This window comes from Streptomyces sp. NPDC048192, assembly GCF_043202415.1.
GTDB lineage: Bacteria > Actinomycetota > Actinomycetes > Streptomycetales > Streptomycetaceae > Streptomyces.
The window spans coordinates 382,054-438,208 of sequence record NZ_JBIDAL010000004.1 but is presented as its reverse complement, the minus strand read 5'-3'; the positions used below and the strand labels follow the sequence as shown (position 1 = coordinate 438,208).

The 56,155-nt window shown below is 71.0% G+C and carries 52 protein-coding genes, 1 tRNA gene and 1 riboswitch (2 of these 54 running past the window's edge); of the genes, 31 read left to right on the top strand and 22 right to left on the bottom strand.

All coding sequences use genetic code 11. The features are described 5' to 3' along the window. Together ACGFZN_RS10280 and ACGFZN_RS10275 are read right to left on the bottom strand one after the other, a co-directional pair. Positions 1–142, bottom strand: partial view of a hypothetical protein gene (locus ACGFZN_RS10280; protein WP_393858018.1) — the start only. It extends 545 nt beyond the left edge of the window; 142 of the gene's 687 nt are visible here — the first part of the coding sequence; it begins with the start codon at positions 140–142; the stop codon falls past the left edge of the window. Between the two features lie 349 nt (positions 143–491). Further along, on the bottom strand, positions 492–1,178 hold the full coding sequence (locus ACGFZN_RS10275) for a bifunctional DNA primase/polymerase (RefSeq protein WP_393858017.1): 687 nt from the start codon (positions 1,176–1,178) through the stop codon (positions 492–494). A 610-nt stretch (positions 1,179–1,788) separates the two neighbouring features. Between ACGFZN_RS10275 and ACGFZN_RS10270 the strand changes: the two genes are divergently transcribed. The 3 genes from ACGFZN_RS10270 (at position 1,789) to ACGFZN_RS10260 (ending at position 6,285) form a co-directional block, all read left to right on the top strand. After that, positions 1,789–3,189 (top strand): PP2C family protein-serine/threonine phosphatase, encoded by a 1,401-nt coding sequence (locus tag ACGFZN_RS10270; RefSeq protein ID WP_393858016.1) that lies wholly within the window; start codon positions 1,789–1,791, stop codon positions 3,187–3,189. 138 nt (positions 3,190–3,327) lie between these two features. Beyond that, positions 3,328–4,812 (top strand): aminopeptidase P family protein, encoded by a 1,485-nt coding sequence (locus tag ACGFZN_RS10265; protein ID WP_393858015.1) that lies wholly within the window; start codon positions 3,328–3,330, stop codon positions 4,810–4,812. A gap of 108 nt (positions 4,813–4,920) precedes the next feature. Next, a complete protein-coding gene (locus ACGFZN_RS10260) occupies positions 4,921–6,285 on the top strand; it encodes a PLP-dependent aminotransferase family protein (protein WP_393858014.1) in 1,365 nt (454 codons plus the stop codon). A 44-nt stretch (positions 6,286–6,329) separates the two neighbouring features. On the opposite strand, the gene ACGFZN_RS10255 is transcribed toward ACGFZN_RS10260, so the two are convergent. Further along, on the bottom strand, positions 6,330–6,779 hold the full coding sequence (locus ACGFZN_RS10255; protein WP_393858013.1) for an ATP-binding protein: 450 nt from the start codon (positions 6,777–6,779) through the stop codon (positions 6,330–6,332). 211 nt (positions 6,780–6,990) lie between these two features. Here ACGFZN_RS10255 and ACGFZN_RS10250 point away from each other — a divergent pair, with 211 nt between their 5' ends. From ACGFZN_RS10250 to ACGFZN_RS10210, 9 genes are all read left to right on the top strand, one after another. Then, positions 6,991–7,860 carry a hypothetical protein gene (locus ACGFZN_RS10250; RefSeq protein ID WP_393858012.1) on the top strand — a complete coding sequence of 290 codons (870 nt, stop codon included), beginning with the start codon at positions 6,991–6,993 and terminating at the stop codon, positions 7,858–7,860. 238 nt (positions 7,861–8,098) lie between these two features. After that, a complete protein-coding gene (locus ACGFZN_RS10245; protein WP_393858011.1) occupies positions 8,099–8,866 on the top strand; it encodes a YcnI family protein in 768 nt (255 codons plus the stop codon). 107 nt (positions 8,867–8,973) lie between these two features. Beyond that, positions 8,974–9,627, top strand: a complete 654-nt coding sequence (locus ACGFZN_RS10240; RefSeq protein ID WP_393858010.1) for an SCO family protein — start codon at positions 8,974–8,976, stop codon at positions 9,625–9,627. A 20-nt stretch (positions 9,628–9,647) separates the two neighbouring features. After that, the gene (locus ACGFZN_RS10235) at positions 9,648–10,118 is read left to right on the top strand and encodes a copper chaperone PCu(A)C (protein WP_393858119.1); all 471 of its coding nucleotides are present in this window, start codon (positions 9,648–9,650) and stop codon (positions 10,116–10,118) included. A gap of 13 nt (positions 10,119–10,131) precedes the next feature. Continuing rightward, on the top strand, positions 10,132–12,063 hold the full coding sequence (locus ACGFZN_RS10230; protein WP_393858009.1) for a copper resistance CopC/CopD family protein: 1,932 nt from the start codon (positions 10,132–10,134) through the stop codon (positions 12,061–12,063). A gap of 8 nt (positions 12,064–12,071) precedes the next feature. Beyond that, on the top strand, positions 12,072–13,346 hold the full coding sequence (gene efeB / locus ACGFZN_RS10225) for an iron uptake transporter deferrochelatase/peroxidase subunit (protein ID WP_393858008.1): 1,275 nt from the start codon (positions 12,072–12,074) through the stop codon (positions 13,344–13,346). Between the two features lie 115 nt (positions 13,347–13,461). Continuing rightward, positions 13,462–14,397, top strand: coding sequence for a prephenate dehydratase (pheA, locus tag ACGFZN_RS10220; RefSeq protein WP_393858007.1), 936 nt, complete (start codon positions 13,462–13,464; stop codon positions 14,395–14,397). Between the two features lie 582 nt (positions 14,398–14,979). Beyond that, complete coding sequence (gene serS / locus ACGFZN_RS10215) at positions 14,980–16,257, top strand: serine--tRNA ligase (protein ID WP_393858006.1); 1,278 nt, start codon at positions 14,980–14,982, stop codon at positions 16,255–16,257. Further along, positions 16,254–17,057 carry an HAD family hydrolase gene (locus ACGFZN_RS10210; RefSeq protein WP_393858005.1) on the top strand — a complete coding sequence of 268 codons (804 nt, stop codon included), beginning with the start codon at positions 16,254–16,256 and terminating at the stop codon, positions 17,055–17,057. Before serS ends, ACGFZN_RS10210 begins: the two co-directional genes overlap by 4 nt. Before the next feature lie 27 nt (positions 17,058–17,084). On the opposite strand, the gene ACGFZN_RS10205 is transcribed toward ACGFZN_RS10210, so the two are convergent. The 6 genes from ACGFZN_RS10205 to ACGFZN_RS10180 form a co-directional block, all read right to left on the bottom strand. Continuing rightward, a tRNA-OTHER gene (locus tag ACGFZN_RS10205) sits at positions 17,085–17,189 on the bottom strand. 257 nt (positions 17,190–17,446) lie between these two features. Further along, the gene (locus ACGFZN_RS10200) at positions 17,447–17,698 is read right to left on the bottom strand and encodes a hypothetical protein (protein WP_393858004.1); all 252 of its coding nucleotides are present in this window, start codon (positions 17,696–17,698) and stop codon (positions 17,447–17,449) included. A gap of 78 nt (positions 17,699–17,776) precedes the next feature. Then, a complete protein-coding gene (locus ACGFZN_RS10195) occupies positions 17,777–18,496 on the bottom strand; it encodes an ABC transporter permease (protein ID WP_393858003.1) in 720 nt (239 codons plus the stop codon). Positions 18,497–18,506: 10 nt separating this feature from the next. Further along, positions 18,507–19,418, bottom strand: a complete 912-nt coding sequence (locus ACGFZN_RS10190; RefSeq protein WP_393858002.1) for an ABC transporter ATP-binding protein — start codon at positions 19,416–19,418, stop codon at positions 18,507–18,509. Continuing rightward, complete coding sequence (locus ACGFZN_RS10185) at positions 19,415–20,332, bottom strand: ABC transporter permease (RefSeq protein ID WP_393858001.1); 918 nt, start codon at positions 20,330–20,332, stop codon at positions 19,415–19,417. The genes ACGFZN_RS10190 and ACGFZN_RS10185 overlap by 4 nt, the downstream gene beginning before the upstream one ends. Next, on the bottom strand, positions 20,322–21,287 hold the full coding sequence (locus ACGFZN_RS10180) for an ABC transporter ATP-binding protein (protein WP_393858118.1): 966 nt from the start codon (positions 21,285–21,287) through the stop codon (positions 20,322–20,324). The genes ACGFZN_RS10185 and ACGFZN_RS10180 overlap by 11 nt, the downstream gene beginning before the upstream one ends. A 269-nt stretch (positions 21,288–21,556) precedes the next feature. On the opposite strand from ACGFZN_RS10180, the gene ACGFZN_RS10175 reads away from it, so the two are divergent. The 6 genes from ACGFZN_RS10175 (at position 21,557) to ACGFZN_RS10150 (ending at position 27,444) form a co-directional block, all read left to right on the top strand. Beyond that, positions 21,557–22,399, top strand: coding sequence for a M24 family metallopeptidase (locus ACGFZN_RS10175; protein WP_393858000.1), 843 nt, complete (start codon positions 21,557–21,559; stop codon positions 22,397–22,399). 32 nt (positions 22,400–22,431) lie between these two features. Next, positions 22,432–24,186 (top strand): SDR family oxidoreductase, encoded by a 1,755-nt coding sequence (locus ACGFZN_RS10170; protein WP_393857999.1) that lies wholly within the window; start codon positions 22,432–22,434, stop codon positions 24,184–24,186. A gap of 233 nt (positions 24,187–24,419) precedes the next feature. Beyond that, positions 24,420–24,995 (top strand): RNA 2'-phosphotransferase, encoded by a 576-nt coding sequence (locus ACGFZN_RS10165; protein ID WP_393857998.1) that lies wholly within the window; start codon positions 24,420–24,422, stop codon positions 24,993–24,995. Between the two features lie 53 nt (positions 24,996–25,048). Continuing rightward, complete coding sequence (locus tag ACGFZN_RS10160) at positions 25,049–25,519, top strand: hypothetical protein (protein WP_393857997.1); 471 nt, start codon at positions 25,049–25,051, stop codon at positions 25,517–25,519. Positions 25,520–25,561: 42 nt separating this feature from the next. Then, a complete protein-coding gene (locus tag ACGFZN_RS10155) occupies positions 25,562–26,464 on the top strand; it encodes an LLM class flavin-dependent oxidoreductase (RefSeq protein ID WP_393857996.1) in 903 nt (300 codons plus the stop codon). A 92-nt stretch (positions 26,465–26,556) separates the two neighbouring features. After that, positions 26,557–27,444 carry an HAD hydrolase family protein gene (locus ACGFZN_RS10150; RefSeq protein ID WP_393857995.1) on the top strand — a complete coding sequence of 296 codons (888 nt, stop codon included), beginning with the start codon at positions 26,557–26,559 and terminating at the stop codon, positions 27,442–27,444. A 120-nt stretch (positions 27,445–27,564) separates the two neighbouring features. Here ACGFZN_RS10150 and cydD read toward each other — a convergent pair whose 3' ends face one another. The 3 genes from cydD to ACGFZN_RS10135 are packed head-to-tail and all read right to left on the bottom strand — an operon-like array spanning position 27,565 to position 33,722. Then, the gene (gene cydD, locus ACGFZN_RS10145; protein WP_393857994.1) at positions 27,565–31,119 is read right to left on the bottom strand and encodes a thiol reductant ABC exporter subunit CydD; all 3,555 of its coding nucleotides are present in this window, start codon (positions 31,117–31,119) and stop codon (positions 27,565–27,567) included. Between the two features lie 59 nt (positions 31,120–31,178). After that, positions 31,179–32,198 carry a cytochrome d ubiquinol oxidase subunit II gene (gene cydB, locus ACGFZN_RS10140; protein WP_393857993.1) on the bottom strand — a complete coding sequence of 340 codons (1,020 nt, stop codon included), beginning with the start codon at positions 32,196–32,198 and terminating at the stop codon, positions 31,179–31,181. 15 nt (positions 32,199–32,213) lie between these two features. Continuing rightward, positions 32,214–33,722 carry a cytochrome ubiquinol oxidase subunit I gene (locus ACGFZN_RS10135; protein WP_393857992.1) on the bottom strand — a complete coding sequence of 503 codons (1,509 nt, stop codon included), beginning with the start codon at positions 33,720–33,722 and terminating at the stop codon, positions 32,214–32,216. A 209-nt stretch (positions 33,723–33,931) separates the two neighbouring features. Here ACGFZN_RS10135 and ACGFZN_RS10130 point away from each other — a divergent pair, with 209 nt between their 5' ends. Next, positions 33,932–34,309: a cyclophilin-like fold protein gene (locus ACGFZN_RS10130; RefSeq protein WP_393857991.1), complete on the top strand. Its 378-nt coding sequence runs from the start codon at positions 33,932–33,934 to the stop codon at positions 34,307–34,309. 13 nt (positions 34,310–34,322) lie between these two features. Here ACGFZN_RS10130 and hisC read toward each other — a convergent pair whose 3' ends face one another. After that, positions 34,323–35,402 (bottom strand): histidinol-phosphate transaminase, encoded by a 1,080-nt coding sequence (hisC, locus tag ACGFZN_RS10125; protein ID WP_393857990.1) that lies wholly within the window; start codon positions 35,400–35,402, stop codon positions 34,323–34,325. Positions 35,403–35,833: 431 nt separating this feature from the next. On the opposite strand from hisC, the gene ACGFZN_RS10120 reads away from it, so the two are divergent. From ACGFZN_RS10120 to ACGFZN_RS10110, 3 genes are all read left to right on the top strand, one after another. Then, positions 35,834–36,946 (top strand): LacI family DNA-binding transcriptional regulator, encoded by a 1,113-nt coding sequence (locus tag ACGFZN_RS10120; RefSeq protein WP_330338950.1) that lies wholly within the window; start codon positions 35,834–35,836, stop codon positions 36,944–36,946. Between the two features lie 279 nt (positions 36,947–37,225). Further along, on the top strand, positions 37,226–38,305 hold the full coding sequence (locus ACGFZN_RS10115; protein ID WP_393857989.1) for a metallophosphoesterase: 1,080 nt from the start codon (positions 37,226–37,228) through the stop codon (positions 38,303–38,305). A gap of 181 nt (positions 38,306–38,486) precedes the next feature. Then, complete coding sequence (locus ACGFZN_RS10110) at positions 38,487–39,344, top strand: hypothetical protein (protein ID WP_393857988.1); 858 nt, start codon at positions 38,487–38,489, stop codon at positions 39,342–39,344. Between the two features lie 210 nt (positions 39,345–39,554). Here ACGFZN_RS10110 and thiC read toward each other — a convergent pair whose 3' ends face one another. Further along, complete coding sequence (thiC, locus tag ACGFZN_RS10105; protein ID WP_393857987.1) at positions 39,555–41,339, bottom strand: phosphomethylpyrimidine synthase ThiC; 1,785 nt, start codon at positions 41,337–41,339, stop codon at positions 39,555–39,557. Further along, positions 41,332–41,509: riboswitch (TPP riboswitch) on the bottom strand. It overlaps the preceding gene by 8 nt. An 81-nt stretch (positions 41,510–41,590) precedes the next feature. On the opposite strand from thiC, the gene ACGFZN_RS10100 reads away from it, so the two are divergent. Next, positions 41,591–43,156 carry a YibE/F family protein gene (locus ACGFZN_RS10100; RefSeq protein ID WP_393858117.1) on the top strand — a complete coding sequence of 522 codons (1,566 nt, stop codon included), beginning with the start codon at positions 41,591–41,593 and terminating at the stop codon, positions 43,154–43,156. A 121-nt stretch (positions 43,157–43,277) separates the two neighbouring features. Here ACGFZN_RS10100 and ACGFZN_RS10095 read toward each other — a convergent pair whose 3' ends face one another. The 4 genes from ACGFZN_RS10095 to ACGFZN_RS10080 all read right to left on the bottom strand — a co-directional run bounded on the left by ACGFZN_RS10095 (position 43,278) and on the right by ACGFZN_RS10080 (position 45,645). After that, on the bottom strand, positions 43,278–43,715 hold the full coding sequence (locus tag ACGFZN_RS10095; protein ID WP_360153351.1) for an SsgA family sporulation/cell division regulator: 438 nt from the start codon (positions 43,713–43,715) through the stop codon (positions 43,278–43,280). Between the two features lie 100 nt (positions 43,716–43,815). Next, positions 43,816–44,727 (bottom strand): IclR family transcriptional regulator, encoded by a 912-nt coding sequence (locus tag ACGFZN_RS10090; RefSeq protein WP_393857986.1) that lies wholly within the window; start codon positions 44,725–44,727, stop codon positions 43,816–43,818. 222 nt (positions 44,728–44,949) lie between these two features. Beyond that, positions 44,950–45,162 carry a DUF5326 family protein gene (locus ACGFZN_RS10085; protein ID WP_393857985.1) on the bottom strand — a complete coding sequence of 71 codons (213 nt, stop codon included), beginning with the start codon at positions 45,160–45,162 and terminating at the stop codon, positions 44,950–44,952. A 165-nt stretch (positions 45,163–45,327) separates the two neighbouring features. Beyond that, on the bottom strand, positions 45,328–45,645 hold the full coding sequence (locus ACGFZN_RS10080; protein ID WP_393857984.1) for a cupin domain-containing protein: 318 nt from the start codon (positions 45,643–45,645) through the stop codon (positions 45,328–45,330). Positions 45,646–45,704: 59 nt separating this feature from the next. On the opposite strand from ACGFZN_RS10080, the gene ACGFZN_RS10075 reads away from it, so the two are divergent. From ACGFZN_RS10075 to ACGFZN_RS10055, 5 genes are all read left to right on the top strand, one after another. Continuing rightward, positions 45,705–46,082, top strand: a complete 378-nt coding sequence (locus ACGFZN_RS10075; RefSeq protein ID WP_393857983.1) for a phage holin family protein — start codon at positions 45,705–45,707, stop codon at positions 46,080–46,082. A gap of 7 nt (positions 46,083–46,089) precedes the next feature. Continuing rightward, a complete protein-coding gene (locus ACGFZN_RS10070) occupies positions 46,090–46,581 on the top strand; it encodes a low molecular weight protein-tyrosine-phosphatase (protein ID WP_393857982.1) in 492 nt (163 codons plus the stop codon). Then, positions 46,578–47,726, top strand: a complete 1,149-nt coding sequence (locus ACGFZN_RS10065) for a cystathionine gamma-lyase (protein ID WP_393857981.1) — start codon at positions 46,578–46,580, stop codon at positions 47,724–47,726. The genes ACGFZN_RS10070 and ACGFZN_RS10065 overlap by 4 nt, the downstream gene beginning before the upstream one ends. A gap of 215 nt (positions 47,727–47,941) precedes the next feature. After that, complete coding sequence (locus ACGFZN_RS10060) at positions 47,942–48,847, top strand: LysR family transcriptional regulator (RefSeq protein WP_393857980.1); 906 nt, start codon at positions 47,942–47,944, stop codon at positions 48,845–48,847. An 87-nt stretch (positions 48,848–48,934) separates the two neighbouring features. Continuing rightward, the gene (locus ACGFZN_RS10055; protein WP_393857979.1) at positions 48,935–49,417 is read left to right on the top strand and encodes an NUDIX domain-containing protein; all 483 of its coding nucleotides are present in this window, start codon (positions 48,935–48,937) and stop codon (positions 49,415–49,417) included. A gap of 5 nt (positions 49,418–49,422) precedes the next feature. On the opposite strand, the gene ACGFZN_RS10050 is transcribed toward ACGFZN_RS10055, so the two are convergent. Then, complete coding sequence (locus ACGFZN_RS10050) at positions 49,423–50,694, bottom strand: globin domain-containing protein (protein WP_393857978.1); 1,272 nt, start codon at positions 50,692–50,694, stop codon at positions 49,423–49,425. A 415-nt stretch (positions 50,695–51,109) separates the two neighbouring features. Here ACGFZN_RS10050 and ACGFZN_RS10045 point away from each other — a divergent pair, with 415 nt between their 5' ends. After that, positions 51,110–51,976, top strand: a complete 867-nt coding sequence (locus ACGFZN_RS10045; protein WP_393857977.1) for a GNAT family N-acetyltransferase — start codon at positions 51,110–51,112, stop codon at positions 51,974–51,976. 69 nt (positions 51,977–52,045) lie between these two features. Here the strand turns inward: ACGFZN_RS10045 and ACGFZN_RS10040 are convergent, their stop codons facing one another. Both ACGFZN_RS10040 and ACGFZN_RS10035 read right to left on the bottom strand, forming a co-directional pair. Then, positions 52,046–52,465 (bottom strand): heme-binding protein, encoded by a 420-nt coding sequence (locus ACGFZN_RS10040; RefSeq protein WP_393857976.1) that lies wholly within the window; start codon positions 52,463–52,465, stop codon positions 52,046–52,048. Between the two features lie 113 nt (positions 52,466–52,578). Beyond that, positions 52,579–53,787: an MFS transporter gene (locus ACGFZN_RS10035; protein WP_393857975.1), complete on the bottom strand. Its 1,209-nt coding sequence runs from the start codon at positions 53,785–53,787 to the stop codon at positions 52,579–52,581. A gap of 143 nt (positions 53,788–53,930) precedes the next feature. Between ACGFZN_RS10035 and ACGFZN_RS10030 the strand changes: the two genes are divergently transcribed. Further along, positions 53,931–54,389: a MarR family winged helix-turn-helix transcriptional regulator gene (locus tag ACGFZN_RS10030; RefSeq protein WP_153540248.1), complete on the top strand. Its 459-nt coding sequence runs from the start codon at positions 53,931–53,933 to the stop codon at positions 54,387–54,389. Between the two features lie 9 nt (positions 54,390–54,398). After that, a complete protein-coding gene (locus ACGFZN_RS10025; protein WP_393857974.1) occupies positions 54,399–54,851 on the top strand; it encodes a GNAT family N-acetyltransferase in 453 nt (150 codons plus the stop codon). Between the two features lie 70 nt (positions 54,852–54,921). On the opposite strand, the gene ACGFZN_RS10020 is transcribed toward ACGFZN_RS10025, so the two are convergent. Continuing rightward, positions 54,922–56,155 carry the 3' portion of a serine hydrolase domain-containing protein gene (locus ACGFZN_RS10020; RefSeq protein ID WP_393857973.1) on the bottom strand. Its footprint extends 152 nt past the window's final position, so the window shows 1,234 of its 1,386 coding nt (coding positions 153–1,386); its start codon lies off the right edge, out of view; its stop codon occupies positions 54,922–54,924.

The window sequence follows — 56,155 nt, the reverse complement described above, 5'->3', positions numbered from 1 at the left end:
CCGGCCTGCCGTCCATCGCCTGCCGGGCGGCCTTGCCCACCGGGCCCGCGGAGGCCACGGCCAGCGGCAGCACGACCGCGGCCGTCACGGCGGCCGCGAGCGCGATCAGACGCAGTTTCCGGGGATCCCGCCCGCTCGACAACGCCGGCCAGCACACCGACGGCCATACCGTCGACGACCGCCTCCCTGCCGCCCGCCTCCCTGTCGCCCGTGTCCCTGTCGCCCGCATCCTCATGGCGCGCGCCGCGTGCCGCGGCGACCGGCGACCATGCCGGCCGGAGGCCCGACGGCCGCGGTGGCGGAGCGGCGGCTCCTCGGATCCGGCGCACCCGTCTGCCGGGAAGACCCACCAGGGGAACCCGCGGCCGTACCTCCCAGGAGGGCTCCCGGACTTCCGACGGCCGTGTCCCCCGCGTCCCCCAGACATTCGCAGCATGTGCGGAAGATAACGAGCGAGCGGGGCCCGCCCGCCCCGCCCGCGCCGACACCCCCTACAACTCGGGCGCGCTCACACCCGTACGAGTGAGGGCGTCGACCACGGCGTCCACCACGGCCTCCACGTCGGGCACCCAGGGCGCGGCCGAGCCGGGCAGCGGGGCCCGCTCCCAGCGGACGGCGCCCTGTCCGGTCTCGGAGGGGGGCAGGGCGAGATAGCCGCCCTCGCCGTGGAAGCGCAGGGAGCCGGGGACGAAGTCCTTGGCGTAGAGCAGTTCGCCCAACTGCTCCATGGAGTACGGCCTGACGAGCAGGGCCCAGCGGGCCGGGGAGGCGATCACCGGGCCGAGGCGCATGCCGCGCCGGTCGAGCAGGGCGAGCGCCCGGGATGCGGCCAGCGCCGGCAGGCTGACCGCGCAGGGCGCCCTGCCCCCGGTGGCCAGGATGATCGGCGCGCTCGGCCGGTTGGTCCACCACCAGCGCACCATGCGGGCGTCCGTCGTGGCCGCGAGCAGGCCGGGATCGAAGGGGTGCGCACCGGGCACCGTGCACTCGGGGTCGGGGCAGCCGCACCGGTCCCGGCCCTGCGGGTCCGGGGCCACGCCCGGGAGCACGGGCCACTGCCACTCGGTCGCGAAGGTGAGGGCTGCGCCGATCAGCTCGGCCTTCCCGTCGTTCCGTCCGGGCTTCCCGTCGTTCCGCCTGGACAGGAGCCTGCGTCGCCTTCCGAGGATCTCGCGCATGAGCGCTCGTTCCTTTCCGTTGCACCGCTGGCAACACCGTGGTCCACATCACACCATGTGTCGATCACTTCACTGTGCGTACCTGTTGGCGCATCACACCCCTGCGCACGACAGGGGGAACCCCAAAGGGTCGAGCATGGGCCGCGTCCGCCTCCGTGGGCGTCTCTTGCAAGCACGGTTGCGGCGCGGGGGTGGCGAAGTATGGCGTTTTGCCGTCGCGCGTGGTTCTCTCCGCCTCCGCCAGGGAGGATGGGGCTCGGCCGTCGGTGGCTATGACGCCCGGGTCCGTCGCCAGGTTCCGGGTGGCCCCCAACCACCCCTGGCCTTCTCCGAGTACGTACCCATCACGACCGCTGTGACGCTCCGTGGAGCAAGGCCAGTCGACCGCAATGGACCGATACCTGGTGCAGTTTTCAGCCAACTTGGCAGTAAGGCAAGGGGTTCGGGGAGAAACCTCGTCCGGCACACGGACACCAGGAATCCCCGCAGGACAATGCTGGACATCCCCTCACGAGTGCGTGTACATGTGGAGACACTGCTAGCGGCGCAGAATGACATGGGGGTTTGCGATGCTTTTCAGCAATACGCACCGGTCTGAGGGCCGGACGCCATGAGCGCCCCACACCCTCCGAAAGTGGCTGGAATCGATCCAGCGGTTCCCACGCCCGCACACACTGTCGCGCCGACTCCCCCCGCCGCCGGCCCCGGTCCCTCCCCCGACCCCGCGCTCGTCCCGGCCCCGAACACCCCCGCCCCCGGCGCCCTCCTCCAGGACCGGCTGGCCGGCTGGGTCTCGGACCTCACCACCCTCCACGAACTCACCGAGCGCCTGTCACGCACGAACGCCCTGGAGCCCGCCCTCCACGAACTGCTGCGCGCCGGAGCCGCCCTGGTCGGCGCCCGCCGCGGTCTCGTCGTCCTGGAGCCCGGCGACGGACTCGGCCCCCGCACCACCCTCGGCCTCGGACTCGGCCGCGCCGACCTCGGCCACATCGAGACCGTCCCGCGCCGCGCGCTGCCCTACGACACCGGCGCGGCCCGCGAGGTCGTCCACCCCGATCTGCGCGCCGAGGACGGCCTCGACCCCCGGCACCGGGAGGTGGCCGCCCGCCTCGGCTACGCCGCCAGCTACGCCCTCCCCCTCGCCGGCGACTTCGCCGGCCGCCTGGGCTCCGCCGTCTGGCTGTACGACGAGCCTGCCGAGCCGGACGAACGGCAGCGCCATCTCGCCGGCCTCTACGTCCGGCACGCCACCGAGCACCTCGCCCGGCTGGTGGAGCTGGAGCGCACGCGTGCGTGCATGGCGACCCTCACCGAGGAGCTGCTGCCCACCCGGCTGCCCCGCGTGCCCGGCGTCCAGCTCGCCGCCCGGCACCGCACCGGGCCGCGCGGCGGCGGCGACTGGTACGACGCGCTGCCGCTGCCGGACGCCGCACTCGGCCTCTCCGTGGGCTCCGTCACCGGCTCGGGCCCGAGCGCCGTGGCCGCCATGGGCCGGCTGCGCGCCTCCCTGCGGGCGTACGCGGTGATGGAGGGCGAGGACCCGGTCGCCGTCCTGTCCGACCTGGAGCTGCTGCTGCGGCTGACCGAGCCCGCCCGCTCGGCCACCGCGCTGTTCGCCTACTGCGAGCCGGCCCTGCGCAAGGTCACGCTGGCCGGCGCCGGGCACAGCCCGCCGCTGCTGATCGGCGAGCGGCGCACCGAGTTCGCCGAGACCTCCGTCTCCGCGCCGCTCGGCATGCTCGCCTGCTGGGAGGCGCCCAGCGTGGAGGTCCAGGCGGAGGCGGGGGAAACGGTGCTGCTCTACACCGACGGGCTGCTGCACCGTACCGGCGAGGCCATGGACCGCGCCTTCGCCCGGCTGCACACGGCCGCCGCGAGCGTCCCGCGCCCGCTGCGCCGGGATCCCGGCGCCGTCGCCGACCACGTCCTGCGCACGGTCCTGCCGGACGGGCTGGACGCGGCCGACAGCGAGGAGGACGTGGTGCTGCTGGCGGCCCGCTTCGACTGAGCGCGCGGGGCCGCAGCGGGGCGTCCGGCTCCGGCCCCCGCCCCGGTACGACCGTACGATGATGGAGGTCCCCGCTCGGCCACAAGCAGGAGCGTCGCGGGCCCGGGGGAGATCAGATGGCGTATCGAGGAGGATCACGTGTCCGACGAGCTCAACCCGGCTGTGCCCGACTCCGCTACCGCGGAGGGCCCGGAGTCCGAGGCCGAGGAGCCGATCAAGCAGCGGAAGAACGGCCTGTACCCGGGCGTCTCCGACGAGCTGGCCGAGAACATGAAGTCGGGCTGGGCCGACACGGAGCTGCGTGACCTGGAGCCGGTTCCGCAGGCCGCCGAGACCGCCCGCCGCCGCGCCGCCCTGTCCGCCCGCTTCCCCGGCGAGCGCCTGGTCATCCCCGCGGGCAACCTGAAGACCCGCTCGAACGACACCGAGTACCCCTTCCGCTCCTCCGTGGAGTACGCGTACCTCACCGGCAACCAGACCGAGGACGGCGTCCTGGTCCTGGAGCCCAGAAACGGCGGCCACGAGGAGACGATCTACCTCCTGCCCCGCTCCGACCGCGAGAACGGCGAGTTCTGGCTCTCCGGCCAGGGCGAGCTGTGGGTCGGCCGCCGCCACTCCCTCGCCGAGTCCGAGGCGCTCTACGGCATCCCGGCCGCCGACGTGCGCGAGCTGGCCGACAAGCTGCGCGAGGCCACCGGCCCGGTCCGGGTGGTGCGCGGCTACGACGCCGGCATCGAGGCGGCGCTGACCGACAAGGTCACCGCCGAGCGCGACGAGGAGCTGCGCGTCTTCCTCTCGGAGATGCGGCTGGTCAAGGACGAGTTCGAGATCGGCGAGCTGCAGAAGGCCGTCGACTCCACGGTCCGCGGCTTCGAGGACGTCGTGAAGGTCCTCGACAAGGCCGAGGCGACGAGTGAGCGCTACATCGAGGGCACGTTCTTCCTCCGCGCGCGCGTGGAGGGCAACGACGTCGGCTACGGCTCCATCTGCGCGTCCGGCCCGCACGCCTGCACCCTGCACTGGGTCCGCAACGACGGTCCGGTCCGCTCCGGCGACCTGCTCCTGCTGGACGCGGGTGTGGAGACCCACACGCTCTACACCGCCGACGTCACGCGCACGCTGCCCGTGAGCGGCACGTACAGCGAGATCCAGAGGAAGATCTACGACGCCGTGTACGAGGCCCAGGAGGCCGGGATCGCGGCCGTGAAGCCGGGCGCCAAGTACCGCGACTTCCACGACGCCGCCCAGCGCGTCCTGGCGGAGAAGCTCGTCGAGTGGGGCCTGGTCGAGGGCCCGGTGGAGCGGGTCCTGGAGCTGGGCCTGCAGCGCCGCTGGACCCTGCACGGCACCGGCCACATGCTCGGCATGGACGTCCACGACTGCGCCGCCGCGCGCACCGAGACGTACGTGGACGGCACGCTGGAGCCCGGCATGGTGCTCACCGTCGAGCCGGGCCTGTACTTCCAGGCCGACGACCTGACCGTGCCGGAGGAGTACCGCGGCATCGGCGTCCGGATCGAGGACGACATCCTCGTCACCGAGGACGGCAACCGAAACCTTTCGGCCGGTCTGCCGCGCCGCTCCGACGAGGTCGAGGCCTGGATGGCGTCGCTGAAGGGCTGAGTCGGACACTGATGGCCGGGCACCCGGGAGCGTGCCCGGCCATCGGCGTGTGCGAGGGCGTGAGCAACGCACGCCCGAGGGATTCACGTACCTAGGGGGAGGGTGTCCGTGGACGACTTCTGGACCGGTGTGGGCGTGGACCTGCACCTCGAACCCGACGCGGCGGACGGCCGCCGCAGCGGGCTGGAGCGGGCCCTCAGGGACGCCATCCGGGAGGGGCGGCTCGCGCCCGGCACCCGGCTGCCCGCCACCCGGCGGCTCGCCGCCGACCTCGGCGTCTCCCGGGGCACGACGAAGGCGGCGTACGACCAGCTGGTGGCCGAAGGCTATCTGACGGCCCGTCAGGGGTCCGGCACCCGGGTCGCCCCGCTGCCGCCCTCCCCGGACGCCGGCGCCCCGCAGGTCCACGCACGCGCGCGTGCCCCGCGTCTCGATCTGCGCCCGGGCAGCCCGGACGTCGGCGCGTTCCCGGCGGCCGCCTGGCTGCGCGCGCTGCGCCGGGCCATCGCGACGGCGCCCTCACTGGCGTACGACTACGGCGACCCGCGCGGCCGCATCGAGCTGCGCACGGCCCTGTCGGGCTACCTGGGCCGGGCCCGCGGCGTCCTGGCGCCCCCGGAGCGGATCGTCATCACCTCCGGGTACGTCCAGGGCCTCGCGCTGCTCACGCGCGTGCTGGAGGGCGCCGCCGTCGCCATGGAGGACCCCGGACTGCCGTTCCACCGGGAGGTCGTGCGGCGCAACGGCGGAACGGTCCTGCCGGTGCCGGTGGACGCGCGCGGGGTGCGCCCCGAGGAGCTGGGCGACGCCGCGGCCGTGGTGGTCACCCCGGCGCACCAGTACCCGACCGGGGTGACCCTGCACCCGGAGCGGCGGCGGGCGCTCGGCGACTGGGCACGCGCGCGTGGCGGGCTGATCGTCGAGGACGACTACGACGGGGAGTTCCGCTACGACCGCCAGCCGGTCGGCGCGCTCCAGGGCATGGCGCCGGGCCAGGTGGTCTATCTGGGCACCGCCTCCAAGACCCTCGGCCCCGCCCTCCGCCTCGGCTGGATGGTGCTGCCGGCGCACCTGGTCGACGCGGTCGCCGACGCGAAGCTGCACAGCGACCACCACACCGAGACCATCGGCCAGCTGGCGCTCGCCGAACTCATCGGCAGCCACGCCTACGACCGGCATGTGCGCGCGTGCCGGCTGCGTTACCGGCGGCGCCGGGACCAGTTGCTGGACCGGCTCGGCGCGGGCCGGAGCGTGCACGGGATCGCGGCCGGGCTGCACGCGCTGATCGACGTGCCGGACGAGGCGGAGGTGCTGGCGCGGGCGGAGGCGGAGGGACTCGCGGTCGGCGCCCTGGGCGCCCACTGGCACGGCCCCGCCGAGGGCCGCCCGCAGGGACTGGTGGTCGGCTACGGCACTCCGCGGGAGCGGGTGTATCCGGAGGCGCTGGAGGTGCTGGCGAAGGTGCTGGGGTGACGGCGCCACCTCAGGAGGCCGTCAGCCTCAGCAGGCCGTCAGCCTCAGGAGGCGGTCAGCAGCGAGGGGTCCTTGGTCCACTTGAGGATCTTGTCGAAGCTGACCACGGTGCCGTCCCGGCCGGGCTTGGCGCCGATGTGGACGTGATCGGCGAGTTCCCTGATGAGACAGAGCCCGCGGCCGTGCTCGGCGTCGGGGCGGGCCTGCCGGATCTCCTGGGTGCGCGGGAACCCCGGCCCGGAGTCGGTCACTTCGATCCGGCACTTCTCTCCGTCGAGGTACGCCGTCACCCGGTACGCCTCGGAGGAGCCGCCGGGTGCCGTGCCCCCGCCGTGCTCGACGGCGTTCGCGCAGGCCTCGGTGAGGGCGACGGAAAGGTCGTAGGAGATCTCGGGATCGACCCCGGCCGTCTCCATGGTGCCGATCAGCAGCCGCCGGGCGAGCGGCACGCTCGCGGCCTCGCGGCGCAGATGGAGTGACCACCAGATGCTCATGCTCCAGCCTCCTGGCCGCGGCTCGACATACCGATACGTATTGCCGCCCGTAGGCGGACGTAAGCACACCGTCGGCGTGACTCCGCCCATACGGCCGATGCGCGGAGGGAGGAATGGGTGTATGAGGGGACGTTCCCCCGCCCCGCCGTGCGCCGCGCAACCACGCCCTGCCGTAGGACGCCGGTCGGCGCAGTGCGATGATGAGGCCGCCATGACTGCCCCCCACCCGCGCACGGCGCCTCCCGGCACCGGGCTGAGGATCCTGCGGGCCGCGGTGTTCGCCGCGGTCTGCGTCGTGCTGGCCGCCTGCGGCCACACCCTCGCCTCCTGCGCGAGCGTGCCGCTGTGGACGCTGGGCGCCGGCTTCCTCGGCTGTCTGCTGCTCGTGGTGCCGCTCGCCGGGCGGACCCGCTCGCTGCCGGGCACCGCCGCGCTGCTCGCGGTCGGCCAGACCACGCTGCACACGCTGTTCGGGCTGGGCCAGCACGGCACGGCCATGGCATCCGGCGGCACGGCGGGCGTCCTGACCAGCGGCACGGCGACGGGGGCGGCGGGCACCCGCGGCTCCGCGCTCAGCGACGCCGCGCTGGTCGAGCAGGCCGGGCGGCTCCTGTGCGGGGCACACCCTTCGGCCCTCACCCCGGGGCGTGCCTTCCACCTGCTGCTCGCCGCCCGCCTCATCGACCGCTCGGGCCGGCCCGCGGCCGCCATGGGCGGCATGCACCACGCCTCCGACGTCACCGGCTCCTCCACCGCGCTGCTGCCCTCGCTGCCGATGCTCCTCGGCCACGTGCTCGCGGCCGTCGCCGCGGGCTGGCTGCTGCGCCGTGGCGATCTGGCGCTGCTGCGGCTGATCGAGCTGTCGGCGCACGGAGTCGCGGAGGGGGCGCTCGTACGGTCCCTGCGCGCGGCGCTCGCGCTGGCGTGCGCCCTGTGTGCCGGTCTGTTGCCCGCCTCCACGCCCCTCCCGCGCGGCCGTCGCACCGCCCCGGACGCGGCGCCCGGCCTGCACACCACCGCACTCCAGCACACGGTGATCCGGCGCGGGCCGCCCGCCGGCCGCTTCCGTCTCGCCGCCTGACGCGACGCGCGCCACCACTCCACCGAGCCGGCACACCGAGCCGGCAGAGAGAGCTGCCGCCGTCGCGCGGCACGCGCGCGTGCCTGCGCCCGCCGAACGGCTCGGCCACGCACGCGCACCTCTCGTCACCGGAACCCGCGAACGCGCAGATCGCGCAGATCACGGAGATCAAGCCGATCACGGAGATCACGCAGATTTCGCAGATTTCGCGTACCTCTCAGAGTGGAGTGCTCCTGCCATGCAGGTTTCCCGTATCGCCCCTCGCCGCGCCGTCTCCCGGCGCGCCCTCGCCCGGGTCGCCGCCGGCGGCGCCGTCGCGGGCACGGCCGTACTGGCGCTGTCCGTCCCCGCCTTCGCGCACGTCACCGTGCAGCCGGAGGGCGCCGCGGCCAAGGGCGGCTACACCGTCGTCGACTTCAAGGTCCCCAACGAGCGCGACACCGCCTCGACCACCAAGGTCGAGGTCGACTTCCCGGCCGACCACCCGCTCGCCTCGGTCATGCCCGAGCCCGTCGCCGGCTGGGACGTGCAGGTCACCAAGGCCAAGCCGGCCAAGCCGCTGACCCTGCACGGCGAGAAGATCGACCAGGTCGTCACCAAGGTCACCTGGACCGCCTCCGACGGCAAGGGCATCCGGCCCGGCTACTTCCAGAAGTTCCCGCTCTCCCTCGGCGCGCTGCCCGAGAACACCGACCAGCTCGTCTTCAAGGCGCTCCAGACGTACTCGAACAAGGAGGTCGTGCGCTGGATCGAGGTGCCGCAGGCCGGTCAGGACGAGCCGGAGAACCCGGCGCCGGTGCTGCAGCTGTCCGCCGCGGCCGACGACCACCACGGCGCGGCGGCCGCCCAGGACACCTCCGACCAGACCGGGAGCGAGAACGCGTCCGCCGCCACCGGCACCAACGGCACCGACACCACCGCGCGCGTGCTGGCCGTGGTGGGCATCGTCGTCGGGGCCGCGGGCGTCGCCTACGGCGTCCTCGCCGGCCGCCGCCGGACCGTCTGAGCCGTTTCCCGACCGCGCCCGGGGGCCGTACGGCGCGTGCGACGCTGTCCTGGCCGTCGTACGACCCCCGGTGCGCGCCGGAGTACTCACATCTGGGACATTTTTCTATGCGCAAGAAGACGTTCGCCGCGGCCGCGCTGCTCGCCGCCGCCACCCTGACCCTCTCCGCCTGCGGCAGCGGGAACAACAACAAGTCACCGGTCTCCGCGGTCTCCGTGGAGTCCGGCTCGGGCAAGGCCGCCACCGTCCTCGACCAGCCCTTCACCAAGCCGGACCTCGTCCTCACCGACACGCACGGCAAGAAGTACGACCTCCGCAAGGAGACCCAGGGCCACCCGACCCTGCTGTACTTCGGCTACACCCACTGCCCCGACATCTGCCCGACGACGATGAGCAACATCGCCGTGGCGAAGAAGTCGCTGCCCAAGGCCGAGCAGAACGACCTCAGGGTCGTGTTCGTGACCACCGACCCCGGCCGCGACACCCCCGCCGAGCTGGGCAAGTGGCTCAAGGGCATCGACCCGCAGTTCATCGGCCTGACCGGCGACTTCGCCACCATCCAGGCCGGCGCCCGGTCCGTCGGCATCTCCGTGGAACCGACCACCAAGGACAAGAACGGCAAGCTCGTCTCCGTCCACGGCACCCAGGTCATCGCCTTCTCCCCGAAGACGAACGGCGGCTACGTCCTCTACGGCGAGGACGCCACGGTCGACGACTACACCAAGGACCTGCCCAAGCTGGTCGAGGGGGCGAAGCCGTGAGGCGATCCGACCGGCGGCCCGTGCGGCACCGCCCCGCCACGCTGACCGCGGCCGCCGCACTCGCCGGCGCGCTGGCCCTCGCGGGCTGCTCCGGCTCGGGGTCCGGCTCCGGCGCGCGGGCCGACCTGTCGGTGAGCGGGCCGTACATGCCGCAGCCCGTCGCCGCCGACATGGCCGCCGGCTTTCTGACGATCACCAACAAGGGCGGCGCCGCGGACGAGCTGACCGGGGTGACCAGCACCGACGCCGACCAGGTCACCATGCACAGCACGACGGGCGGCGCCATGCGGGAGCAGAGCTCCTTCGCCATACCCGCGCACGGTCAACTCGTGTTCAAAAGCGGCGGCAACCACCTGATGTTCGAGAAGCTGAAGCGCCGGCCGAGGCAGGGCCAGACGGTCACCGTGAAGCTCACCTTCGCCAAATCCGGGCCCCTCACCGTCGAGATGCCGGTGAAATCCGCCACGTACAACCCGTCGACCGGCCACTGAGGGAGGGACCACTGTGACGCGGACCGCCACCCCACGCCTGCGGACCTGGGTGCTGCTGCTTCTCGCCGTCACCGGCGCGCTGCTCGCCGGCGCCGGACCGGCCTCCGCACACGCGGCGCTGACCGGCAGCGACCCGGCGCAGGGGGTGGTGGTCAAACAGGCGCCCAGCCAGGTGTCGCTCACCTTCTCCGAGAAGGTGGCGATGAACGACGACTCCCTGCGCGTCCTCGACCCTAGGGGCAAGCCGGTCCAGACCGGAGGCCCGGCCAACCTCAGCGGCACGACGTACGCCGTGAAGCTCAAGGGCGGCCTGGGCAAGGGCACCTACACGGTCACCTACCAGGTCGTCTCCGCCGACAGCCACCCCGTCTCCGGCGCCTACACCTTCTCCATCGGGGCGCCCTCCCAGACCGTGGTCTCCGCCACCGGACCGGTCGCGGGCGGCGGAGCCGTCGGCGTGCTCTACGCCTTCGGGCGGTACGCGTCGTACGCGGGCTTCATCGTGCTCGTCGGCGGCGCCGCCTTCGTGCTCGCCTGCTGGCAGCGCGGCGCGGGCGTACGGCCGTTGCAGCGGCTGGTCGTCGGCGGCTGGCTCACGCTCACCGCGGCCACCCTGTGGCTGCTGCTCCTGCGCGGCTCGTACACCACTTCCGGGAAGATCGCCGACGTCTTCGACCTCGGCCTGCTCGGCCAGGTGCTGCAGACCAAGACCGGCGCGGCCCTGGTCTCCCGGCTGCTGCTGCTCGCCGCCGCCGCGCTGTTCATCGCCGTCCTGTTCGGTGCCTTCACCAAGCGGGAGGAGGGCCAGGAGAAGCGCGACCTGACCTTCGGGCTCGCCATCGGCGGTGTGGTCGTCGCGGCCGGGCTCGCCACCAGCTGGGCCATGGCCGAGCACGCCTCGGTCGGGCTCCAGCCGGGCATCGCCATGCCCGTCGACGTCGTCCATCTGCTGGCCGTCGCCGCCTGGCTGGGCGGGCTCACCGCCCTGCTGGTCGCCCTGTACCGGGCGCCCGCCGAGACACCGGTGGAGGCCGGCGCGGTGCGCCGCTTCTCGCGGATCGCCTTCGGCTCCGTCGTCGCGCTCGTCGCGACCGGCACCTACCAGTCCTGGCGCCAGCTGGGCTCCTGGTCGGCGTTCACCGACACCCGGTACGGGCAGCTGCTGCTGGTGAAGATCGGGCTCGTGGCGCTGCTGGTCGGCATCGCCTCCGTCTCGCGCCGCTGGACGGCCCGGCTCACCGACGGCACCGGCACGGCCGCGGCAGAGCCCGAGAAGGAGCGCGTCAGCGCCGCCAAAGCCGGCGCGGCGAAGGCGGGTACGGCCAAGGGGGACACGGCCGAGGACGCCGGTTCCGGTGACTCCCGGCGTGCCGCGCAGCTGGCCCGGCAGCGGGCCGCGATGGCCGCCGCCCGGCAGAAGCGGCTGCGCGACGGCGACGGGAACCGCTTCGGGCTGCGCCGCTCGGTGCTCGCCGAGGCGGGCGTCGCGGTCGTGCTGCTCGCCGTCACCACCTGGCTCACCCAGACCGAGCCCGGCCGCACCGAACTGGACGCCAAGGCCGCCTCCTCGTCCTCCGCCGGCTCGGCCACGGCGCCCTCGAACGGCGCGCTGACCCTCGACATGCCCTTCGACACCGGCGGCGCCAACGGCAAGGGGGTCGTCAGCGTCGACCTCGACCCGGCGCGCGTGGGCGGCAACGAGATGCACGTGTACGTCCAGCGACCGGGCGGCCAGGCCTTCGACATCCCCGAGGTGAAGATCGCCTTCACCCTGGAGACGAAGAAGATCGGCCCGCTTCCCGTGACCCCCGAGCACATCACGACCGGCCACTGGTCGGCGAGCGGGGTGCAGATCCCCATGGCCGGCGACTGGAAGATCGCCGTGACCGTGCGCACCTCCGACATCGACCAGGTGACCGTCTCCAAGAACGCGCAGATCGGCTGAACGACACCATGCCCGACCAGTCCATCCCCGAGGCCCGTACGTCCGCCGAGGTGTCTGGGGCCTCCCCGTCCAGCGGCCTGTCCCGCCGCGCGCTGCTGGGCACGGCCGGTGCCACCGGGCTCGTGCTCGGCGCCGCCGGCGGGGCCGTGGGCTACGCCGCCGCCCCTGCGCCGGCCACCCCGCTGACGTCCGTGGGGGCCGGCCGGGCGATGTTTCACGGGAAACATCAGCCCGGCATCACCGAGGGTCTGCAGGCGTGCGGTCATCTGATCGCCTTCGACCTGGCGGCGGGCGTCGGCCGCAAGGAGGCCGCGGCCCTGCTGCGCCGCTGGTCGACGACGGCCGAGCGCCTCATGGCGGGCGAGCCGGCGCCGCACGACGACACCGATGTGGCCCGCGACGCCGGGCCGTCCTCGCTGACGATCACCTTCGGCTTCGGTCACTCCTTCTTCGGCAGGACCGGACTGGAGAAGCAGCGGCCGGCCGCGCTGGACCCGCTGCCGGACTTCTCCTCCGACCACCTCGACAAGGCACGCAGCGACGGCGACCTGTGGGTGCAGATCGGCGCCGACGACGCCCTGGTCGCCTTCCACGCCCTGCGCGCGATCCAGAAGGACGCCGGCTCCGCGGCCCGCGTCCGCTGGCAGATGAACGGCTTCAACCGCACCCCCGGCGCCACCGCGCATCCCATGACCGCCCGCAACCTCATGGGCCAGCTCGACGGCACCCGCAATCCGAAGCCGACCGACGCCGACTTCGACCAGCGGATCTTCGTCCCCGTATCCGGCGAGCCCGCCTGGATGGCGAACGGCTCCTACGCCGTCGTCCGCCGTATCCGCATGCTCCTGGACGACTGGGAGAAGCTGTCGGTGCCGGCGCAGGAGGCGGTCATCGGGCGCCGGAAGTCCAACGGGGCGCCGCTGTCGGGCGGTGACGAGACGACCCCGATGGACCTCGAGAAGACCGACGCCAAGGGCGACTACGTCGTCCCCCTCAACGCCCATGCCCGCATCACCCGACCCGACAAGAACGGCGGCGCGGCCATGCTGCGGCGCCCCTTCTCCTACCACGACGGCTTCGACGCCGACGGCGCCCCCGACGCCGGTCTGCTCTTCATCTGCTGGCAGGCGGACCCGCTGCGCGGCTTCGTGCCGGTGCAGCGCAAGCTCGACCGGGGCGACGCCCTGTCCGCGTTCATCCGGCACGAGGCGAGCGGGCTGTTCGCCGTGCCGGGCGGGGCGGCGAAGGGCGAGTACGTGGGGCAGCGACTGCTGGAGGGCTGATCCGGAACGCGACCGGGTGACGCGCTTTGCCGATTTCCCGGGTTCAAACCACCCGGTCGAGTGGCTTTCGTGAGACGCGGACGACGGGTCCGGTCACGGCCATTAGGGTGAGGACATGCCAGCGAGCTATGCGTATCTCGGCCCCGAGGGCACCTTCACCGAGGTGGCCCTGCGGACGCTCCCCGAGGCGGCCACCCGGGAGCTCGTCCCCTATGTGTCGGTGCAGTCCGCACTGGACGCGGTCCGGGCCGGCGAGGCCGAGGCGGCGTTCGTGCCGATCGAGAACTCCGTCGAGGGCGGCATCACCACCACCCTGGACGAGCTGGTCGCGGGCGAACCGCTGATGATCTACCGCGAGGTGCTGCTGTCGATCACCTTCGCGCTGCTGGTGCGGCCCGGCACGAAGCTGTCGGACATCAAGACCGTCTCCGCCCACCCGGCGGCCCAGTCCCAGGTGCGGAACTGGCTGCGCGCCCACCTGCCCGACGCCGACTGGGAGTCCGCCGCCTCGAACGCGGACGCCGCCCGCCTGGTGCAGGAGGGCCGCTACGACGCCGCGTTCGCCGGCGAGTTCGCCGCCGCCCGCTATGGCCTCGAGGCCCTGGAAACCGGGATCCACGACTTCCCGGAGACCGCGCAGACGCGGTTCGTGCTGGTCGGCCGCCCGGCCCGGCCCGCCGCGCCGACCGGCGCCGACAAGACCTCGGTGGTGCTGTGGCAGCGCGACGACCACCCCGGCGGACTGCGCGACCTGCTCGGCGAGTTCGCCTCGCGCGGGATCAACCTCATGCTGCTCCAGTCCCGGCCGACCGGTGCGGGCATCGGCAACTACTGCTTCTGCATCGACGCCGAGGGCCACATCTCCGACCGGCGGATGGCGGAGGCGCTGATGGGGCTGAAGCGGATCTGCCTCCAGGTGCGTTATCTCGGTTCCTATCCGCGCGCGGACATCACTCCGGCCGAGGCCCCGACGACCCGGCAGGGCACGTCGGACGAGGAGTTCATGGCGGCCGCGGACTGGGTGGCGCGCTGCCAGGACGGCCGGTTCTGACGCGGTCGTAGACTGCTTCCCGCCAGTACGACCTGCATATCTTCGTTATCCACAGGAGTTATCCACAGGTCCGCTTCTCGACCTGGGGACAAGTCGACAACGACGCGTGACCCAGTCGACAAATCGCCCTGGAAGTCCCTGTTGCGGCCACCGCCCGGCAGATCACCCTTCGTCCACCCGTTTCCTTTGGTTCATCTTTTGGAGCGACCCTTTTCCACCCGAAGGTGGGTGTCGCCCCTGTTCGAACGGGGAATTCCATGGTTCTGCGACAACTTCCGGAGTGATCAATTCCGTAATCCACAGATCTTCCACACAGCCTGTGGATAACTTCCCGAAGAGTGTGGATTCCTGTGGACAGCCGACCAGTGAAGTCTCGTTCTCCACAAGGGAATCCGGTCAAGGCGGCGGCCGGATCGTGCCCCGTCCCAGGGAGTGAGACACTTTTCCTTGACGCCCTGCGACACGTTCGGCAATTCGCACATAACGGAACGTAAGCGACAAACACCGGCGAATCCGAACTTCACGGAACTCCATGGAATAGGGATTCGTGAGCGGCGAGCATGCACCGGTAGCCTTGGCCTCGTGATTGACCTTCGTCTGCTCCGTGAGGACCCCGACCGTGTGCGCGCGTCCCAGCGCGCCCGTGGAGAGGACGTCGCGCTCGTCGACGCTCTCCTGTCTGCCGACGAGCGGCGCAGGTCCTCCGGCGTCCGCTTCGACGAGCTGCGCGCCGAGCAGAAGCAGCTCGGCAAGCTCATCCCCAAGGCCACCGGCGACGAGAAGGCCGAGCTGCTGAAGCGGGCGAGCCAGCTCGCCGCCGACGTCAAGGCCGCCGACGCCGAGCGCGACGCGGCCGACGCCGAGACCCAGGAGCTGCTGCTCCAGCTCGGCAACCTCGTCCACCCCGACGTGCCCGTCGGCGGCGAGGAGGACTTCGTCACGCTGGAGACGCACGGCACGATCCGCGACTTCGGCGCCGAGGGCTTCGAGCCCAAGGACCACCTGGAGCTCGGCCAGCTGCTCGGCGCGATCGACGTCGAGCGCGGCGCCAAGGTCTCCGGCTCCCGCTTCTACTTCCTCACCGGCGTCGGCGCCCTGCTGGAGCTGGCCCTGGTGAACGCGGCGATGGCCCAGGCGACGGCCGCGGGCTTCACCCCGATGCTCACCCCGGCGCTGGTCCGCCCCCAGTCGATGGCGGGCACCGGCTTCCTCGGCCAGGCGGCCCAGGACGTCTACCACCTCGACAAGGACGACCTGTACCTGGTCGGCACGTCCGAGGTCCCGCTCGCCGCCTACCACATGGACGAGATCCTCGACGCCGACAAGCTGCCGCTGCGGTACGCGGGCTTCTCGCCCTGCTTCCGCCGCGAGGCCGGCTCGCACGGCAAGGACACCCGCGGCATCTTCCGGGTGCACCAGTTCGACAAGGTCGAGATGTTCTCGTACGTCGCCCCCGAGGACTCCCAGGCCGAGCACCAGCGGCTGCTGGAGTGGGAGAAGCAGTGGCTGACCTCGCTGGAGCTGCCGTTCCGCGTCATCGACGTCGCCTCCGGTGACCTCGGCGCCTCGGCCGCCCGCAAGTTCGACTGCGAGGCATGGATCCCGACCCAGGGCAAGTACCGCGAGCTGACCTCGACCTCGGACTGCACCGAGTTCCAGTCCCGCCGGCTGTCGATCCGTGTCCGTGACGGCAAGCAGGTCAAGCCGCTCGCCACCCTCAACGGCACGCTGTGCGCCGTACCGCGCACGATCGTGGCGATCCTGGAGAACCACCAGCAGGCCGACGGCTCCGTCCGGGTCCCCGAGGTGCTGCGCCCGTACCTGGGCGGCCGCGAGGTCCTGGAACCGGTCGCCAGGTGAGCGCCGGATTCCCGTACCGGCTCGTCGCCACCGACCTCGACGGCACGCTCCTGCGCTGCGACGGGTCCGTCTCGCAGCGCACCCGTGACGCGCTCGCCGCGGCCACCGCGGCGGGCGCGGCCCACATCGTCGTCACCGGGCGCGCGGCCCCCTGGACCCGGCCCATCCTGGACGACCTGGGCTACGAGGGCCTCGCCGTCTGCGCCCAGGGCGCGCAGGTCTACGACGCCGGGGCGCACCGCCTGCTGACGTCCGTCACCCTGGACCGGCAGCTGGCGGGCGTGGCGCTGGCCAAGATCGAGGCGGAGGTGGGCCCGCTGTATCTCGCGGCCAGCCGGGACGGCCTCGACGGCGAGGTGCTGGTCGGCCCCGGGTACGCGGTGACCGGCCACCTCCCGGCGACGCCGTTCACGGACGCGTCCGACCTCTGGGCCGCTCCGCTGAACAAGCTCTACATACAGCATCCGACGCTGGGCGACGACGAACTGGCGGAGGCCGCACGGCAGGCGGCCGGCGGTTTCGTCACGGTCGCCATGGCCGGCGAGGGCATCGTGGAACTCCTCCCGCTGGGCCTGTCCAAGGCCACGGGGCTCTCTCTCGCCGCCCGCCGTCTCGGCGTGAAGGCCGCGGACACGATCGCCTTCGGCGACATGCCGAACGACATCCCGATGTTCGCGTGGGCGGCTTACGGCGTGGCCATGGCGGACGCCCACGAGGAGCTGAAGGCGGTGGCCGACGAGGTGACCGCCGCCAACGACGAAGACGGCATCGCGGTGGTGCTGGAGCGGTTGCTGGGCTGAGCTTTCCGACTTCTTCTGCTTCTTCTGCGGAGGATGCACGGATCGAACGTGCGCGGGCTTTTCAGGCCCGACCACGGTTGCTTTTGATCAAACACAGTGCAAACCGGTGCCTTACCACTCGGCCAATCCTCCGGGTGGGCGGCCCACGCGAGCGCAGCGCTCACGTGCTCGAAGCGGCCGCCCCGGGCTGCCCCTGAGGGCTCGACGGTGGGGTAACTACACCGGAGCCGGCCTCGGGCCGCCCTGTCGGGAGCTGGGCGTACTGCCGTGCATGGACATCGCCCTGCTCCTCTCCCGGATCGTGACACCGGGAGACGTTCCCGGCGGAATGGGGCACAACCAGGGTGCCTCGCCGCCGACTTGGACGCCACCGAATAAAAGGGGCGCTGCTACCGGCGGCGCCACCTGCGGCGCCGCGCCTTGCTGAAGAACCAGCCCGCCGGCGGCTCGTCGGAGCGCCACGGCTGCGGCTCGGGCGCCTCGGCCCGCCAGCGGGCGGCGAGCATCCGGGCCCGCGCGGACGGCTCGGAGGCGTCGGCGCCCCGTATGAAGTCCTCGTCCAGGACCAGCCCGTCCCAGACGTCGGTCTCGGACTCCCCGGTGCGTCCACGCCCGTCGCTTCGCGGCATCTCCTCTGCCATGACCGGCCTCCTAGCCGTACATCCGCTGTGCCCAGTGTGCCGGGACCGGGGTGAGGCCCCGGTCAAGGCGCCGCCGGCCTACTCCTCGCCCGCCAGCTTCAGCGTCCGCAGCTTCTGCCCGGCGTACCAGGTCGCCAGCACGGTCACCACCACCAGCAGCACGGTGGCCGTCGGCAGGCCCACGTCCGAGGTCACCAGATCGCCGCCGGCGACCTTGTGGGCGACGGCCAGCGACCACTGCTGGACGCTGAGCGTGCGCGCGCCGGGCACCAGGGAGCCGAACAGCGCCTCCCAGACCAGCGCGTACACCAGGCCGAAGACCACCGCGTGCCGGGAAACCGTGCCGAGCAGCAGGAAGAGGGCCGAGTAGGCGATGGAGGAGACCAGCGCGGCGACCGTGTAGGCCACGGCGACCTGCTGGCCGTTGCCGTTGAGGATCAGGCCGGCGATCAGGGTGGGCACCGCCGAGAAGACCATGGTCACGGCGATGGCGACGATCAGCTTGGTGAAGATGATCGCGGGCCGCTTCAGCGGCTTGGACAGCAGGTAGACGACGGAGCCGTCGTCGATCTCCGGGCCGATCGCGCCGGTGCCCGCGATGACGCCGATGATCGGCACCATGGTGGCGATTGCGAAGCCGCCGAGGACGTCGGAGGCGGTCTGGTCGTCGGCTCCGGTCAGGCCGCGCACGGCCACGGAGATCACGATCAGCAGCAGCGGCAGCGCGCCGAGGATGAGGGCCCGGCGCCGGCCGAGCAGGGCCCGGTAGGTGAGCCGGGCGACGGTGGGGTCGTACATCTTCGGCCTCCTACGCCGCGACCAGATACGAGAAGACGGACTCCAGGGACTCGTCCGAAGGCGAGACCGTGAGCAGCCGGATGCCGTGGTCCCGGGCGACCTTGGGCAGCAGGGCGGTGAAGCGGCCGAAGTCGACGGCCTGGACGCGCAGCGCGCCCTCGGTCGTGTCGACCTCGATGCCGGCCGTGGAGGGGTCGGCGATCAGCGCGGCCGCGAGGGCCCGGTCGTCGCTGGAGCGGACCAGATAGCGGTGCGGCCGGTCGGTCATCAGCCGGCGGATCCTCCGGAAGTCGCCGCTGGCGGCGTGCCTGCCCGCGACGACGACCTCGATGTGCCGGGCGAGCTGCTCGACCTCTTCGAGGATGTGCGAGGAGAACAGCACGGTGCGGCCCTCGTCGCCCATCTTCCGCAGCAGGTCCATCAGTTGCATGCGCTGGCGTGGGTCCATGCCGTTGAACGGCTCGTCCAGCAGGAGCAGCGAGGGGTCGTGGACCAGCGCGCTCGCCATCTTCACGCGCTGCCGCATGCCCTTGGAGTACGTGGAGATCTTCCGGTCCTGGGCGTATTCCATCTCGACGGTGGCGAGGGCCTTCTGGGCCGCCTTGGCGCCGAGGCCGTGCATCTCGGCGTTGGCGACGACGAACTCGCGGCCGGTGAGGAAGTCGTACATCGCCTCGCGTTCGGGGACGATGCCGATGTGCCGGTAGATCTGCTCGTTGCGCCACACCGGCTGCCCGTCGAGGGTGACCGTGCCGGTGGAGGGGGCGAGGAAGCCGCCCATCATGTTGATCAGGGTGGACTTTCCGGCGCCGTTGGGTCCGAGCAGGCCGGTGACGCCGGGGCCGATGGTCATGGTGATGTCGTTGACGGCGACCACGTTGCCGAACCAGCGGGAGACGTGGTCGATGCTGAGCGTGGTCACAGTCCCACCTTCTTGTAGCGGCGCATCAGCAGGCCGTAGCTGCCGGCGATCAGGGCGAGCACGACGAGGACGTAGACCACGCCCTGTCCGGTCGACGGGTTCACCGCGCCGGGATTGCGGGCGGTCGCGCCGAGGAACGCCGACTGGACGCCGTCGATGAGCGTGATGGGCGAGAACAGGCCGATCCACGGGATCGCGGAGGAGTGGTCCTGCACATGGGCGATGGCCTGGAGCGTGCTGACCGCGCCGTAGGAGATGATCATCACGGCGATCACGGCGGCGATGCCGAAGCCGCGGCGCGGGGTGACGGCCGCGATGACCAGGCCGATGCCCGCGAAGAGCAGGGAGAGCAGGGCCACGGAGAGAAGCCCCTCGGCGAATTCCTTCGTCTGGTGGGCGAAGCCCAGCTTGGACAGCAGCGCGCCCAGGTACATCACGAGCAGCGGGGCCGCGGTCAGGATGAAGACCGCCGAGGCGAGCGCGGCGAACTTGGCGCGGACGTAGTCGGCGGTCTCGATGGGCCGCGAGAAGTACAGCGGTACGGTCTTGAAGCGCAGGTCGCGGGAGACGGCCTGGGGCGCCTGGGAGGCGACGTAGAGACTGATCACGGCCTGCAGCATGATGGCGTACCGGGTGTAGGCCACCGGCAGTTCGTGCGCCTTGGTGAAGACGGCCACGGCCACCATGATGGCCGCGGGCACGCACATCACCGCGAACAGCAGCATGGGCAGCACCTTGGACTTGGCGGAGCGGCCGAGGCCGTAGGCGCCGCGCAGCGACTGCGCGTACAGGGAGCGGCGGGCGTAGGCGCGGCCGAGGCGGGGGCCGTCGTAGCCGCGGTAGCCGATGTCGTGGATGCGGGTCTGGTCGCCGGCCGGCGTGGCCGGCGTGGGCAGGGGCTGCTCAACCGCCATGTCCGACGGCCTCCTTCCGCTCCTCGTCGCTGGTCGTGAACACCTCGGAGATGTGGTGCCGGCGCTGTTCCATGCGCACCAGGCCGAGGCCGAGGTCGGCGACGACGTCCCGGACCAGGTCGTACGTCTCCTCGCCCCGGGCGCTCAGCAGCAGGATGTGTCCGGCGCCGGGCAGGCCGTGGCCCTCTGCCTCGGTGTCCACCCCGCGCGCGTGGAGCGCGTCGCGGACCGCGCGGGTGCCGTCGGGGTGGGCGTCGCTGTCGGTGACCTCGATCGCCAGGGTGGTCGTGGTCTGGGTGAAGTCGGTGGTGGAGCTGGAGCGCAGCAACTTGCCGCCGTCGATGACGACGACGTGGTCGCAGGTCCGCTCCAGCTCGCCGAGCAGGTGGGAGGTGACCAGGACGGAGATGCCGAACTCGGTGTGGATGCGACGGATCAGGCCGAGCATCTCGTCCCGGCCCACCGGGTCGAGGCCGTTGGTCGGCTCGTCCAGGAACACCAGCTGCGGGTCGTGCACCAGCGCCTGCGCGAGCTTGACCCGCTGCTTCATGCCGGTCGAGTAGCCGCCGATGGAGCGGTAGCGCTCCTCGTACAGGCCGACGTGGCGCAGGGTGTCCGCGGTCCGCTCGCGGGCGGCGGTGGGCGGCAGGCCGGACATGCGCGCCATGTGGACGACGAACTCGGTGGCCGAGACGTCCGGCGGCAGGCAGTCGTGCTCCGGCATGTACCCCACGCGCTCGCGGATGGCGCCGCCCTTGGTGGCGACGTCGAGGCCGAGCACCTCGGCGCGGCCCTCCGTGGCGGGGGACAGACCCAGCAGGATCTTGATCAGGGTGGACTTGCCGGCGCCGTTGGCTCCGACGAGTCCGGTCACACCGGGCCCGATGTCCACGGACAGCCGGTCGAGCGCGGTCACCCGGGGGAACCGCTTGCTCAGGCTTTCGGTCGCGATCACAGTCACGCCCATGACAGTAGTGATCCGGGCCACGCCGGTCGTCAGACCTCAGAGCCGTCTTCGCGTCAGACCCAGGTATTACGGGGCCCTAGGGGGACGCCCTCACCCAGGGGTCATCCCCGGTTTTCCACAGCCGGCCACCCCCACTATTGACGCCGCCTCTAACAACTGCCACATTCACGAGGGTCAAGTTACGGACGAGTACGGCGGTCCACAGACGAGTCGGCGGGCCGGCGGGACGAGTCGGCGCCACGACGGGACGGGGCGGCATGACGACGGCAGTGAGCAGCGGACTCCCCGTGGAGTTGCGGGGGTTCAGGCGGGTGCAGCGCCTCGCCTACGAATGCGCGGAGGCGGTCGCGGCGCGACTCGAGCCGGGCGTGACCGAGCGCGAGGCGGCGCGGATGCAGCGGGAGTGGCTGCGCGAGCGCGGCGTGCGGGACTGGTTCCACCTGCCCTTCGCCTGGTTCGGCGACCGCACGGCGTTCGTGAACTTCCGCATCCCGCTGCAGTTCTTCCCCACCGACCGCGCCCTGGAGCCCGGGATGCCGTTCATCCTGGACATGGCGCCGGTGTACGAGGGATACACGGCCGACATCGGCTACTCGGGCTCCCTCGGCGTCAACCCGGTGCAGGACCGGCTGCTGGCCGACCTGGAGGCCCACCGCGAGCTGATCCTGCGCGAGGTGCGCGAGCGGCGCCCGCTGCGCGAGATCTACGAGGACGTGGACCGGCTCATGGTCCGCCAGGGCTACGCCAACCGGCATCGCGCGTACCCCTTCGGGGTGATCGCCCACAAGGTGGACAGAGTGAAGCAGCGCCGCTGGTCACCCCATCTCTTCGGGTTCGGCACGCAGTCCCTGAAGGGGCTGGCCGCCGACGCGCTGCACGGCCACCGCGAGGGATGGTCGCCGCTGTGGTCGCCGTACCGCTTCTCCGACCATCCGCCGCAGCCGGGCCTGTGGGCGGTCGAACCACACCTCGGATTCCGGGGTACGGGCGCGAAGTTCGAGGAGATCCTGGTGGTCACCGACTCCAAGGACCCCGAGCAGAGCGCTTTCTGGCTGGACGACGATCTGCCGCACGTGCGGCGCTGGGCGGAGGAGAAGTGACGGCGGGCGTTTCGCGAGGAGTGACGGCTGACATGGCGCTGAGGGGTGCGCGGGAGCTCCGGGTGGCGACCGGGGGGGTCGAGCTGTGCGTGGCCGAGCTGGGCGATCCGGACCGGCCCACGGTGCTGCTGGTGCACGGCTACCCGGACAGCAAGGAGGTCTGGTCCGAGGTCGCCGTCCGCCTCGCCGACCGCTTCCACGTGGTCCTGTACGACGTCCGGGGCCACGGCCGCTCGACGGCGCCCAAGCCGCTGCGCGGCGGGTTCACCCTGCCCAAGCTCACGGACGACTTCCTGGCCGTGGCCGACGCGGTCAGCCCGGACCGCCCGGTCCACCTGGTCGGCCATGACTGGGGCTCGGTGCAGTCCTGGGAGTTCGTCACCGTGGAGCGCACCAAGGGCCGCATCGCCTCCTTCACCTCGATCTCCGGGCCGTCCCTCGACCACTTCGGGCACTGGATCAACGCGCGCGTGAAGCGTCCGACGCCCCGCCGGGTGGGCCAGCTCCTCGGCCAGGGCGCCAAGTCCTGGTACGTGTACCTGCTGCACACCCCGGCCCTGCCGGAACTGGCCTGGCGCGGCCCGCTCGGCCGGATCTGGCCGAAGATCCTGCAGCACATGGAGAAGGTCCCCGGCGGCGCCTATCCGACCGCCTCCCTCCCCTCCGACGCGGCGCACGGCGCCTGGCTGTACCGGGACAACGTCCGCGCCCGGCTGCGCCGTCCGCGCTCCGACGCGTACGCGCACGCGCCCGTGCAGCTCATCACGCCCCAGGGGGACGCGTTCCTCTCGGAGCGGCTGTACGACGACCTGGAGCAGTGGGTGCCGCGGCTGACCCGCCGCACGCTCCCGGCCAAGCACTGGGTCCCGCGCAGCCGTCCCGACCAACTCGTCTCCTGGATCGGGGACTTCGTCACCTCGGTGGACGCAGGACGTGCCGAGCCGCAGGCCGCCGGGCGCCATGCCGATCGGTTCGGCGGCCAGTTGGTCCTGGTCACCGGGGCCGGCAGCGGCATCGGCCGGGCCACGGCCTTCGCGTTCGCGGAGGCCGGCGCGCGCGTGGTGGCCGTCGACCGCGACACCGAATCCGCCGCCCGGACCGCAGAGTTGTGCCGGCTGATCGGCGCACCCGAGGCCTGGGCCGAGACGGCCGACGTCTCCGACGAGCAGGCGATGGAGAAGCTCGCGGAGAAGGTGCACCGCGAACACGGCGTGCTGGACGTGCTGGTGAACAACGCGGGCATCGGACTGTCCGGCTCCTTCTTCGCCACGTCGACCGACGACTGGCGCAGGGTCCTGGACGTCAATCTCTGGGGCGTGATCCACGGCTGCCGGCTCTTCGGCGCGCGGATGGCCGAGCGCGGCCAGGGCGGCCACATCGTCAACACCGCGTCCGCGGCGGCCTATCAGCCCTCACGCGTCCTGCCCGCCTACAGCACCTCCAAGGCCGCTGTACTGATGCTCTCCGAGTGCCTGCGCGCCGAACTCGCCGACCAGGGCATCGGGGTGAGCGCCATCTGCCCCGGCATCGTCAACACCAACATCACATCCACGGCCCGCTTCGCAGGAGTTGACGAGGCCGAGGAACGCCGCCGCCAGAAGAACTCGGCCCGCCTGTACGGTCTGCGCAACTACCCGCCGGAGAAGGTGGCCGAGGCGATCCTGGACGCCGTGGCCCACAACAGGGCGGTGGTACCGGTGACTCCGGAGGCGAAGGGCGCACACCTGCTGTCACGGCTGCTGCCGGGAGCACTGCGGCGACTGGCACGTGTGGAACCGAAAGTGTGAGCGCTGCCAGGGGGTTGGTGGGAGGCTGGTGTGCGTGCGGCTGAACACGTGCTAAGAGCCCTCAAGTTGCACATAGCCTGTGATGCACACAGTAGTTCACCAACGAGCGTGTGTTTCAGTCTAGTTGTCCACAGCATGGCCAACACGCCTGTGGATAACCGCAGTTGGCTGTGGATCAAACCTCCGGGCGAAAAAAACCTGCGTGATCCGCGTCTCTCGCGCACGCTGAGCACATGAACGAAAGGCAAGACGAACGACACATCGACGACAGACGCATGGTGAAGGTGTCGAAGTACCTGTCCAAACACCTGCGCCACCAGCCGGAACGCATCGGGCTCACCCTCGATCCGGGCGGCTGGGTGGAGATCGACACGCTGATCGCCGCGGCCGCCGCGCACGGCTTCCCCTTCACGCGCGAAGAACTCGACGACGTGGTGGCCGGCAACGACAAGCAGCGCTTCGCGATCGAGGGGAGCCGCATCCGCGCCAGCCAGGGCCACAGCATCGAGGTCGACCTCGGCCTGCCCGCGGCGACCCCGCCGCCGTATCTGTACCACGGGACCGTCGCCCGCAACCTCGACGCGATCCGGGCGGAAGGGCTGCGGCCCATGAACCGGCACGCCGTCCACCTCTCCGCCGACCGGGAGACCGCCACCCGGGTCGGCGCGCGCCGCGGGCGGCCCGTGGTGCTCACCGTCGACGCCGGCGCCATGCACCGCGACGGCCACGTGTTCCACGTCAGCGCCAACGGCGTCTGGCTGACCAAGGCCGTACCACCGCGCTACCTGCGCTTTCCCGGCCCACGCTGACCAGCGACCCACTGCCCAGCCCCCCGGCCGACACGGGACACCGGCCTCCCGTCATGATCGGCGGTATGGAGCATGCACCCGAGCATCTGCCGACCACCGAGGCCGCGGTCGCCGCGCTGCGGGCCCTCGCAGCCCACTACGCGCGCGAGACAGAGGTCACCCACGACATCGGCGCCGACCAGACCTCTCGTCGCAGCGCCGCGGGCATCGGCGTGACCACGGACCCCGACGGCTCCCTGCCGCACGAGGCGTACGTCGAATTCGGCGGCGTACCCCGGGTCAGCGTGCGGCTCTACCCGGAGGACGACGCGCTGATCACCGTCGAGGGCGTCGAGTTCCCCGACATCCCTCGCGACGACGTGCCCGCCTTCGTCCGCTCCGTCTTCGACGGTCTCGCCCACGTCAGGGCGCGCCGCTTCCCGCCCGGCTACCGCCTCGTCGTGCCACTGCCCGGCGACCGCACTCACGAGGAACGCGTCCCGATGGCCCTGCTCACTCCGTGGCTGAGCCGCAGCGTACGGTGACCGTGGGGCCGGTTGTCCGTGGGGCCGCTTACTCTCGGACGCATGAGTCTGCGTCTGAGCACCGTGATCCTGCCGTACCGCCGCTGGAGCGAAGGCGGCCGTTCGGCCTGGGTGCGGGCCGAACAGCTCGGCTTCCACACCGCGTACACCTACGACCACCTGTCCTGGCGCAGCTTCCGCGACGGCCCGTGGTTCGGCGCGATACCGACGCTGACCGCCGCGGCTGCCGCCACCGAGCGGCTGCGCCTCGGCACGCTGGTGACCTCGCCGAACTTCCGGCACCCGGTGACCCTAGCCAAGGAGCTGATCTCCCTCGACGACATCTCCGGCGGCCGGATCACCCTCGGCATCGGCGCCGGCGGCACCGGCTTCGACGCGACGGCGCTGGGCCAGGAGCCGTGGAGCCCGCGCGAGCGCGCCGACCGGTTCGCCCAGTTCGTGCCCCTGCTGGACCGCCTGCTCACCGAGGACGCGGTGACGCAGGAAGGCCGGTTCTACTCGGCGCACGAGGCGCGGAACATCCCGGGCTGCGTGCAGCGCCCCCGCCTGCCGTTCGCGGTGGCGGCCACCGGCCCGCGCGGTCTGAGGCTCGTCGCGCGGCACGGCCAGGCGTGGGTGACCACGGGCGACCCGAAGCTGTACGAGAACGGCACCCCGGAGCAGTCCGTGGAGGCCCTGCGCGGGCAGATCGCCAAGCTGTCCGAGACCTGCGCGGACGCCGGGCGGGACGTGGCGGACCTGGAGAAGATCCTGCTCACGGGCTTCACCCCGGACCGCTCCCGGCCGCTTCAGTCGCTGGACGCCTTCGTGGACTTCGCCGGCCGTCACCGTGAGCTCGGCTTCACCGAGATCGTGATCCACTGGCCCATCCCGGACTCCGACTTCGCCGCCGACGAGAAGGTGTTCGAGCAGATCGCCCTGGAGGCCGCCGCCCAGCTGGACTGACCGTCCGCGCCGAGTCCGGGCCGCCGCCGTTGGGCGAGCCGGGCGTCATCTGTGTCTCATCTGTGCGGAGTTCCGCACGTGCGTGCTGGCATATGCGTGAGAATGGCCGGGTGACCTCAGCGACCAGACAGCCCGGGACCCCGTCCGCCGCCGTACGGCCGCGGCTGATCGCCACCGACCTCGACGGCACGCTGCTGCGCGACGACAAGTCGGTCTCCCCGCGCACGGTCGCCGCGCTGGCCGCCGCCGAGGAGGCGGGCATCGAGGTCTTCTTCGTCACCGGCCGCCCGGCCCGCTGGATGGGAGTCGTCAGCGACCACGTCCACGGCCACGGCCTGGCGATCTGCGGCAACGGCGCCGCCGTGGTCGACCTGCACGGCGGCCCCGGCGCCCACCGCTTCGTCAAGGTGCGCGAACTGGCCCGCGGCAACGCCCTGGACGCCGTACGGCGGCTGCGCGAGGCGGCGCCCGGCACGGTGTTCGCGGTCGAGCAGACGTACGGCTTCCACCAGGAACCGGACTATCCCAAGCTGCACATGGAGATACCGGACAACCTCCTGCCCGCCGAGCGGCTGCTCGCCCCCGACGGTCCGGACGCCGACCAGCCCGTCCTCAAGATCCTCGCCTACCATCCCGACCTCGACCCGGACGCCTTCCTCACCCTGGCCCGGACCGCGATCGGCGACCGGGCCAACGTCACCCGCTCCAGCCCCAGCGCCCTGCTGGAACTGAGCGGGCCCGACGTCTCCAAGGCCAGCACCCTCGCCCTGTGCTGTGCCGAGCGCGGCATCTCGCACGAGGAGGTCGTGGCCTTCGGCGACATGCCCAACGACCTCGAGATGCTGACGTGGGCCGGCCAGTCGTACGCGATGGGCAACGCCCACCCGGACGTCCTCGCCGCCGCGTCGGGCCGTACGGTCGCCAACAACGAGGACGGCGTCGCGGTCGTGATCGAACAACTCCTCACGGACCGGTTCTGAGCCACCGCCCAGTACGGCATCCCGTACGGCCGCTTCCATCGACGACTGCGCTGAGCGGCGGGAGCCGGTGGCCGCGTGGCACGACACCTGGCACCCGACCAGGCACCCGCCGGTTGCCTGTCAGCGTGCGGCCACCAGCGACTCCGCCTCCGCTTCCCGCCGGGCCAGCGCCCGCAGCGGCCCGTCCACCGCGAGCAGCTCCGCGTACGTGCCCCGCTGCACGACCCGGCCCGCGTCGAGCACGATCACCTCGTCCACCGCCTCCAGTCCCGCCAGCCGGTGGGTGATCAGCAGCGTCGTACGGCCCTGCGTGGCGGCCAGCAGATCGGCGGCCAGCGCGTCGGCCGTCGGCAGGTCCAGATGCTCGGCGGGCTCGTCCAGGACCAGGACGGGGAAGTCGGCCAGCAGGGCGCGGGCCAGCGCCAGCCGCTGCCGCTGACCGCCCGACAGCCGTGCACCATGCTCGCCGACCAGCGTGTCCAGACCCCCGGGCAGCCCGTCCACCCAGTCCAGCAGCCGGGCCCGGCCCAGCGCCCGGCGCAGCTCGGCCTCCGTGGCGTCCTTCCTGGCGAGCAGCAGGTTCTCCCGCACCGAGCTGTCGAAGAGGTGCGCGTCCTGCGCGCACAGTCCGACGAGCCGCCGTACGTCGTCCCCGTCCAGCGCGTACGCGTCCACACCGGCGAGCGTGTACGACCCCTGCTGCGGGTCGAGGAAGCGCAGCAGCACATGGGCAAGAGTCGTCTTGCCGGAGCCGGACGCCCCCACGACCGCGATCCGCTGCCCTTCCCGCAGCGTGAGGTCGAACCCGGCCAGCGCTTCCCGCCGCCCGCCTTCGTACCGCGCGGCCAGCCCCTTGACCACCACGGGGAACGGCGAGGCGGGCGCCTGCCGGGGCCGCTCGGGCTCACGCACGGGCTCGGGGGCGTCGAGCACCTCGTAGACGCGCTCGGCGCTGCGCCGGGCCCGCTGCCGGTGCCGTACGGCGAGCGGCAGCCCCAGGACGGCTTCGAAGGCGGCCAGGGGGGTGAGGACGACGACGGCCATCGCCACGCCGCCCAGCCGGCCCGACGCCACCGCCTGGGCGCCGAACAGCGCGGTGGCCGTGACGGTCAGGCCGGTGATCAGTGCGGTGAGTCCGTCGCCGAGCGCGGTCACCGCGGCGGCGCGCGAGGCGATCCGGGTGAGGGTGCCGTCGGCGCGCCGGGCCGCCTCCGTGCGGGCGGGGAGCGCCCCGGCGACGGTCAGCTCGGCGGTGCCGGTGAGCAGGTCGGTGACCCGGGTGGCGAGGGTGCCGCGGGCCGGGGCCAGCCGTCGCTCGGTCCGCCGGGCCGCGGTCGCGGTGACGAGCGGGACACCGACGCCGGCCGCCAGCAGGCCTGCCGCCAGGGCGGCGCCGGCCTCGGGCAGCAGCCAGGCCGTGAAGCCGACGGAGGCGGCGGAGACGGTGACGGCGACCGACGCGGGCAGCAGCCAGCGCAGCCAGTAGTCCTGGAGATCGTCGACGTCCGCGACCAGCCGGGTGAGCAGATCACCGCGCCGGGCGGTCCGCAGTCCGGCGGGCGCGAGCCGCTCCAGCCGCCGGTAGACGGCGACCCGGGTGTCGGCCAGCATCCGCAGCACGGCGTCGTGGGACACCAGTCGCTCGGCGTACCGGAACACGGCCCGCCCGATGCCGAAAGCCCGCGTCGCGGTGACCGCCACCATCAGATACAGCACCGGCGGTTGCTGCGAGGCCCGCGAGATGAGCCACCCCGAGGTCGCCATCAGCCCGACCGCACTCCCCAACGCCAGACTGCCGAGCAGCAAGGCCAGCAGCACCCGCCCCCGCCGCGGCCTGGAAATCCGCCGAACCCGCGCGAGCACACCCCGTCGAGGCGCCGGCGCCCCACCGGGCTCCAGGCCCGAAGGACCACCCTCCACCCGACCGATCTCCGCGGCCGGCGGGCTGCTGTGCGGCCCAGCGAGCGGGGTGGCGGATGGACGAGGGCGGGATTCCAGGGGAAGTCCCCCGGCAGGCCGATCAGGGCCCGGGGCGCTTGACGACTCCGCGCCGTCCAGCCGCACCACGCGGTCCGCAATCTTCAGCAGCGCCGGCCGGTGCACCACCAGCAGCACCGTTCGCCCCACCGCGAGCCGCCGGACCGCCGCCACGACCTCCGCCTCGGTCTCGCCGTCCAGGCCCGCCGTCGGCTCGTCCAGCAGCAGCACGGGCCGGTCGGCGAGAAAGGCCCGGGCAAGAGCCAGCCGCTGCCGCTGCCCCGCCGACAATCCGGTCCCGTCCTCCCCGAGCACCGTCTCGGCGCCGTCGGGCAACGCGTCCACGAACTCCAGCGCCCCCGCGTCGCGCAGCGCCTGCCGCACGGCGCTGTCGTCCGCGTCGGGCCGGGCCAGCCGTACGTTCTCCGTGACGGTCCCGGCGTACAGATGCGGCCGCTGCGGCACCCAGGCGATCCGCGACCGCCACTGCGTCACATCGAGGTCCGCGAGATCGGCTCCCCCGATCCGCACCCGGCCCTGAGTCGGCGGGACGAAGCCCAGCAGCACGTTCAGCAGCGTCGACTTGCCCGCCCCGCTCGGCCCCACCAGAGCCACCGTCTCACCGGGCTCCACGGTGAACGACACCTGTGTCACGGCGTCCGTGGAGCGACCGGGGTAGCGCACGGTGACCTCGTCGAAGGTCACCGCACCGGAAGGCACCGCACCGGTACCCGACTCCAGGGCCGGTGTCTGCAGCACCGTGAAGATCTCCTCCGCCGCGGCAAGCCCCTCGGCCGCCGCGTGGTACTGGGCGCCGACCTGACGCAGCGGAAGGTACGCCTCGGGTGCCAGGACCAGGATCACCAGACCGATGGACAGATCCATGTCGCCGTGCACCAGCCGCATACCGATGGCCACGGCGACCAGCGCGACCGACAAGGTGGCGAGCAGCTCCAGCGCGAAGGAGGAGAGAAACGCTATCCGCAGGGTGCGCATCGTGGCCTGGCGGTACTCACCGGTGATCCGGCGAATGTTCTCGGCCTGCGCCTTGGCCCGGCCGAACGCCTTCAGCGTGGGCAGTCCCGCTACGACGTCCAGGAAGTGCCCGGACAGCCGGGAGAGCAGCCGCCACTGACGATCCATCCGGGACTGGGTGGCCCAGCCGATCAGCATCATGAACAGCGGAATGAGAGGCAGGGTGCCGACGATGATCGCCGCCGACACCCAGTCCTCGGTGACGATCCGCGCCAGCACCGCCACCGGCACGACCACCGCGAGCCCCAACTGGGGCAGGTAACGCGAGAAGTAGTCGTCGAGGGCGTCGACTCCGCGCGTCGCGAGCGTGACCAGCGAACCGGTGCGCTGCCCGGCCAACCACTCGGGACCGAGAGCTGCCGCACGCTCCAGGAGCCGCCCGCGCAGTTCGGACTTCACCGCCGCGCTCGCCCGGTGGGCGGCGAGTTCGGTGAGCCACGCGACCACCGACCGTCCCACCGCCACGGCCGCCAACAGCACCAGCGGCGTGCGCAGTTCAGCAACGGACTGCCCGTGCTGGAAGGCTCCGACGACAACCTCGGCGATGAGCATCGCCTGGGCGATCACCAGCCCCGCGCCGACGGCTCCCAGGCCGACGACCGCCACCAGGAAGAGCCGAGTGGCGCGGGCGTACTTCAGCAGACGTGGATCGATCGGTTTCACGTGAAACGTGCCCTTCGGTCCAGAGGGTGTGTTTCACGTGAAACACACCCTCGTCGGACTCAGTGCGTGGCGCCGGCCGCAGCATCGGGAGCGATGTGCTGCGTACCGATCCGCTTGCGGAAGACCCAGTAGGTCCAGCCTTGATAGAGCAGCACGAGAGGCGTGGCGATGGCCGCCAGCCACGTCATGATCTTCAGGGTGTAGGGGCTAGACGATGCGTTGGTGACCGTCAGGCTCCAGTCACCGTTGAGCGTGGACGGCATGACGTTCGGGAAGAGCGACAGGAAGAGCATCGCCACGGCGGCCACGATGGTGACGCCGGACAGCGCGAACGCCCATCCCTCACGCCCGAACTGGTTGGCCACCAGCGCGGCCACCAGCGCGGCGACCGCCACGACCAGGGCCACCAGACTCTTTCCGTCGCCGTGGTCGGCCTGCGTCCACAGCAGGAAGCCGAGCGCCACGGCAGCCGTGACGAGGCCGACCCGCAGGGCCAGCTGCCGCGCCCGCCCCCGGATGTCCCCGACGGTCTTGAGTGCGGTGAAGACCGCTCCGTGGAAGGTGAACAGCGTGAGCGTCACCACACCGCCGAGCAGCGCGTACGGGTTGAGCAGGTCCCAGACGCTGCCGACGTACTCGAAGCGCCGGTCGATCTTCACGCCCCGCACGATGTTCCCGAAGGCCACGCCCCACAGGAACGCCGGGATCAGCGAGGTCCAGAAGATCGCCGTCTCCCAGTTGCGCTGCCAGTTCTCCTCGGGGCGCTTCGCCCGGTACTCGAACGCGACACCCCGGACGATCAGGCAGACCAGGATGATCAGCAGCGGCAGGTAGAAGCCGGAGAAGAGGGTGGCGTACCACTCGGGGAACGCGGCGAAGGTCGCGCCGCCCGCGGTGAGGAGCCAGACCTCGTTGCCGTCCCAGACGGGGCCGATCGTGTTGATCAGCACCCGCCGCTCCACGCGGTTGCGGGCCAGCAGCTTGGTGAGGATGCCGACCCCGAAGTCGAACCCCTCCAGGAAGAAGTAGCCGGTCCACAGGACGGCGATGAGAACGAACCAGACGTCGTGAAGGTGCATGACTGTTCCCCCGGCCTAGTACGAGAAGGCCATCGGCTTGTCGGCGTCACGGGTCTCGCCGCCGATCTTCGTGGGCGGGTTGAGGTCGTCGTCGGTCAGCTCGGGCGGGCCGGCCTTGACGTACTTCACGAGCAGCTTGACCTCGACCACGGCGAGGATCGCGTACAGCACCGTGAAGGTGATGACCGAGGTGAGGACTTCGCCCTGGGAGACACCGGGGGAGACCGCGTCGCGTGTGCGCAGGACGCCGTACACGGCCCACGGCTGGCGGCCCGTCTCGGTGAAGATCCAGCCCCAGGAGTTGGCGATCAGCGGGAAGGCCAGGGTCCAGGTCGCGATGCGCCAGAACCAGGGCGTGAGCTTGGCGCCGAGGGCCTTGTTCTTGAACAGCACCAGGTGCGGCACCTCGTCCTCACCGACCCGCAGATGCTCCGGCAGCATGAACTTCTTGCGGGTCAGCCACAGTCCCGCCAGACCGATGGCGAAGGAGGCCATGCCGAAGCCGATCATCCAGCGGAAGCCCCAGAAGGCGACCGGGATGTTCGGCCGGTAGTCACCCGGGCCGAACTTCTGCTGCTCGGCCTTGTTGACGTCGTTGATGCCGGGGACGTACGAGGTGAAGTCGTCGTCGGCCAGGAAGGACAGCAGGCCCGGTATCTCGATCGCGACGGTGTTGTGTCCCTTCTCCACATCGCCGTAGGCGAAGATCGAGAAGGGTGCCGGCTTCTGGCCGTCCCAGAGCGCTTCGGCAGCCGCCATCTTCATCGGCTGCTGCTTGAACATGACCTTGCCGAGGGTGTCGCCGCTGACCGCGGTGAGCAGGCCGGCGATGACCACGGTGACCAGGCCCAGCCGCAGCGAGGTCTTCATCTCGCGGATGTGCTTCCTGCGGGCCAGGTGGTAGGCGGCGATGCCCACCATGAAGGCACCGCCGGTCAGGAAGGCGGCGGACAGGGTGTGGAAAGCCTGGCTGAGGGCGGTGTTCTGGGTGAGCACGGCCCAGAAGTCGGTCAGTTCCGCCCGGTTCCTCGCCTTGTCGATCTTGTAGCCGACCGGGTGCTGCATCCAGGAGTTGGCCGCGAGGATGAAGTAGGCCGACAGGATCGTGCCGAGGGAGACCATCCAGATGCAGGCCAGGTGGATCTTCTTGGGCAGCTTGTCCCAGCCGAAGATCCACAGACCGATGAAGGTCGACTCGAAGAAGAACGCGATCAGCGCCTCGAAGGCGAGCGGCGCACCGAAGATGTCACCGACGAACCGGGAGTAGGCGGACCAGTTCATGCCGAACTGGAACTCCTGCACGATGCCCGTGACCACACCCATCGCGATGTTGATCAGGAAGAGCTTGCCCCAGAACTTCGTCGCCCTGAGGTACTTCTCCTTCTCCGTGCGCACCCAGGCCGTCTGGAGCCCGGCCGTGAGGGCGGCCAGGGAGATGGTCAGCGGAACGAACAGGAAGTGGTAGACGGTGGTGATGCCGAACTGCCAGCGCGCCAGTGTCTCCGGCGCCAGAGCCAGGTCCACGTCGTCACTCTCCTTACTACGCCGTGGTACAGCGGCGGATTGCCCCGTTTGTCACGCACATACAAGGCAAACGGGACGCGCTTGTGAACGCGTTCACATTCACAAGCCATTATGACGCACTGATTTTCGGCCCGGTAGGGCGGGGTGGCCCTATCGCCACCGAGTCAAGACCTTGGCAGCGACTTCAACATCTTGTTGAATTGCGCGCCATGCAGATTCGTATTTCCTGGCCCGCGGGCAACATCACCGCGACCCTCGACGCAGACAGTCCGACCGCCCAGGCCCTCGCCAAGGCACTGCCGCTCACCTCCAGCGCCTGCACATGGGGCGAGGAGGTCTATTTCGACACAGGAGTCGCTGTTTCACGTGAAACGGACGCCCGGCAGGTCGTGGAGCCGGGCACGGTGGCCTTCTGGACGGACGGCGACGCGCTCGCCCTCCCCTATGGGCCGACACCGATCTCGCGAGGTGACGAGTGCCGCCTCGCGAGTCCGTGCAACATCCTCGGAAGCCTGGACGGGGACGCCCGCGCACTGGCGACCGTACGAGACGGCGACCCCGTCCGGGTGGAACTGATCGACGAGTAGAGCCCGTCCCGGACTACAGCTCCTTGCGGAACGCCTCCGCCACCTTCAGGAAGATGTCGTTCGCCTCGGTCTCGCCGACCGTCACCCGCACACCCTCCCCCGGGAACGGCCGGACCACGACACCGTGCTGCTCACAAGCCTGAGCGAACGCGAGCGTGCTCTCCCCCAGCCGCAGCCACACGAAGTTCGCCTGCGTCTCGGGCACCGTCCAGCCCTGGGCGCGCAGCGCGTCGACCACGCGCGTGCGCTCGCACACCAGCGAACCGACCCGGCCGAGCAGCTCGTCCTCGGCCCGCAGCGAGGCGATCGCCGCTTCCTGGGCGAGCTGGCTGACGCCGAAGGGCACCGCCGTCTTGCGCAGTGCCGCCGCGACCGGCTCATGGGCGATCGCGAATCCGACGCGCAGCCCGGCGAGCCCGTAGGCCTTGGAGAAGGTACGCAGCACGCAGACGTTGGGCCGGCTGCGGTAGAGCTCGACACCGTCGGGCACCTCGGGGTCGCGGATGAACTCGCGGTAGGCCTCGTCCAGCACCACCAGGACGTCGCCGGGCACCCGGTCGAGGAACCGCTCCAGCTCGGCCCGCCGCACCACCGTGCCGGTCGGGTTGTTGGGGTTGCAGACGAAGATCAGACGCGTCCGGTCGGTGATCGCGTTCGCCATGGCGTCCAGGTCGTGCACATCGCCGGGGGTGAGCGGCACCTGCACCGACCGGGCGCCGCTGATCTGGGTGATGATCGGGTACGCCTCGAAGGACCGCCAGGCGTAGATCACCTCGTCGCCGGGACCGCTGGTGGCCTGGATGAGCTGCTGGGCGACACCCACCGAGCCGGTGCCGGTGGCCAGGTGGGAGACCGGGACGCCGAAGCGCTCCGACAGCTCCTCCATCAGCCCGGTGCACGCCATGTCCGGGTAGCGGTTGAAGTTGCAGGCCGCCGCGGTCACGGTCTCCATGACGCCGGGCAGCGGCGGATAGGGGTTCTCGTTGGAGGACAGCTTGTAGGCGACCGGCCCGCCGGCCGCGGCCGGCTTGCCCGGCTTGTAGGTGGGGATACCCTCCAGCTCGGCGCGCAGCTTGGGGCTCGTCTCGCTCACCGCAGTCCTCCTCGCGACCACCGGCGGACCGTCGACGCCGCCGGCTTCCAATACTCCTCACCTTATGAGGATTCGGCCCCGGTGCGTACAGGTCGCGGGCCTTCGATGCGCGGACCGGGCCGGTCCCGGCACCATCCCGGGGCATCGCTGTACGAAGGCGTACGTTTCAGGGGGCGCGCCGTACATATATCTACGCGCCGGTGGCTCGCGCCGTAGCGCGCATCCCTCGTGCAGGTGAGTTGAGACCTCTTCGAAACATCGGGCACTTGGCAGGTCCATACGCGCCACCACGACACGTCTTGCCGAAGTATCGTTCAACTGGCTTTGTTTCTAAGGCAGTTAGCGCCTCACGACCTTGCAGAAACGTGCCTGTCAACGCGTGCATATGCGTCCGCACTACCCCACCGCATGAGCCCTACTATCGGCTCGCCATGACAGCAGCAGGGAAGCACCAGGTGAGCCGCGCGGAAACCTCACGTCGAGGCAGCCGGCCGGGCCGGGCGGGCATCAGGGACGTGGCCGCCGCCGCCGGAGTCTCCATCACAACCGTCTCCGACGCCCTCAACGGCAAGGGCCGGCTCCCGGATGCCACCCGGCGCCACGTCCGTGAGGTCGCCGACCGGCTGGGATACCGCCCCTCGGCGGCCGCCCGCACCCTCCGTACCGGCAAGTCGGGTCTCATCGGCCTGACCGTGACGACGTACGGGGATGAACCTTTCACCTTCACCGAGTTCGCGTACTTCGCCGAGATGGCACGCGCCGCCACCTCGGCCGCCCTCGCCCGCGGCTACGCCCTGGTGATCCTCCCCGCGACCTCCCGCCACGACGTGTGGTCCAACGTCGCGCTCGACGGCACCGTCGTCATCGACCCCTCCGACCACGACCCCGTGGTGACCGAGCTCGTCCGGCAGGGCCTGCCCGTGGTCTCCGACGGCCGCCCGGCCGGCACCCTGCCGGTCACCGCATGGGTCGACAACGACCACGAGGCCGCCGTACTCGGCATCCTCGACCACCTCGCCGACGCCGGCGCCCGCCGTATCGGCCTGCTCACCGGCACCACGACGGACACGTACACCCACCTGTCCACCACCGCCTACCTGCACTGGTGCGAGCGGGTCGGCCAGGACCCGGTCTACGAGGCCTACCCGGCCCACGACCCGTGCGCGGGCGCCGTCGCCGCCGACCGGCTGCTCGCCCGCCCCGACCGGCCCGACGCGGTCTACGGCCTGTTCGACCCCAACGGCACCGACCTGCTGGCCGCCGCCCGCCGCTACGGCCTGCGCGTCCCCGAGGACCTGCTGCTCGTCTGCTGCAGCGAGTCCATGGTGTACGCCAGCACCGAGCCGCCCATCACGACGCTCTCCCTCAAGCCGCGCCGGATCGGCACCGCGGTGGTCCAGCTCCTCATCGACGCCATCGAGGGCGTGGAGTCGGACCAGCCGGTCGAGCAGGTGATACCGACAGAGCTGATCGTGCGCACCTCCTCGCAGCGCCGTCCGCCGCGCACCACGGTCAGTCCGCCGCGGACACCGGACGACAGATAGCGCGGAAAGCGGGGCGCTCGCCCCGTGCCCGCGCCGGCCGGGCGAGGGGCTCGGCGGGCCGACGGCACACGGGCCGGGTGTCCGGTCGGCCCCGAACCGGCCGAACATCTGCCCAAACGGGGCGAAAGCCGCGGTGAACTGGAGTCTTGTTCCGATTCACCACCCCTGGGTCATCACACGGCGCGACGCGCATTCCTATGATGGGCCCACGACACCGCGGACCGCTGCGACCAGGCAGTCCGAAGGGGTGCAGATGCGGCGCGATGGTGGAGGGGTCTGATGACTCAGGGGGCCGGTCAGGGACCCGAAGTGGAGCGGACGACGACGCTGCGCGACTTCCGGGTACCTGCGTACGTCCACGAGACCGGTCCGTACGTCCACACCGCCCACCCGGGCGACACCGCGCCGCCCGCCGAGGAGGCGTACCCCGACGGCTACACGCCCACCCAGCGCGACCTGCCCGTCATCAACCGGGCGGAGACCCCGGTCACCAGCGCCGAGACGGCTCCTGCCGCCCCGGCCCCGCAGCCCGCGACCGGCCCCGGCCCGCTGTACGTCGTCGGCGACGTCCACGGTTACCTCGACGAACTGGTGGCCGCACTCCAGGAGCAGGGGCTGATCGACGCCTCCGGCCAGTGGTGCGCCGGCACCACCCGGCTGTGGTTCCTCGGCGACTTCACCGACCGCGGGCCCGACGGGATCGGCGTCATCGACCTCGTGATGCGGCTGTCCGCCGAGGCCGCCGCGGCCGGCGGCTACTGCAAGGCCCTCATGGGCAACCACGAGCTGCTGCTGCTCGGCGCGAAGCGGTTCGGCGACACCCCCGTCAACTCCGGCGCGGGCACCGCCACCTTCCAGGCCGCCTGGCTGCTCAACGGCGGCCAGAAGACCGACATGGACCGCCTGCAGGACCACCACCTGCAGTGGATGGCCCGCCTCGACGCCGTCGAGGAGGTCGACGGCTATCTGCTGGTGCACTCGGACACCACCGCCTACCTCGACTACGGCGACTCCATCGAGGCGGTCAACGACACCGTCCGCGAGACCCTCACCCGCAACGACGCGGACGAGTGCTGGGATCTGTTCCGCAAGTTCACCAAGCGGTTCTCCTTCCGCGACGAGGGCGGCGCCGATGCCGTGCGCTCCCTCCTCGATACGTACGGCGGCACCCGCATCGTTCACGGCCACAGCCCGATTCCCTACCTGCTCGGCGAGGTCGGCTCCGAGGACGGCGAGGAGAGCAGCGGCCCGGTCGTGGAGGGACCGCACGTCTACGCCGACGGCCTCGCCATCGCGATGGACGGCGGAGTGACCATGGCCGGAAAGCTGCTGGTGCGGCAACTTCCCCTGGCCACCTGACCGTTCGGCCGAGCGGCGCCCCGGCCCGCGTGTCCCCGGGCCGATGGGGCAAATTCCGGCAACCCCCTGTCTCCGTGTGCCGTCACGGCTCTACCATCGGCTTATCCGTAGCAGGCTCCCCTCCGTTTCTGCCCGACGGCTCGCCGGCGTGCGAGCCCCAAGCCCTACGGAGCATCGGGGGATGCACATGAACAGCGTTCCGCAGCACCTGCAGAACGAGGACCGCCAGGAATTCGAGCGGCTCCTCGATGAGGCGCTGCGCTCCGCCCCACAGCGACCGGAACTGGCCGCTGTGGGACAGCGGCTCAATCCCGAGCAGCTGCGCACCATGGCGCTCAACGCCACCGCACTGATAACGGCCGCTGCGGCGGCCGAATACGAGCACTATGTGAAGGTCCGCCAGGAACTGCGCCAGCCGGCGATGGCCCCCGCGGCCGCCGGTGACTCCCGTGCCGACGACGCGAGTCCGGCCACGGCCGGGCTCGTCCCCTCCCTCGGCGAGCCGGCCGAGAACACCGGCGCGGGCGCCGTCGCGGTCATCGCCGTACTGGCTCCGGTCCTCTCCGGTACCGCCGCGGCGATCTTCCTCCTCGTCGGCTACATCCTGAGGACGCTGAGCCCGGGACAGGACTTCGCCGGGACCATGCTCACCGCCGGCTGGGTGTTCGGCGCGGTGACCGCGGCCGCGATCCTCGTGGCCGCGGTCGGACTGCTCCTGACCGCCCTGCGCAACGGCAGCTCGGATCAGGCCCGGGCGCTCGACGCGGCGCACCGGGAGCTGGACAGCGCCAGAGAAGCCTGGCGTCAGGCCCTGCTGGAGCGCGGCATCGTGCCGTTCCTGACGGAGGCGCTCGCCGAGCCCGGACCGGTCGCGCGCCACACGACCCCGCCCGCCCCGCGCGGTCGTATGCCCCGCCTGGGATACGACCGCCCCGGCTTCAGCAGTCCCGACGACGGCACCGCGTCCGGCCGGCCGAGCTTCACCAGCCCCGACTACACGAGCCCGGACTTCGGCGGCCCGGAGCACCAGCCCGAGTGATCCCGCAGCAACACCCGGAAGCAACACCCGGACGGCCCCGGCCCCCCTGAACGGCAGGGGACATGAACGGCCTGGGCCGGATCGGGCGGCGAGCCGAGCGGCCAACCGGTGTGGCACGACCACCCCGGTCAGCCGCCGCCCCTGCCGTTCCTCGGCCGCACCGGCCGCCTCAACGGGCGTCCCGGCGCGGCGAGTTCACTTCCGTCCCGCTCAGTCGGCGATCGGCAGATACACCCGGTTCCCGCTCGCCGCGAACTCCTTCGACTTCTGCGCCATGCCCTCCTCGATCTCGGCCGGGCTGCTGCCGTGCTCGCGGCGGATGTCCTGCGAGATCTTCATGCTGCAGAACTTCGGGCCGCACATGGAGCAGAAGTGGGCCGTCTTGGCGGGCTCGGCCGGCAGGGTCTCGTCGTGGAACTCACGGGCCGCGTCCGGATCCAGGGCGAGATTGAACTGGTCCTCCCACCGGAACTCGAAGCGGGCGTCGGACAGTGCGTCGTCCCACTCCTGGGCGCCTGGGTGCCCCTTGGCGAGATCGGCCGCGTGTGCGGCGATCTTGTACGTGATGACGCCGGTCTTGACGTCGTCACGGTTGGGCAGGCCCAGGTGCTCCTTGGGCGTGACGTAGCAGAGCATCGCAGTGCCCCACCAGGCGATCATCGCGGCGCCGATGCCGGAGGTGATGTGGTCGTACGCCGGCGCGATGTCCGTGGTCAGCGGGCCGAGCGTATAGAACGGAGCTTCATCGCAGATCTCCTGCTGAAGGTCGATGTTCTCCTTGATCTTGTGCATCGGGACGTGTCCCGGGCCTTCGATCATGGTCTGTACGTTGAAACGCCTGGCGATCCGGTTGAGTTCCCCAAGAGTTCGCAATTCCGCGAACTGAGCCTCGTCGTTGGCGTCCGCGATCGAACCCGGCCTGAGGCCGTCGCCCAGCGAGTACGTGACGTCGTAGGCGGCGAGGATCTCGCAGAGTTCCTCGAAGTTCTCGTACAGGAACGATTCCTTGTGGTGCGCCAGGCACCAGGCGGCCATGATCGAGCCACCGCGTGAGACGATGCCCGTCTTGCGGTTGGCGGTCAGCGGCACGAACGGCAGCCGGACGCCCGCGTGGACCGTCATGTAGTCCACGCCCTGTTCGGCCTGCTCGATGACCGTGTCCTTGTAGATCTCCCAGGTCAGTTCCTCGGCCTTGCCGTCGACCTTCTCCAGGGCCTGGTAGAGCGGCACCGTGCCGATGGGGACGGGGGAGTTGCGCAGCACCCACTCGCGGGTGGTGTGGATGTTGCGGCCGGTGGACAGGTCCATGACCGTGTCGGCACCCCACCGGGTCGCCCAGGTCATCTTCTCCACCTCCTCCTCGATGGAGGAAGTCACCGCGGAGTTGCCGATGTTGGCGTTGACCTTCACCAGGAACCGCTTGCCGATGATCATCGGCTCGATCTCGGGGTGGTTGACGTTGGCGGGCAGTACCGCCCGGCCCGCCGCGATCTCCTCGCGAACCACCTCGGGAGAGACGTTTTCCCGGATGGCCACGAACTCCATCTCCGGGGTGATCTCGCCCCGGCGCGCGTACGCGAGCTGCGTCACCGCTTCGCCGTCCCGGCCCCGGCGCGGCTGCCGCGGCCGTCCGGGGAAGACGGCGTCCAGGTTGCGGAGCCCACCGCGCGGTGCGGTGTGCTTGATCCCGTCGTCCTCGGGGCGGACGGGACGTCCCGCGTACTCCTCGGTGTCGCCTCGGGTGATGATCCAGTTCTCGCGCAGAGGCGGCAGTCCCCTGCGTACGTCAGTGTCGACGAGTGGATCGGTGTACGGGCCGGACGTGTCGTACAGCGTGACGGACTGCCCGTTGGTGAGGTGCACCTGACGGACCGGCACGCGCAGGTCGGGGCGCGAACCCTCGACATACGCCTTGTGCCAGCCGATGGACTTCCGGGCCTCCTGGGACGTCTCGTCCTGAACGGAGGCAGGCGTGCGTGCGTCCTTGTTGGTCATGAGACCTACTCCCTACGCCGGCATTACCCGGTAACAGGTTCGGCGGTCGACGCAGCGGTTTCCGTCTGTCGGTGTTTCGTGAGGAACATGGCATGTTCCACGTGAAACATCGCGCGTACGGAGGTCAGCGCCCTCTCAGCCCGGTGCTCCGAGCTCCCGCGTGTGCAAAGGTGCCTCCACGCTAGCGTCATCTGTGGCGCGATGAACAGTGGGCCCCCTGCCGTTCTTGCAATGATCGGGCGGTGACCAGCATGGAGCAGTACCCGTATCGGCCGCCTGGGTCGCCTCGCAGAGGCGGCCCAGGGCAGCACGAGGACCAGATGATTGACGGCCACGTGCCCGACGGCCATGGGTACGGCGGCCATGAATACGACGGCCGTACCGCCGGCACCGGGAACTCCAGCGCTGAACAGGTGCCCGGTCATCGCCAGGGTCACGCCCACCATGACGAGCACGGAACCGGGCACGGCCAGGAACAGGGGAAGGGGAGGGGGAGGGAGAACGAACACGGGCACGGGCACGGGCACAGTCACAGCCATGGACCCGCCGCCCCCGTCTCCCGGCACCTGCGCAAGGTCATCGCCGCGATCCTGATCCCGTTCACAGCGGCGGTCGCGGTCGGCCTGCTGGTGCTCTGGCCCGGGGGCGCCCCACCGCACAAACGCACCGGCGTCGGCTTCGACCGCGAGACACAGAACGCCACCGTCACCAGGGTCGTCGAGGTGAGCTGCCAATCGGTCAACGCCTCCGGTGACACCCCGACGGGAGACACCTCCACGGCCGAGGGCACCTCCGCGCAGCAACAGGCGAAGGGCACCTGCAAGAAGGCGACCGTCCGGGTCGACACCGGCAAGGACAAGGGCCGTACGTTCACCGAGATCGTCCAGCCGGACCAGACCCGGCAGCTGCATCAGGGCGAGAAGGTGGTGGTCGCCTACGAGCCCTCGGCGCCGAGAGACCTGCAGTACTCCGTGGCCGACGTGAACCGGCAGATCCCCATGACACTGCTCGCCGCGATCTTCGCCCTCGCCGTCGTGATCGTAGGCAGGCTCCGCGGGGTGATGGCGCTCGTCGCACTGGCCGTGAGCTTCCTGGTGCTGACCCTGTTCATCCTGCCCGCGATCCTCCAGGGCTCCAACCCGCTGCTCGTGGCGGTGGTCGGGGCGAGCGCCATCATGCTGATCGCCCTGTACATGTGCCACGGCCTGTCGGCCCGCACGTCCGTGGCGGTGCTCGGCACGCTGGTGTCCCTGTCGCTGATCGGCGTGCTCGGCTCCCTGTTCATCGGCTGGGCCGCGCTGACCGGCAACACGGACGACAACACCGGCCTGATCCACGGCCTGTATCCGTCGATCGACATGAGCGGTCTGCTGCTGGCCGGCGTCATCATCGGTTCGCTCGGTGTGCTGGACGACGTCACCGTGACCCAGACGTCCGCCGTGTGGGAACTGCACGAGGCCAACCCCTCGATGGGCTGGCGGGGGCTGTACCGGGCGGGCATTCGCATCGGCCGGGACCACATCGCGTCCGTGGTCAACACCCTCGTCCTCGCCTACGCCGGTGCCGCGCTGCCGTTGCTGCTGCTGTTCTCGATCGCTCAGAGCAGCGTCGGGACGGTGGCCGACAGCGAGCTGGTGGCCGAGGAGATCGTGCGCACGCTGGTGGGCTCCATCGGCCTGGTTGCCTCGGTGCCCGTCACCACGGCGCTGGCCGCCCTGGTGGTCGCGGCCGATCGCCCCGGCCCGGACACGCCGGCAGCGGCCGGGGCCCCGCCCGCTGCGGCGCGGGGAGGGCGGGGACGACGCCGGAAGCGGTGAGGAGGCGACCGCGCGTGGGATGCCGCGTCGTCGGCCAAGGCCGCACCCTGCTGCGCAGAAGCGTTCCTGCACCGTCCCACGCGGCACCGCGGGACACTTCGGCCTCCGCTGCCGTAACGCTTCAGCCGGCGCTCTGCTCCTCGGCCAGGATGCGGTCCAGGGCCTCTTCCAGATGCGCGTCGAAGTCGGCCAGCGCGCCCTCCTGACCGAGCGGCACGAGCTTGTCCGTGCGGTCCAGGAAGGCCACGAGCGGCGGTGCCGAGGAGCGGAACAGAGCCTGGTCGCCACCCACCTGAAGCCGGATCAGCACCTCGCCCAGCACCTCGGCGTCGGCCGGAGCGATGTGCACATCACCTTCCCCGCAGGGCCTGCCGACGCCGTCGATCAGCAGTTCACGCCCGAAGGCCCAGGTCACCGGAGCGTCACCGGGCAGATGGAAGGTCAGCCGCACGGCATAGGGATCACAGGTCTCGTAGCGCAACTCCACCGGAATGCGGAAGGAGAGCTCCTCGGACACGAGAAAGCTCATCATGACTTCTGCCTGTACGGACTCGCGCATCGTCTACCCCGTCGTATGGACATCGACTGGCCGGGTTTGATCCCTCCGACCGTGGTCAAATCTTGCTGAACGTACACAGCAGATCACAAGGAGTAAGTTTTCAGATACTGATAGAGAGCGTGAGCGTTCCCAGATGCCGTCCGATCTCCGTCTGCAGCCGCCGAGCCGCAGGCAACAGCCGGTCGGCCTGGTGGGAGGGGAGCGACATCGCCATCGTGGCCACGGTCGTGCCGACCGTGATCGGGACCGCCGCGCAGATCGTCCCGAGCGCGTACTCCTGGCGCTCCACCACCGGCTCCATGCGGGGCATCCGGGCCAGCCGCCGCAACAGGGCGTCGTTGTCGCGCACGGTGTACGGCGTGATGGACGTCACGGGATAGCGGGAGAGGTGATCGCGGCGGGCGTCCTCGTCCAGCTGGGAGAGCAGGCATTTCCCGATGGCGTGCGCATGGCCGGTCTCACGGAAGTCGGCCCACTCCTCGACCGCCGGCGCCTCGGGGGAGTCGGAGACGCACATGATGTCGATCTCGCCGTCCCGGTACATCGCGTAGTACACGGGCACACCGATCGAATCTCGCCAGTGCGCAAGCGTGTCCGCCACCGCGCTGCGACGTTTCTGCTGCGCCCCGCTGCTGCCCAGCCGTTCGGCCGCCTCACCGAGGAAGAAGAGCCCCTTCTCGCGGCGCAGATAGCCCTCGTGCACCAGCGTGCGCAGCAGGTGGTACGTCGTCGGGAGGGCGAGGGCGGTCTCGCGGGCGAGTTGTTTGGCGGGGGCGCCGTACGTATGCGCGGCGACGGTCTCCAGCAAGCGCATGGCGCGCTGGACGGATCCGATGAGCGTCGAAGTGGGTGGGGGGCCGCCGGCGTCGGGATGCGGTGACCCCGAGACGCCCGAGGCGTGCGGCTGTTCGGGGACCGCGACGGACGGCGACCGCTGGGCGAGGGGCGCGCAGGGACGCGACGGAGCGGGGGGTGCGTGCGGTTCCGCCGCTGCGGTGTCGACCGTGGCCAAGGATCACTCCCGGGAGCGCGAGGGGGCAGCCCGTGCGGGGGAAGAGCACGGAGGGGATCTGCGCCGCCCGCGGGGCCGGACCCCGCGGGGTTCCGGACTCTAATCGTCCGCCGCCGCACCCGGACGGCCTCGCGGGAAACTTCCCTCGCCCGAGGGAAACCGGTGTTCAGCTTGCCGGGACCGGTGGTGCCGCCGTGGCCGGGCCACCCGCACCCGGTGCCGTCACCAGTCGCTGCGCGACGAGGAGCTCGACATGAACTTCCGTACGACGTAGATGAGTCCGCCGACCAGGGCGACGAACACCAGCGCCTTGAACAACAGGCCGATCACGATGCCGAGCACCGTCATTATCAGGCTGCCGAACACGACCAGGGCGATGACCGGCACCGCGACCCACTTCACCCACCACGGCAGTCCCGCGAAGATCTCTCGCATCGCCCTCGTCCTTTGCCTTCTCGTATGTCCGCGTGCCGTACGTCCTGTGTCCCGGTACGGCTTTGATGTTCTGCACTCGATGCTAGGGCCGGCAGGGGTTCCGCGGAGGCCTCGCACCCCTTGTCCTCCCCTGACCCGTCCCCTAGGGAATCCCGGGGTCCGGGCTCACGCCTCGGGCGGAGAGAAGACGACCAGGACCCTCAGGTCCTCGCTGATGTGGTGGAACTTGTGGGCGACGCCGGCCGGCACGTACACCACGCTGCCGCGCGCGACCTCGGTCGTCTCCAGTCCCACCGTGATCGACGCCCGGCCGCTGACGACGAAGTACACCTCGTCCTGTTTGTGCGGCTTCTGCGGGTCGTGCTCGCCCGCGTTCAGGGCGTACAGACCGACGGACATGTTCCGCTCGCGCAGGAACTGAAGGTATGCCCCCTCGTTGGCGGCGCGCTCCGCCTCCAGTTCGTCCAGCCGGAATGCCTTCATCGCCGCTGTCGCCCTCGTCTCGCTGCTCGGTTCCGATCGGGTCTGCCACGATCAGACACATGAAGAATTTCCTAGTCAAGACGGTCGCCAACGCGGGCGCCCTGGCGGTCGCCGTGTGGCTGCTGGACAAGATCACTCTCACGGGTGACAGCACCGCAAAGAAGGCCGGCACGCTGATCGTCGTGGCGCTGGTCTTCGGGCTGGTGAACTGGCTGGTCAAGCCGATCGTGAAGGTGCTCACCTTCCCGTTGTTCGTCCTGACCCTGGGCCTGATCACCCTGGTCGTCAACGCGCTGATGCTGCTGCTGACGTCCTGGGTGTGCGGCAAGCTCGACCTGAGTTTCCACGTACAGGGCTTCTGGACGGCCGTGATCGGCGGCCTGATCGTCTCCGTCGTCTCCTGGGCGCTGCACGTCGTCCTGCCCGACGAGGACTGAGGCAGCCATGGCCTACCGCGTCTGTTTCGTGTGCACCGGCAACATCTGCCGCTCCCCGATGGCCGAGATCGTCTTCCGCGCGCGCGTGGCCGAGGCCGGACTCGAGGACCGGGTGGTGGTCGACAGCGCCGGCACCGGCGGCTGGCACGAAGGCGAGCCGGCCGACCCGCGGACCGTGTCGATCCTCCAGGAGCACGGCTACCCCTGCGAGCACATCGCGCGGCAGTTCCAGCCGTCGTGGTTCTCCCGCGTCGACCTCGTGATCGCTCTCGACACCGGTCATCTCAGGGCCCTGCGCCGCCTCGCGCCCACCGAGGAGGACGCGCGCAAGGTCCGGCTGCTGCGCTCCTACGACCCCGCCGCCGGTGACGACCTGGAGGTGCCGGATCCGTACTACGGACACCGGGACGGCTTCGAGGAGTGTCTTGAGATGGTGGAAGCGGCGAGCACCGGTCTGCTCGCCGCCGTACGCGAGCAGCTGGAAGGAAGAGCGGCATGAGCGACACCACCCGGGGCGAGGGTCGTACCGGCGACGGCACGCGCGCGGTGCGCGCCGGACTGCCCGAACCGGTCAAGCACGAGCCGACCCTGCCCGGGCCGGTGTTCGCGGCGCACTTCCACCTGCCCGGCGAGGCGACGGGACCGTACCTGTACGGCCGGGACGAGAACCCGACCTGGACGCTGCTGGAACGGGCGATCGGCGAGCTGGAGGCGCCCGGCCGGGACGACGTCGAGACGCTGGTCTTCGCCTCGGGCATGGCGGCGATCTCCTCCGTGCTGTTCTCGCAGCTGCGTGCCGGGGACGCGGTCGTGCTGCCCTCCGACGGCTATCAGGTGCTGCCACTGGTCCGCGCCCAGCTGGAGGCGTACGGCGTCGAGGTGCGCACCGCCCCCACCGCGGGCGATGCCCAGCTCGACGTCCTCGACGGCGCCCGGCTGCTGTGGATCGAGTCCCCGTCGAACCCGGGGCTCGACGTGTGCGACATCCGGCGGCTGGCGGCGGCGGCCCATGCCCAGGGCGCCCTGGTGGCCGTCGACAACACGCTCGCCACCCCGCTCGGGCAGCGCCCGCTGGAGCTGGGCGCCGACTTCTCCGTGGCCAGCGGCACCAAGCAGCTCACCGGCCACGGCGACGTGCTGCTCGGCTATGTCGCCGGCCTCGATGCCGAGGCGATGGCCGCCGTACGGCGCTGGCGGAAGATCGTCGGAGCCATCTCGGGGCCCATGGAGGCCTGGCTGGCGCACCGCTCCATCGCCACGCTCCAGTTGCGCGTCGACCGGCAGAACGCCACCGCCCTCGCGGTGGCCGAGGTCCTCAAGCAGCGTCCGGAGGTGTCCGGCCTGCGCTATCCCGGGCTGCCCGACGACCCCTCGCACAAGATCGCGTCGCAGCAGATGCGCCGTTTCGGCTGCGTGGTCTCCTTCACGCTGCCCACACGCGCGCGTGCCGAGCGTTTTCTGCAGGCGCTGCGTCTGGTGGAGGACGCGACGAGCTTCGGCGGGGTGCGGTCCACGGCCGAGCGCCGCCGCCGCTGGGGCGGGGACGCGGTCCCGGAGGGCTTCATCCGTATGTCCGTCGGTGCCGAGGATCCCGAGGACCTGATCGCCGACCTGTTGCGGGCCCTGGACGAGTCCGCCGGATGAGCGCGTGGCCGTCCGGCCGGCGACAGCGCACGACGGTCCGAGCCTCCCCCCTCGTGGCTCGGACCGTCTTCGGCTCCTGCGCGCGAAGAACCGTGCGCCCCAGGCTAGTTGACTCTCAGTCAGTGTCCAATCACGCTAGCGACAGAGACCTATCGACATATTTATAGTTGGGGCCTGCCTCGGCCGGAGGAGGGCAGGGATAGGGGAGGCATGTCATGGACCTGGCCTTACTGCGCACCTTCGTCACTGTGCACCGGGCCGGCTCCTTCACCCGCGCCGCTGCCCTGCTCGGCCTTTCCCAGCCGGCCGTCACCTCGCAGATCCGCACACTGGAGCGGCAGCTGGGCAAGCCCCTGTTCCTGCGGCAGGCGCGCGGGGTCACTCCGACGACCATCGGCGACGAACTCGCGCACAAGGCCGCACCCCATCTCGACGCCCTGGTGGAGATAGCCGAGAGCGGCCTGGACGACGAGTCCTCGCTCAGAACACTGCATCTCGCCGGCCCGCCCGAGTTCACCGCCGAACGTGCCCTGCCCGCTCTGACGGAGCTGACCGGCGACGACGGCCAGCCCTTCGCTCTGCGCGCCTCCTTCGGCACGGCGGAGGAGACACTGGAGGGACTGGCCGCCGGACATCACGATCTGGCCATCAGCACGGCGCGTCCGCGCGGCGCTCTGCTCACCACGACTCCGCTCTGCGACGAGGAACACGTGCTGGTCGCCGCACCGCGCTGGGTGGAGCGGATCGGGGCGGGGGCGCTGCGCCTGAAGGGGGCGCCCGCACTGGAGGATCTGCCCGTCGTCGAGGTCCATGAGTCGCTGCCCTTCGTTTCGCGCTACTGGGCCTCCGTCTTCGATTCCCGCCCGGCGACCCCGGGCACGGTCATCGTTCCTGATCTACGGGCGGTGCTCGCCTGCACGATCGCGGGCGCCGGGATCGCGGTGCTGCCTCGCTATCTGTGTGCCGCGGCCCTCGATGAGGGCACGGTGGCGACGCTGCACGAGCCGCCGGTGCCGCCGCTGCGTACGTACTTCCTGGTGGTACGCACCGGCACCCTCGCCATGCCCCATATAGCGCGGGCTCATGAATGGCTTCAGCAGGCTGCCGCGGGCTGGTGCTGAGGCCTGCCGAGACGGCCTCCACACGCGGCACCCCTCGGTGACTCAGTGCGATGTTTCACGTGGAACCAGCCGGGCCACATTTCTCCCATGACCGTCCGACCCGTGGTCAAGCGCACCGCCCGTGCCATTCTCCTCGACGGTGACGACCTGATCCTGATCAAGCGCACCAAGCCCGGCGTCGATCCCTACTGGGTCACTCCCGGGGGCGGAGTCGAACCCGAGGACCCGACCGTCGTGGACGCCCTGCACCGGGAGGTGTCCGAAGAACTCGGCGCCAAGATCACCGATGTGGTTCCGTGCTTCGTGGACACCGTCGAGCACATCGGTGAGGACGGCGGTGCCACCGGTGTGAAAGTGCAGCACTTCTTCGTCTGCCGGCTGGAGTCCATGGACCCGGCCCGGCGGCACGGACCCGAAGTCGACGAGCCCGCCGGGGAGTACGAGATCGTCCGCGTACCCTTCACCCGCGTCGGCATCGCCTCCGTCCATCTGGTCCCGCTGTCGCTGCGCCACTATCTGGACGGCAACATCGAGGGGGTACGCGCCATGCACGCCCCCGACCTCGGCTGACGCGTTCAGATCCCGAGCAGTCCCTCCACGGCGTCGTGCCGTATGCGACTCGGCGGGATACCGACGTCCCGGAGCGCGTGGATGCCGCTGCGGATCATTCCGGGCGGCCCCGAGAGATAGGCATCGTGCTCCTTCCAGGGTCCGCAGGCCCGCAGGGCCTCGGGGAGCTGGATGCGGGCCTGCTCGTCGACGACCGTGTGGACCGACAGCCAGGGGTGGCTCTGCTGGAGCCGGAGCATGGTGTCGATGTCGTAGAGGTCGTGGTTGGTGCGGGCTCCGTAGAACACCTCGACAGGCCTGCGCACTCCGCGCTGGGCGACGTCCTCGACCAGGGCCTTGATGGGCGCGATGCCGGTGCCGCCGCCCAGGCACAGGAGTCCGCTGTCGGTGGTGTGGTCGACCGTCATGGAACCGGTCGGCGGTCCGAGGCGTACGACGTCTCCGGGGCGGGCGCGGCGCACCAGCGCGTTGGACACCCAGCCGGCCGGTACGGCCTTCACATGGAACGTCAGCAGACCGTCCGAGCGGGGCGCCGAAGCGAACGAGTAGTGCCGCCACACACGCGGCCACCAGGGTGTCTCCACACTCGTGTACTGCCCGGCGATGAAGGGGTAGGGCTGGTCCGGGCGCACGGCGAGGACGGCGACGTCGGCAGTCCTGAGGTCGTGCGCGACGATCTCCGCCTGCCACCACGCCGGGGACCGCAGTTCATCCGCCGCCGCGGCATCGATCATGACCTGGGACATCGTCCGGTACGCCCGCACCCAGGCCGCTTCCGTCTCCGGGCTCCAGACGGAGGCGGCATAAGTGCTCAGCGCGTCGATCAGGCATTCTCCGAGTGCCGGGTAGTGCTCGGCCCGCGTCCCGTACTTGCGGTGCCCACGGCCCAGGTTCCGCAGGTAGTCGACGAGAACCGGGGTGTTGTCCAGGTGCTCTGCCGTGGTGAGAAGCGCCTTCAGCAGACGCTCCCGCTGCAGGTCCATCGCGGGCGGGAACAACGCCCGCAGCTCGGGATGGCGGACGAAGAGCAGCGCGTAGAAGTACGAGGTGACCTGGTCGGCGATCGGGCTGATCTCGGCCAAGGTGCGGCGTATGAGGATGGCGTCCGCAGAGCCCTCCTCGGCAGCCGGTCCCGCCCCCTGAGCAGGGACGCGCTGGAGGGCGGACGCGTCCACGGGCCGCTGCTTCTCCAAGGGCAGCGGTGTGGTGCGCGGCGTGAACCAGCCGTCCCCGCCCGGCATGTCGTTGTCCCCCGACGTAGTGGTCGGAGCGTCCATGGTGTGCCCTCGCCTCGAACGTCTTGCGGTCGGTCTGCGCACCCCCTTCAGGGGAAGGCGCATGCTTTCCCCCGGTGGGCGGCAGCCGTAGCGGCCGTGCGACCTGCCACCCCATCGGATGGGGCGGTCGCCTACCCGGAAACGCCGCTCTCACGCTCTGCGTCCCGCTGGCTGCCTGCCCTGTTCTCGGCCCGTGCGGGACCTGTGCAACACCGTCCCGGACATGACCCGGAGTCGACCCTACCGGCGGAGGAGGCACACACAAGTGCCTCACCCAGAGCGGCAGCCGATGTTTCACGTGAAACACGTCCTGCTGTCCACGAGCTGTGCAGAGGACCACGGCATGACCAAAAGACGGTCTGTCTGCAGGGAAACGGCTGGACGCCGGGGTGCCCGGTCAGACAGCCTGACCTGCGTGTCGACTCCTTCCCTCGCTGCTCTGCCCATCCGCCGACTGACGCTTCGCGATCTCACCGCCTGCGCCGACTTGTCCGAGAACCGGGGGTGGCCGCGCGAGGAACACAAGTGGGGTTTCCTCCTGACTGCCGGGAAGGGATACGGCATCGATGATCCCGTGGGCGGTCTCGTGGCCGCCTGCGTGGTCACGGAGTACGGTCCGTCGGAGCGCCCGGATCTCGGTGCCGTCGGCATGGTCCTGGTGGCCGAACGCCATGCTCGCCAGGGTGTCGGCCGCCGCTTGATGCGCCATGTCGTGGCCGCCATGGGAACCACTCCCCTCACCCTGCACGCGACACCGAACGGCCGCCCTCTGTACGAGGAACTGGGTTTCAAGGTGACGGGCCGGGCGGAGATGCTGGTGGGCCACTTCGTTCCAGGTGGAGCGGAGCCCGGCGTATCCACGCGTGCCGCCACCGCGGAGGATCTCCCCGCGATCCTGCGTCTCGACGAGGAGGTCTTCGGCGCGGACCGCACTCCCCTGATCACCCGGCTTCCCGCCTTCGCCGACCAGTTGCGGGTGGCCGAGGAGAACGGCCGCATCACCGGCTACACGGCGGCATGGCCCAACATGGACACCCATGTCATCGGCCCGCTGGTCGCCCAGGACACGGAAACGGCCAAGGCACTGATCGGCTCGCTGGCGGCGGGCACGGACCGTCCGCTGCGTACCGACATCGACGTGCGTCATGAGGAGCTGCTGGCCTGGGCGAAGGCGCGAGGACTTGTCTCCGTGGCCTTCAACGCCGTCATGACGTACGGGATCACCCATCTCCCGGGAGACTGGAGCCGCCGCTTCGCCCCCCTCACCGTGGCCGCGGGCTGAGTCCGCGCACGAACGCCGGCCCCGCCGCTTGCTGCGACGGGGCCGACGTCGTGTTCGTGGGCTCGCGGCTCAGGCGAGCGCCTGGACGGCCGTGACGGCGAAGCCGTGGTCCTGCTCCGGGGCACCACCGCCGACGCCGACCGCGCCGATCAGCCGGCCGTCCCGGCGGACGGGCACTCCGCCGGCGATGAACAGCAGCGGCCGGTCGAGGGCCGTGGGCAGCGTGTGGAAGAGCCCGCCCGGCTGCACCGTGTCGACCAGGTCGGCGGTGGGGGCGTTCATCTGGAGGGCCGTGTACGCCTTGCGGGTGCTGGTCTCGCCGGAGATCAGCACGGCCCGGTCGTCCCGGCGGAAGGCCAGCAGATGGCCGCCGGCGTCCAGGACGGTGACGCTGACGGCGACCCCGGCGTCCTCCGCCGCGCGGCGGGCCGTGGCGACGAGCAGTTCGGCGTCCTCGATGGACAGCGGGGCGACGACGGTGGTGCTCATGGAGGTTCGCTCCTCGGGTTTTCCTGAGAGGGGGGTGTTCGCCGTTCCGGGGTTGGTCCCCGGGACGGAGGTCTGTGAGGGGTGCGCGGTCAGGCGCTCGATGCTGCGACGGCTCAGTGGTGGACCGGCGTCTGCTGCCGAGTGGGGGTGGCAGAGGCGATCACGGTGCCGCGGGTGCCGTCGCGGCGCTCGAGTTCCGCCGACAGAAAGGCGAGGACCAGGGCGGCCGCCGCGAGGGCGGCACCGACCCAGTTGGGTGCCGTGTAGCCGAAGCCGGCGGCGATCACGATGCCGCCGAGCCAGGCGGACAGGGCGTTGCCGAGGTTGAAGGCGCCGATGTTCACGGCCGACGCGAGCGTCGGGGCGCCGTGCGCCTGGTCGAGCACGCGCTTCTGCAGCGGCGGTACGGTCGCGAAGCCCAGGGCACCGATCAGGGCGATGGTGACAGCCGCCGCGATCTTGCTGTGGGCGGTGAGTGTGAAGAGCGCCAGGACCAGGGCCAGAGCGCCCAGGGAGACGTACAGCATCGGCATCAGGGCACGGTCGGCGAACCGGCCGCCGACGAGGTTGCCGCCGACCATGCCCAGGCCGAACAGGACCAGCAGCCAGGTCACCGAGCCGTCGGCGAAGCCCGCGATGTGCGTCATCATCGGCGCGATGTAGGTGATGGCCGCGAAGACCCCGCCGAAGCCGAGGACGGTCATCGCCATGGCGAGCAGAACCTGAGTGTTCTTGAAGGCGGCCAGCTCGTGCTTCAGGTGCACTCCCTCGGGCCTCGGCATCTCGGGCACCAGCTTGGCGACGCCGGCGAGGCCGACGACCCCGAGGGCGGCCACGATCCCGAAGGTGACGCGCCAGCCGACGTGCTGGCCGATGAGCGTGCCCAGCGGGACGCCGACGACATTGGCGACGGTCAGGCCGGTGAACATCATGGCGATGGCGCCGGCCTTCTTGTGCGGTTCCACCAGTTCGGCCGCGACGACCGACCCGATACCGAAGAAGGCGCCGTGCGCGAGAGAGGCGATCACGCGTCCGATCAGCATGATCGCGAAAGCGGGGGCCGCCGCGGAGAGCAGGTTGCCGGCGATGAACAGTCCCATTAGCAGCATCAGCATGCGCTTGCGGGAGACCTTGGTGCCGAGCACGGTCATCAACGGGGCGCCGACGACCACGCCGAGCGCGTAGCCCGTCACCAGCAGGCCCGCCGTGGGGATGGAGACCCCGAAGTCGCCCGCGACCTGAGGCAGCAAGCCCATGATCACGAACTCGGTCGTTCCGATTCCGAAGGCCCCGATCGCGAGGGCCAGGAGCGCGAGAGGCATGAAGGGGTACACCTTCCCAGACGATTGCGTGTGCGCTTTTCGTGCGTTCACAATAATTGCAGACGCGGGCTATATGCAAGCGCTGGCAATTGCGGCACTGCTCTACCCTTGAGGCAGCCGCTCCGGGACGGAGGAGAACGCCAATGACAGCGACGGATCCCGCGCTCACCGCCCTCGCACAGGGCTGGTGTGCCCTGTCTGCGCTGCACGGGAGGATCGAGGCGCACATCGAGCGCGCCCTGCAGGCAAAGCACGACCTGAGCGTGCGTGAGTATTCGCTGCTGGATGTACTGAGCCGCCAGCACGACGGCGAGGGCGGGCATCTGCAGATGAAGCAGGTCGCCGACGCGGTCGTTCTCAGCCAGAGCGCCACCACCCGCCTGGTGACCCGGCTGGAGGACCGCGGTCTGCTGGAGCGCTATCTGTGCCCCACCGACCGGCGCGGCATCTACACCAATGTCACCGAGGCGGGTCTGCGGCTCCTCGAGGAGGCGCGGCCCACCAATGACGCCGCCCTGCGCGAGGCCCTGGACGAGGCCTCGCGGAATCCCGAACTGGCCCCTCTGGTACGGGTCGTGGAGTCGCTGAACGTACCGGCATAGGGTGCGCCCATGGGAGATCTTGAAATACGGCGTGCGACCGTCGACGACCTGCCGGCGATCGTCGCGATGCTCGCCGACGACCCGCTCGGCGCCCAACGCGAGTCACCCGACGACATGACTCCGTACCGGGCCGCGCTGGAGCGCCTGGAAGCCGATCCCAACCAGCATCTCGTCGTCGCCGTCCGCGAAGGCCGTGTGATCGGAACCCTTCAGCTCACGGTGATTCCGGGTCTCTCGCACCGGGGTGCCACCCGCGCCCTCATCGAGGCCGTGCGCATCCACGCCGACGAGCGGGGCGGCGGGCTGGGCGGGCAGCTGATCGAGTGGGCGATCGAGACCTCACGTCGGCTCGACTGCCGGATGGTGCAGCTGACGTCCGACAAGACCCGCACCGACGCCCACCGCTTCTATGAACGGCTTGGTTTCAGCGCCTCGCACGAAGGCTTCAAGCTGCGTCTTTGACGGGCACCGGCGAACCCGAAGGCGCAGGGGGTGTGTTTCACGTGAAACACACCCTCTGCGCCAGAAATGCCTAGCCGATCCCCCTCCAGCCCTGCGGGTCCACTCCACCGGGGACGGCTGCCTCAGGGTCGTACGGCTGCCGTGTGAAGACAAACGAGCCCAGGTCGAGGTGGCTCAGGGATCCGTCCTGGCGCCGTACCGGCCGCAGGAGCTCACCGGCGTAATACCCCTCCAGTCCCGTCCAGGTGCCGTCGCCGTTGGACCGGAAGCGGGCGCGCCGGCCGCTGCCGGTCAACGGGGCGAGGGCGAGAAGGCCGTCGGCGGTCACTCGAAGGCCGAAGGCGCTGGTGCCCCAATACCACTGTCCCGCCAGCTCCAGAACCGTCGGATCGATCTCGCGCAGGGGCCGCCAGGGTTCCGGGATCCGCGGTTCCGCCTCGGCCACGATCCGTACCAGGTCGGCGCCCAACGCGCCCAGCAGCGGTCCGCTGGTGCAGTTGGCGAGCACCACCGCGGCCACATCGTCCTCCACGCTGAGGGTGAGGTTCGCCAGGAAGCCCGGCAGCGAGCCGGAGTGCCCCACCAGGAGCCGGCCGTCACGCCGCTGGATCTGCAGGCCGAGGCCGTACGTGGCCCCGTCCAGTACGTCCGCCGTCTCGGCGGGTGCGGCGGGCGTGCGCATTTCCCGTACCGACTCCGCGCTCAGAACCCGGTCGTCACCCGCGGCGAGAAACGCGGCGAACAGCGCCAGATCGCCCGTGGTCGACCACAGCTGGCCGGCCGGGGCCATCCTGCCCAGGTCCTCCAGCGGCTCCGGCAGCATCGCGTCCGCCCACGGATGCACGGCCCAGCCACCGGCGTGCGGGGCCTGCGGCTGCGTGCTCGTACGGTGCAGGCCGAGCGGCTCGAGGATCTCGTTGCGCAGCACCTGTTCCCAGGGAGCGCCCCGCAGTTGCTCCACCAGAGCACCGAGCACGGTATATCCGGGGTTGGAGTAGTGGTGCCGCCGGCCGACAGGGTGCACAAGAGGCTGCTCGCCCAGCACATCACCCAGCTCCGGACGCAGGGTGCCCGGGGTCCGCTCCCACCACGGTGCGGGCGACTCCGCCACCAACCCCGCGGTGTGCGCGAGGAGTTGGGCGATGGTCGCCTCGGCGGCGCCGGTGCCGGGCAGATGTTTCTCCAGCGGGTCTCCCAGGTCCAGCAGGCCCTCGTCGCGCAGCCGCATCACCAGGACGGCGGTGAAGGTCTTGGTGATGGACCCGATGCGGTACTGCACGTTCTCGTCCGGCCCGTGCCCGTCC

What these genes read in the sequence shown, in the direction of transcription:
- ACGFZN_RS10275 (WP_393858017.1), bottom strand. Translation starts at nt 1,178, where the DNA reads ATGCGCGAGATCCTCGGAAGGCGACGCAGGCTCCTGTCCAGGCGGAAC.
- ACGFZN_RS10270 (WP_393858016.1), top strand. Translation starts at nt 1,789, where the DNA reads ATGAGCGCCCCACACCCTCCGAAAGTGGCTGGAATCGATCCAGCGGTT.
- ACGFZN_RS10255 (WP_393858013.1), bottom strand. Translation starts at nt 6,779, where the DNA reads ATGAGCATCTGGTGGTCACTCCATCTGCGCCGCGAGGCCGCGAGCGTG.
- ACGFZN_RS10250 (WP_393858012.1), top strand. Translation starts at nt 6,991, where the DNA reads ATGACTGCCCCCCACCCGCGCACGGCGCCTCCCGGCACCGGGCTGAGG.
- ACGFZN_RS10245 (WP_393858011.1), top strand. Translation starts at nt 8,099, where the DNA reads ATGCAGGTTTCCCGTATCGCCCCTCGCCGCGCCGTCTCCCGGCGCGCC.
- ACGFZN_RS10240 (WP_393858010.1), top strand. Translation starts at nt 8,974, where the DNA reads ATGCGCAAGAAGACGTTCGCCGCGGCCGCGCTGCTCGCCGCCGCCACC.
- efeB (WP_393858008.1), top strand. Translation starts at nt 12,072, where the DNA reads ATGCCCGACCAGTCCATCCCCGAGGCCCGTACGTCCGCCGAGGTGTCT.
- pheA (WP_393858007.1), top strand. Translation starts at nt 13,462, where the DNA reads ATGCCAGCGAGCTATGCGTATCTCGGCCCCGAGGGCACCTTCACCGAG.
- ACGFZN_RS10200 (WP_393858004.1), bottom strand. Translation starts at nt 17,698, where the DNA reads ATGGCAGAGGAGATGCCGCGAAGCGACGGGCGTGGACGCACCGGGGAG.
- ACGFZN_RS10195 (WP_393858003.1), bottom strand. Translation starts at nt 18,496, where the DNA reads ATGTACGACCCCACCGTCGCCCGGCTCACCTACCGGGCCCTGCTCGGC.
- ACGFZN_RS10185 (WP_393858001.1), bottom strand. Translation starts at nt 20,332, where the DNA reads ATGGCGGTTGAGCAGCCCCTGCCCACGCCGGCCACGCCGGCCGGCGAC.
- ACGFZN_RS10175 (WP_393858000.1), top strand. Translation starts at nt 21,557, where the DNA reads ATGACGACGGCAGTGAGCAGCGGACTCCCCGTGGAGTTGCGGGGGTTC.
- ACGFZN_RS10170 (WP_393857999.1), top strand. Translation starts at nt 22,432, where the DNA reads ATGGCGCTGAGGGGTGCGCGGGAGCTCCGGGTGGCGACCGGGGGGGTC.
- ACGFZN_RS10165 (WP_393857998.1), top strand. Translation starts at nt 24,420, where the DNA reads ATGAACGAAAGGCAAGACGAACGACACATCGACGACAGACGCATGGTG.
- ACGFZN_RS10160 (WP_393857997.1), top strand. Translation starts at nt 25,049, where the DNA reads ATGATCGGCGGTATGGAGCATGCACCCGAGCATCTGCCGACCACCGAG.
- ACGFZN_RS10155 (WP_393857996.1), top strand. Translation starts at nt 25,562, where the DNA reads ATGAGTCTGCGTCTGAGCACCGTGATCCTGCCGTACCGCCGCTGGAGC.
- ACGFZN_RS10150 (WP_393857995.1), top strand. Translation starts at nt 26,557, where the DNA reads ATGCGTGAGAATGGCCGGGTGACCTCAGCGACCAGACAGCCCGGGACC.
- cydB (WP_393857993.1), bottom strand. Translation starts at nt 32,198, where the DNA reads ATGCACCTTCACGACGTCTGGTTCGTTCTCATCGCCGTCCTGTGGACC.
- ACGFZN_RS10130 (WP_393857991.1), top strand. Translation starts at nt 33,932, where the DNA reads ATGCAGATTCGTATTTCCTGGCCCGCGGGCAACATCACCGCGACCCTC.
- ACGFZN_RS10120 (WP_330338950.1), top strand. Translation starts at nt 35,834, where the DNA reads ATGACAGCAGCAGGGAAGCACCAGGTGAGCCGCGCGGAAACCTCACGT.
- ACGFZN_RS10115 (WP_393857989.1), top strand. Translation starts at nt 37,226, where the DNA reads ATGACTCAGGGGGCCGGTCAGGGACCCGAAGTGGAGCGGACGACGACG.
- ACGFZN_RS10110 (WP_393857988.1), top strand. Translation starts at nt 38,487, where the DNA reads ATGCACATGAACAGCGTTCCGCAGCACCTGCAGAACGAGGACCGCCAG.
- thiC (WP_393857987.1), bottom strand. Translation starts at nt 41,339, where the DNA reads ATGACCAACAAGGACGCACGCACGCCTGCCTCCGTTCAGGACGAGACG.
- ACGFZN_RS10100 (WP_393858117.1), top strand. Translation starts at nt 41,591, where the DNA reads ATGGAGCAGTACCCGTATCGGCCGCCTGGGTCGCCTCGCAGAGGCGGC.
- ACGFZN_RS10095 (WP_360153351.1), bottom strand. Translation starts at nt 43,715, where the DNA reads ATGCGCGAGTCCGTACAGGCAGAAGTCATGATGAGCTTTCTCGTGTCC.
- ACGFZN_RS10085 (WP_393857985.1), bottom strand. Translation starts at nt 45,162, where the DNA reads ATGCGAGAGATCTTCGCGGGACTGCCGTGGTGGGTGAAGTGGGTCGCG.
- ACGFZN_RS10080 (WP_393857984.1), bottom strand. Translation starts at nt 45,645, where the DNA reads ATGAAGGCATTCCGGCTGGACGAACTGGAGGCGGAGCGCGCCGCCAAC.
- ACGFZN_RS10075 (WP_393857983.1), top strand. Translation starts at nt 45,705, where the DNA reads ATGAAGAATTTCCTAGTCAAGACGGTCGCCAACGCGGGCGCCCTGGCG.
- ACGFZN_RS10070 (WP_393857982.1), top strand. Translation starts at nt 46,090, where the DNA reads ATGGCCTACCGCGTCTGTTTCGTGTGCACCGGCAACATCTGCCGCTCC.
- ACGFZN_RS10065 (WP_393857981.1), top strand. Translation starts at nt 46,578, where the DNA reads ATGAGCGACACCACCCGGGGCGAGGGTCGTACCGGCGACGGCACGCGC.
- ACGFZN_RS10060 (WP_393857980.1), top strand. Translation starts at nt 47,942, where the DNA reads ATGGACCTGGCCTTACTGCGCACCTTCGTCACTGTGCACCGGGCCGGC.
- ACGFZN_RS10055 (WP_393857979.1), top strand. Translation starts at nt 48,935, where the DNA reads ATGACCGTCCGACCCGTGGTCAAGCGCACCGCCCGTGCCATTCTCCTC.
- ACGFZN_RS10050 (WP_393857978.1), bottom strand. Translation starts at nt 50,694, where the DNA reads ATGGACGCTCCGACCACTACGTCGGGGGACAACGACATGCCGGGCGGG.
- ACGFZN_RS10040 (WP_393857976.1), bottom strand. Translation starts at nt 52,465, where the DNA reads ATGAGCACCACCGTCGTCGCCCCGCTGTCCATCGAGGACGCCGAACTG.
- ACGFZN_RS10035 (WP_393857975.1), bottom strand. Translation starts at nt 53,787, where the DNA reads ATGCCTCTCGCGCTCCTGGCCCTCGCGATCGGGGCCTTCGGAATCGGA.
- ACGFZN_RS10030 (WP_153540248.1), top strand. Translation starts at nt 53,931, where the DNA reads ATGACAGCGACGGATCCCGCGCTCACCGCCCTCGCACAGGGCTGGTGT.
- ACGFZN_RS10025 (WP_393857974.1), top strand. Translation starts at nt 54,399, where the DNA reads ATGGGAGATCTTGAAATACGGCGTGCGACCGTCGACGACCTGCCGGCG.